Annotated in this window: 38 protein-coding genes and 2 pseudogenes; 18 read left to right on the forward strand and 22 right to left on the reverse strand. The window is 40.1% G+C overall.

Annotated elements, in window-relative coordinates:
- The first annotated feature begins 220 nt into the window (after window positions 1-220).
- Both BV375_RS01790 and BV375_RS01795 read left to right on the forward strand, forming a co-directional pair.
- A complete protein-coding gene (locus BV375_RS01790) occupies window positions 221-3,538 on the forward strand; it encodes a GAF domain-containing protein (RefSeq protein ID WP_086756618.1) in 3,318 nt (1,105 codons plus the stop codon).
- Window positions 3,539-3,766: 228 nt separating this feature from the next.
- The gene (locus BV375_RS01795; RefSeq protein WP_086756620.1) at window positions 3,767-7,345 is read left to right on the forward strand and encodes a hybrid sensor histidine kinase/response regulator; all 3,579 of its coding nucleotides are present in this window, start codon (window positions 3,767-3,769) and stop codon (window positions 7,343-7,345) included.
- A 120-nt stretch (window positions 7,346-7,465) separates the two neighbouring features.
- On the opposite strand, the gene BV375_RS01800 is transcribed toward BV375_RS01795, so the two are convergent.
- The 4 genes from BV375_RS01800 to BV375_RS01815 all read right to left on the reverse strand — a co-directional run bounded on the left by BV375_RS01800 (window position 7,466) and on the right by BV375_RS01815 (window position 11,109).
- A complete protein-coding gene (locus BV375_RS01800) occupies window positions 7,466-8,383 on the reverse strand; it encodes an ABC transporter permease (protein WP_086756622.1) in 918 nt (305 codons plus the stop codon).
- A 41-nt stretch (window positions 8,384-8,424) separates the two neighbouring features.
- Window positions 8,425-9,510 carry a spermidine/putrescine ABC transporter substrate-binding protein gene (locus tag BV375_RS01805; RefSeq protein ID WP_086756624.1) on the reverse strand — a complete coding sequence of 362 codons (1,086 nt, stop codon included), beginning with the start codon at window positions 9,508-9,510 and terminating at the stop codon, window positions 8,425-8,427.
- 70 nt (window positions 9,511-9,580) lie between these two features.
- Complete coding sequence (locus BV375_RS01810) at window positions 9,581-9,880, reverse strand: four helix bundle protein (RefSeq protein ID WP_208096138.1); 300 nt, start codon at window positions 9,878-9,880, stop codon at window positions 9,581-9,583.
- A 101-nt stretch (window positions 9,881-9,981) separates the two neighbouring features.
- Window positions 9,982-11,109, reverse strand: coding sequence for an ABC transporter ATP-binding protein (locus BV375_RS01815; protein WP_086756627.1), 1,128 nt, complete (start codon window positions 11,107-11,109; stop codon window positions 9,982-9,984).
- Window positions 11,110-11,321: 212 nt separating this feature from the next.
- On the opposite strand from BV375_RS01815, the gene mrdA (BV375_RS01820) reads away from it, so the two are divergent.
- The 5 genes from mrdA (BV375_RS01820) to BV375_RS01840 all read left to right on the forward strand — a co-directional run bounded on the left by mrdA (BV375_RS01820) (window position 11,322) and on the right by BV375_RS01840 (window position 18,418).
- The gene (mrdA, locus tag BV375_RS01820; RefSeq protein ID WP_086756629.1) at window positions 11,322-13,163 is read left to right on the forward strand and encodes a penicillin-binding protein 2; all 1,842 of its coding nucleotides are present in this window, start codon (window positions 11,322-11,324) and stop codon (window positions 13,161-13,163) included.
- Between the two features lie 145 nt (window positions 13,164-13,308).
- Window positions 13,309-15,126, forward strand: a complete 1,818-nt coding sequence (gene mrdA / locus BV375_RS01825; RefSeq protein WP_086756631.1) for a penicillin-binding protein 2 — start codon at window positions 13,309-13,311, stop codon at window positions 15,124-15,126.
- A gap of 121 nt (window positions 15,127-15,247) precedes the next feature.
- Window positions 15,248-16,276, forward strand: a complete 1,029-nt coding sequence (gene purM, locus BV375_RS01830) for a phosphoribosylformylglycinamidine cyclo-ligase (protein ID WP_086756634.1) — start codon at window positions 15,248-15,250, stop codon at window positions 16,274-16,276.
- A gap of 339 nt (window positions 16,277-16,615) precedes the next feature.
- On the forward strand, window positions 16,616-17,302 hold the full coding sequence (locus BV375_RS01835; protein WP_086756701.1) for a PHP domain-containing protein: 687 nt from the start codon (window positions 16,616-16,618) through the stop codon (window positions 17,300-17,302).
- A gap of 396 nt (window positions 17,303-17,698) precedes the next feature.
- The gene (locus BV375_RS01840; protein ID WP_086756637.1) at window positions 17,699-18,418 is read left to right on the forward strand and encodes a hypothetical protein; all 720 of its coding nucleotides are present in this window, start codon (window positions 17,699-17,701) and stop codon (window positions 18,416-18,418) included.
- A 282-nt stretch (window positions 18,419-18,700) separates the two neighbouring features.
- Here BV375_RS01840 and BV375_RS01845 read toward each other — a convergent pair whose 3' ends face one another.
- The 4 genes from BV375_RS01845 to BV375_RS01860 all read right to left on the reverse strand — a co-directional run bounded on the left by BV375_RS01845 (window position 18,701) and on the right by BV375_RS01860 (window position 22,092).
- Window positions 18,701-19,546, reverse strand: coding sequence for a hypothetical protein (locus BV375_RS01845; RefSeq protein ID WP_143841952.1), 846 nt, complete (start codon window positions 19,544-19,546; stop codon window positions 18,701-18,703).
- A 120-nt stretch (window positions 19,547-19,666) separates the two neighbouring features.
- Window positions 19,667-19,906: a 2Fe-2S iron-sulfur cluster binding domain-containing protein gene (locus tag BV375_RS01850; RefSeq protein ID WP_086756643.1), complete on the reverse strand. Its 240-nt coding sequence runs from the start codon at window positions 19,904-19,906 to the stop codon at window positions 19,667-19,669.
- A 15-nt stretch (window positions 19,907-19,921) separates the two neighbouring features.
- On the reverse strand, window positions 19,922-21,397 hold the full coding sequence (gene cobQ, locus BV375_RS01855) for a cobyric acid synthase CobQ (RefSeq protein WP_086756645.1): 1,476 nt from the start codon (window positions 21,395-21,397) through the stop codon (window positions 19,922-19,924).
- Window positions 21,398-21,687: 290 nt separating this feature from the next.
- Window positions 21,688-22,092 carry an Npun_F0494 family protein gene (locus tag BV375_RS01860; RefSeq protein ID WP_086756647.1) on the reverse strand — a complete coding sequence of 135 codons (405 nt, stop codon included), beginning with the start codon at window positions 22,090-22,092 and terminating at the stop codon, window positions 21,688-21,690.
- Between the two features lie 544 nt (window positions 22,093-22,636).
- Here BV375_RS01860 and BV375_RS01865 point away from each other — a divergent pair.
- Window positions 22,637-23,074: a peroxiredoxin gene (locus BV375_RS01865; RefSeq protein ID WP_086756650.1), complete on the forward strand. Its 438-nt coding sequence runs from the start codon at window positions 22,637-22,639 to the stop codon at window positions 23,072-23,074.
- A 94-nt stretch (window positions 23,075-23,168) separates the two neighbouring features.
- Here the strand turns inward: BV375_RS01865 and BV375_RS01870 are convergent, their stop codons facing one another.
- The 5 genes and pseudogenes from BV375_RS01870 to BV375_RS01890 form a co-directional block, all read right to left on the reverse strand.
- Window positions 23,169-23,573, reverse strand: coding sequence for a hypothetical protein (locus BV375_RS01870; protein WP_086756653.1), 405 nt, complete (start codon window positions 23,571-23,573; stop codon window positions 23,169-23,171).
- A gap of 45 nt (window positions 23,574-23,618) precedes the next feature.
- Window positions 23,619-24,506, reverse strand: coding sequence for an ABC transporter permease (locus BV375_RS01875; RefSeq protein ID WP_086756655.1), 888 nt, complete (start codon window positions 24,504-24,506; stop codon window positions 23,619-23,621).
- Between the two features lie 82 nt (window positions 24,507-24,588).
- Window positions 24,589-25,608 carry an ABC transporter ATP-binding protein gene (locus tag BV375_RS01880; protein ID WP_086756657.1) on the reverse strand — a complete coding sequence of 340 codons (1,020 nt, stop codon included), beginning with the start codon at window positions 25,606-25,608 and terminating at the stop codon, window positions 24,589-24,591.
- Between the two features lie 99 nt (window positions 25,609-25,707).
- On the reverse strand, window positions 25,708-26,580 hold the full coding sequence (locus tag BV375_RS01885; protein WP_086756660.1) for a DUF4351 domain-containing protein: 873 nt from the start codon (window positions 26,578-26,580) through the stop codon (window positions 25,708-25,710).
- A 470-nt stretch (window positions 26,581-27,050) separates the two neighbouring features.
- Window positions 27,051-27,515: pseudogene (locus tag BV375_RS01890) on the reverse strand (hypothetical protein); the annotation flags it as partial.
- 159 nt (window positions 27,516-27,674) lie between these two features.
- On the opposite strand from BV375_RS01890, the gene BV375_RS01895 reads away from it, so the two are divergent.
- Complete coding sequence (locus tag BV375_RS01895; protein WP_086756665.1) at window positions 27,675-27,911, forward strand: hypothetical protein; 237 nt, start codon at window positions 27,675-27,677, stop codon at window positions 27,909-27,911.
- A 190-nt stretch (window positions 27,912-28,101) separates the two neighbouring features.
- Here the strand turns inward: BV375_RS01895 and ald are convergent, their stop codons facing one another.
- Window positions 28,102-29,193, reverse strand: a complete 1,092-nt coding sequence (gene ald, locus BV375_RS01900) for an alanine dehydrogenase (RefSeq protein WP_086756667.1) — start codon at window positions 29,191-29,193, stop codon at window positions 28,102-28,104.
- Window positions 29,194-29,604: 411 nt separating this feature from the next.
- Here ald and BV375_RS01905 point away from each other — a divergent pair, with 411 nt between their 5' ends.
- The 3 genes from BV375_RS01905 to BV375_RS01915 all read left to right on the forward strand — a co-directional run bounded on the left by BV375_RS01905 (window position 29,605) and on the right by BV375_RS01915 (window position 31,679).
- The gene (locus tag BV375_RS01905; RefSeq protein WP_086684156.1) at window positions 29,605-29,775 is read left to right on the forward strand and encodes a chlorophyll a/b-binding protein; all 171 of its coding nucleotides are present in this window, start codon (window positions 29,605-29,607) and stop codon (window positions 29,773-29,775) included.
- Window positions 29,776-30,113: 338 nt separating this feature from the next.
- Window positions 30,114-30,413 (forward strand): hypothetical protein, encoded by a 300-nt coding sequence (locus BV375_RS01910; protein ID WP_086756670.1) that lies wholly within the window; start codon window positions 30,114-30,116, stop codon window positions 30,411-30,413.
- Between the two features lie 261 nt (window positions 30,414-30,674).
- Window positions 30,675-31,679 carry a WD40 repeat domain-containing protein gene (locus BV375_RS01915; protein ID WP_086756672.1) on the forward strand — a complete coding sequence of 335 codons (1,005 nt, stop codon included), beginning with the start codon at window positions 30,675-30,677 and terminating at the stop codon, window positions 31,677-31,679.
- A gap of 244 nt (window positions 31,680-31,923) precedes the next feature.
- Here the strand turns inward: BV375_RS01915 and BV375_RS01920 are convergent, their stop codons facing one another.
- The 5 genes from BV375_RS01920 to BV375_RS01945 all read right to left on the reverse strand — a co-directional run bounded on the left by BV375_RS01920 (window position 31,924) and on the right by BV375_RS01945 (window position 37,990).
- On the reverse strand, window positions 31,924-32,997 hold the full coding sequence (locus tag BV375_RS01920; RefSeq protein WP_086756674.1) for a PstS family phosphate ABC transporter substrate-binding protein: 1,074 nt from the start codon (window positions 32,995-32,997) through the stop codon (window positions 31,924-31,926).
- Between the two features lie 173 nt (window positions 32,998-33,170).
- Window positions 33,171-34,346: a serine/threonine-protein kinase gene (locus tag BV375_RS01925; RefSeq protein ID WP_086756677.1), complete on the reverse strand. Its 1,176-nt coding sequence runs from the start codon at window positions 34,344-34,346 to the stop codon at window positions 33,171-33,173.
- A gap of 1,003 nt (window positions 34,347-35,349) precedes the next feature.
- Entirely contained in the window at window positions 35,350-36,348 is a 999-nt protein-coding gene (locus BV375_RS01935; protein WP_086756682.1) for a glycosyltransferase, read from the reverse strand.
- A gap of 118 nt (window positions 36,349-36,466) precedes the next feature.
- A complete protein-coding gene (locus tag BV375_RS01940; protein WP_243713814.1) occupies window positions 36,467-37,264 on the reverse strand; it encodes a DUF6391 domain-containing protein in 798 nt (265 codons plus the stop codon).
- A 462-nt stretch (window positions 37,265-37,726) separates the two neighbouring features.
- Window positions 37,727-37,990 carry a helix-turn-helix transcriptional regulator gene (locus tag BV375_RS01945; protein ID WP_045870570.1) on the reverse strand — a complete coding sequence of 88 codons (264 nt, stop codon included), beginning with the start codon at window positions 37,988-37,990 and terminating at the stop codon, window positions 37,727-37,729.
- Between the two features lie 354 nt (window positions 37,991-38,344).
- On the opposite strand from BV375_RS01945, the gene BV375_RS01950 reads away from it, so the two are divergent.
- The 3 genes from BV375_RS01950 (at window position 38,345) to BV375_RS01960 (ending at window position 41,883) form a co-directional block, all read left to right on the forward strand.
- A complete protein-coding gene (locus BV375_RS01950; protein WP_086756684.1) occupies window positions 38,345-39,322 on the forward strand; it encodes a carbohydrate kinase in 978 nt (325 codons plus the stop codon).
- A gap of 211 nt (window positions 39,323-39,533) precedes the next feature.
- On the forward strand, window positions 39,534-40,676 hold the full coding sequence (locus BV375_RS01955) for a glycoside hydrolase family 18 protein (RefSeq protein ID WP_086756686.1): 1,143 nt from the start codon (window positions 39,534-39,536) through the stop codon (window positions 40,674-40,676).
- Window positions 40,677-40,992: 316 nt separating this feature from the next.
- Window positions 40,993-41,883: an aminoglycoside phosphotransferase family protein gene (locus tag BV375_RS01960; RefSeq protein WP_086756688.1), complete on the forward strand. Its 891-nt coding sequence runs from the start codon at window positions 40,993-40,995 to the stop codon at window positions 41,881-41,883.
- 65 nt (window positions 41,884-41,948) lie between these two features.
- On the opposite strand, the gene BV375_RS01965 is transcribed toward BV375_RS01960, so the two are convergent.
- Entirely contained in the window at window positions 41,949-43,274 is a 1,326-nt protein-coding gene (locus tag BV375_RS01965) for a tetratricopeptide repeat protein (RefSeq protein ID WP_243713815.1), read from the reverse strand.
- 1,031 nt (window positions 43,275-44,305) lie between these two features.
- On the opposite strand from BV375_RS01965, the pseudogene BV375_RS01970 reads away from it, so the two are divergent.
- Window positions 44,306-44,497 (forward strand): annotated as a pseudogene (locus BV375_RS01970) (TIM-barrel domain-containing protein); the annotation flags it as partial.
- A 106-nt stretch (window positions 44,498-44,603) separates the two neighbouring features.
- Complete coding sequence (locus BV375_RS35705) at window positions 44,604-44,774, forward strand: hypothetical protein (protein ID WP_243713816.1); 171 nt, start codon at window positions 44,604-44,606, stop codon at window positions 44,772-44,774.
- A 187-nt stretch (window positions 44,775-44,961) separates the two neighbouring features.
- Here BV375_RS35705 and BV375_RS01975 read toward each other — a convergent pair whose 3' ends face one another.
- Window positions 44,962-45,888, reverse strand: a complete 927-nt coding sequence (locus tag BV375_RS01975; RefSeq protein WP_086756693.1) for a cation transporter — start codon at window positions 45,886-45,888, stop codon at window positions 44,962-44,964.
- Window positions 45,889-47,250: 1,362 nt separating this feature from the next.
- Entirely contained in the window at window positions 47,251-48,315 is a 1,065-nt protein-coding gene (locus BV375_RS01980) for a potassium channel protein (RefSeq protein ID WP_166507348.1), read from the reverse strand.
- Between the two features lie 148 nt (window positions 48,316-48,463).
- Here BV375_RS01980 and BV375_RS01985 point away from each other — a divergent pair, with 148 nt between their 5' ends.
- Complete coding sequence (locus BV375_RS01985) at window positions 48,464-49,747, forward strand: aspartate aminotransferase family protein (protein ID WP_086756699.1); 1,284 nt, start codon at window positions 48,464-48,466, stop codon at window positions 49,745-49,747.
- Window positions 49,748-49,927: the final 180 nt, after the last annotated feature.

Genomic DNA, 49,927 nt, shown 5'->3' on the forward strand with positions numbered 1-49,927 from the left:
ATAATAGTCTGTCTTGTCCTTCTTTGCTTCCACAATATTAGACCTGAATCCTTACGATATTTTATTAAACCTGACACGGGAATTGTGTTTAATTTAGATGCCCTGGCGATTCTCCAAGCTCCCATGTGGGGCAATCATAATTAAAAGTTTCCAATAAATGGCAAATTAGGAATTGCAAACTATCAGATTATTAATAATAACAATTATTGAGGTTTTTAAAATGACATTATTGTATAACAATGGTCAAGAAAATAGTAATATTGTTACCGATTTAAAAAAATTAGAAAATCAGAATGGTAGCACTAATATAGCAAGTCTAGCTAGTGATGAATTATCTATATTAAATGCGATAGCTGAGGAATTTAAAAGTTGGCGGCAACAGTTGCAAAGTATTACTAGTCAGCTACGCCAAGCTCCAGATATTGATACTTTACTCAAAGTTACCGTAGCACAAATCAGGGAGAAAATGGCAGGCGATCGCGCCTTAATCTATCAGTTTACTAGCTCTGATGCTGGGACTGTTTTAGCAGAATCTAGAAGCTTAGGTTGGACACCGACTCTAGGCGAAAATCTTCCTGGCATTATTTTTGGCTTATATAACAGTTCAGATTATTTAGAACCTGTAGCTATTGATGATATCAATCAAATACAACTCACCCCTTATCAGAAACAACTACTAGAAAAATTTCAAGTTAAAGCTAGTCTGAGTCTACCGATTGTAGTGGAGGGTAAAGTTTGGGGCTTACTAGTAGTAAATAATTGTGTTTCAGCACGACATTGGCAAGAAGTAGAAATCACTCTACTTTCCCAAATTTCCACAGAACTTACATACAGACTACACAACTTTACAACCCAAACAGGGCTGCAACAGGAAACACTGGCGAAGAAATCGGTAGCCAAAGTTATCGAGAAAATTCTCCACATATCATCTGTCGAGAAAATATTTCAAACAACTACTCACGAAATCCGCCAACTCCTGAAATGCGATCGCGTCGGAGTATATCGCTTCAATCCCGATTGGAGTGGGCAGTTTGTGGCTGAGTCGGTGGGTAATAGTTGGGTAAAAATGGTAGGACCCGATTTTAAAATGGTCTGGGAAGATACCCACTTACAAGAAACCCAAGGAGGTCGTTATGCCAAGGGTGAAACCTTTGTAGTCAAGGACATTTATAAAGCAGGCCATGCTCAATGTCACATTGATATTTTAGAGCAGTTTGAAATGAAAGCTTACATAATTGCACCTATATTTTCTGGGGAACAATTATGGGGTTTGCTAGCAGCTTATCAAAATTCTGGATCTCGTGATTGGCAAACTTGGGAAGCTAACGTTTTGACTCAGATTGGTTCGCAATTTGGTGTAGCTATCTCACAAGCAGAATATCTAGAACAAGTACGTGCAAAAACTGAGCAACTAACTCAAATAGTTGAACAGGAAAAAACTTTAACTAAGATTGTCAACCGTATCCGCCAATCTTTAGATGCCGAAAGTGTTTTCAAAACAACCACTCAAGAAGTACGCCAATCTTTGCGATGCGATCGCGTTGGTGTTTATCGCTTTAATTCTGACTGGAGTGGCGAGTTTATCGCTGAGTCAGTGGGTCACAATTGGGTAAAACTGGTAGGGCCTGATATTAAAACTGTTTGGGAAGATACTCACTTGCAGGCGACTCAGGGAGGTAGGTATGCCAAAGGAGAAAACTTTGTCGTTAATGACATGTATCAAGTGGGTTTGACTTCTTGCCACATTGAAATTTTAGAGCAGTTTGAAGCTAAAGCTTTTGTGATAGTTCCTATCTTCTCTGGAGAAAAATTGTGGGGATTATTGGCAGCTTATCAAAACTCTGGAACTCGTGAGTGGCAAAGTTGGGAAGTAAACTTTTTAGCTCAAATTGGCTTGCAATTTAGTCTAGCTAAATCGCAGATAGAATATCTTGAACAGGTGCGGGTTAAATCAGAAAAACTAGCTCAGATAGCCGAACAAGAAAAAGCCTTCACCAAACTAGTCAACCGCATCCGCCAATGCTTGGACGTAGAGGAAATCTTCAAAACATCCACTCAAGAAATCAGGCAATTACTACGATGCGATCGCGTGGGTGTATTCCGCTTTAACCCTAACTGGAGTGGCGAATTTGTGGCTGAGTCAGTGGGTCACAATTGGGTAAAACTCGTAGGCCCGGATATCAAAACTGTTTGGGAAGATACCCACTTACAAGAAACTCAAGGAGGTCGTTATGCCAAAGGTGAAAACTTTGTTGTTCATGATATCTATCAGGTAGGTCATGCTCCTTGCCATATCGAGATTTTAGAGCAATTTGAAGTTAAAGCTTATGTTATAGTTCCAGTATTTTTTGGCGAAAAACTTTGGGGATTGCTGGCCGCTTATCAAAATTCCAGCACTCGTGATTGGGAAGAATCGCAAGTCAGCTTACTAGCCCGCATTGGCGATCAGTTAGGGTTAGCATTACAACAAACTGAGTATTTGCAACAAGCACAGGCACAGTCAGCACAATTAGCAGCAGCAGCCGCACGAGAAAAGGCAGCTAAGGAGTTACTGCAACAGCGATCTATTCAACTCTTAACAGCCCTGAGACCGGCCCTAAATGGTAACTTGACGGTACGTGCACCAATTACAGAAGATGAGCTAGGTACAATTGCTGACGCTTACAATAATACCCTGCAAGCACTTCGGCAAATTGTCATTCAGGTACAAGCCGCTGCCCAACAAGTTGTGCAAACTTCTGGTAGTAGTGAAGCATCACTAGCAGGACTCACCAACCTGGCAAAACAACAGTCCGAAGATATGACCGCAGCCTTAGACGAAATTCAACAGATGGTTGACTCTACACAAGCTGTGGTAGCTAATGCTGAGTTAGTGCGGGTAGCAGTAAAACAAGCCAACCAAACTGTAGAGTCTGGTGACAGTGCTATGAACCTAACTGTACAAGCTATTCAAGGAATCCGCGAAACTGTTGCGCAAACTAGTAAAAAGATTAAACGCCTTAGTGAATCTTCCCAAAAAATCTCAAAAGTGGTGAATTTAATTAGTAATTTTGCCACACAAACAAACGTACTAGCTCTCAACGCAGCCATTGAAGCCACCCGTGCGGGTGAATATGGCAAAGGTTTTGCAGTGGTAGCTGATGAAGTCCGTTCTTTATCTCGCCAGTCAGCAGCAGCTACCATTGAAATTGAGAAATTAGTCCAAGAGATTCAAGCAGAAACAGGCGAAGTAGCAGTAGCTATGGAAACAGGCATCCAACAGGTGGTAGAAGGTACAAATCTTGTGGGTGATGCCAGACAAAATTTGAACGAAATTGTGAGTGCAACTGCGGAAATTAGTCAGTTAATCCAGCGGATTACCGAAGCAACCCAAAAACAAATGGACCAGTCTGTTAAGGTAACTGCAAGTATGAAAGATGTAGCAGAAATTTCTCACAAAACTGTTCATGAATCTCATGAAATGGCTGTTGTCTTTCAAGAGTTATCAGGGATGGCAAAAGAACTATTAGCCACTGCAAGCAAGTTCAAGGTTAATTGATAAAGCATCGCGCCCTTTGAATTATTGAAGGGTGCAGCTTTTTAGAGATAAATAAGCGCTAAGAGGTTAAAGGTGAAGAATTCTCTACCTTACCTCTTATTGCCAATCCCTTATTCAAAGGTTGGGAAATTTTGTCCAATAGCTACCGCTCAAATTTATGTTAAATAAGCATCATAATCCGCAAAGATAAACCTCTAAATTGAAAATCCTAATTTAACATCAAAAATTATGACTACAGACATTGATATTCGCGAACAGGGTTATATTTATTTTCTGGCTGAAGCTCCAGAATTAATAGAAATTATAGAGCAAGAACTGTTTAGCTTATCAGAAGAATTTAGTACAGCTAAAGTACATAAGTTAATGCGGGCAACTCATACAATTAAAGGAGGAGCTGCTAATGTTGGGCTAGAAGTAATTCACACGATCGCCCATTCTCTAGAAGATGTCTTTAATGCTCTATATAACCCAAATGTTGTCATTGATGAACAATTACAAACTCTGATCCTACAAGCTTACGAATGCCTTAGTTTAGCACTAACCGCAGAACTAACAGGCAGTACTGTGAATGGTGAAGAAATCCTCCAACGAGCAGCTTCAACGTTTGCTCAGTTACAAGAAAAACTAGGTGATGCTTATGGTGCAGAGGCTCATATTCCTACTTCGGAAGAATTGGGATTCGATCTTGTTCAGTCTATCTTTGAAGTAGGAGTACAGCAACGCTTAGAAAGTATAGCTGATGCTCTCAATAGCACAATAGATCCGACAGAATTCGCCCAGTTGCTAAACTCTCAAGCCGAAGTATTTGTTGGGTTGGCAGAATCTTTGAATCTACCAGGATTCGGTGCGATCGCCCAAACAATTCTAGCTGCACTAAAAGCTAACCCCAAGCAGGCACATCAGATTGGGAAAGTTGCTCTCACCAATTTACAGCAGGCACAAGCATCTGTATTGGCAGGCGATCGCATTTCTGGTGGCGAACCTGATCCAGCTTTACACCATTTAACACAAATAGTAACAGATGAGTCAGAACCAACGACAAAACCATCTGTCACTACTGCTGCTTTGAGAAACGAAATCAAGGAATTATATAAATTTTTAACGACATTTGGTAACACTAAAAATCAGCCATTAAAACCAGCAAAGGCTAAGTTTTATATTAAAGTAATTCGCTACATTTTTGGCTGGTTCAATCACCAAATGGAAATTAGCAAAGAAAAACTCAATTTGGCTCTCCTTGTTGCTGCTGAAGGAGAAAATTCAGTCATTTATATTGAAAATTGGTTAAGTAAATATTTAGAGTTTGTACAAGATATAGAAGACAGCCAAAGCCTTTGTATATACCGTAAAGGTGTTATATATACAATTATTCTGGCTGTTGTTAAATTTCATTACACAAATGGCCAAGTAAATAAAGATGCTTCCGTCATCCCAACGCTGCAACAGCAAATTGGTAAATTAGCTAAAGAATATAAAAAATTTCCTGTTGTTACAGCCCAGGAGAAAAATTGGATTGATAATCCAAAATTTAAAAAACTGCTAGTTTTTAAAGAAAAAGCTATTCCAGAAACAGATCATCTATTAGAGACAATTTGGGGAGGAGAAGCTAATTTCAACCATATCCATGAGATTGTTGAAACTCAACCTGAAGAACAAAACGATGAATCATTAGCTTTCCAGGAGTTAGCAGGTATAGATATTGCTAATTCTACTATTCAAAACGAACGAGAAATCAAAGATAAATTACCTACCTCCGCTCAGAAAAATTCTCGACCCCTCTCGTTTGTACGAGTAGATACTGAGGGATTACAACGCCTTAATTACTTAGCAGGTGAGCTACTGATTAAGCAAAAACAGCGGATATTACAGGATGAACAATTTAAAGAAATAATTGAGCATTTATTTCAACGTATCGGTAAACAACAAATAATTTTAAATCAATTAGGTGATTTACCGTCCCAGATGCAAAATAATGCTTTACAACACAATCAAAATTTTGCATCTGTAAAATTTGATGATTTAGAAATGGATGCATATACAGAATTTCAGATGAAGTTGCACGAAGCAATGGAAGAGAATCTACAACTACAAGAAATCACCGAATCCCTAGATTTATTGCTAACTCAAGCTAATCAAATTAGTGATAAGAAACAGAGATTAACACTAAATATTATTGATAATTTAGTAGAAGCAAGGATGTCACCTTTAGGAAACATTCTGAATCGTTTCCCTCAAATGGTCAAAAAAATGGGAAATGTTTATGCCAAATTTGTAGATTTGAGACTAACAGGTACAGAAGTATTGGTAGACAAAGCGATCGCGGAAAAACTTTACGAACCTCTGTTGCATTTAGTGCGTAATGCATTTGATCATGGTATTGAAATGCCTCAAGTACGCCAATCTCTGGGTAAACCAGAACAAGCTTTAATCGAAATTCGTGCCTATAATCAGGGTAGCCAAACTATTATTGAAGTTCGGGATGATGGTCAGGGTTTGAATTTAGATAAAATTCGTAAAAGAGCAGTTGAGCTAAATCTTATATCAGCAGAAGAGCAAGTTAAAGGCGATGGTTATAACGCTACTGAATCAGAGCTTTTAGAACTGATGTTTTCACCTGGATTCACTACAGTCGAGCAGGTAAGCGAAATTTCTGGACGTGGTATGGGTTTAGATATTGTACGTTCTCAAATACAATCTCTAAATGGCTCTTTTTCAGTTAAATCATTGCCTAACCAAGGCACAACATTTGTACTAAAAATTCCTTTTTCTATGACTACCGACAAATTAATGTTAGTGCAAGCAGGTGGTGTTTTTTATGCTTTGCTCTTAGATAATGTCGAAAAAATATTAATTCCTTCAGAACAGCAAATTAAAGAATTTGAGGGTAAAAAAGTATTATATTATAACACTGCGGAAGATGAACGTATGGTCAGCTTACGTCCAATTTCTGAGTTAATGTATTATAGTGGATCATTTTTCAATAGTATTAATTTAAATAATCTATCAACTGCCTATGACGCAGGAATTACCAAGCATCCTGTCTTATTACTACGGCGTAATCAAGAAATTTTTGGTTTAGAAGTTGACCAAATTATCGGTGAACAAGAACTAGTAATTAGACCTTTGGGAAATGCGATCGCTCCACCAAAATATATTTATGGTTGCAGTAGTTTAGCTAGTGGTAATCTCATATTAGTTATCGATCCTACTCTGTTGCTAGACTCTTACGAGATGCAAGCAACATTGGAGAACACTGCACCATCAACAGCTTATTTAGCAAATACAAAAGCCTTCACTCTGCCGGGTTCAATTTCTAACTCTACGCCTCTACTAGCTCCTTCTCCTACCACAGAGACTACACAACTTCAGCTAAGTCAGTCTCTATCGCCAAATCAAAAGTCATCAAAAGTAATTTTAGTAGTAGATGATGCAATTAGTCTTCGCCAAACTCTTTCTCTGACTCTACAAAAATCTGGCTATCAAGTATTACAGGCACAAAACGGTGTAGAAGCTCTAGAGCAATTGCACCTGCATCCTGAAATTCAAGTGGTAATTTCCGATTTAGAAATGCCACGCATGAATGGCTTTGAATTTTTATCTAATGTCCGTCACAACCCAAGTCTTACTGAAATACCTATAGTAATTCTCACTTCTCGCAGTGCTGAAAAACATCGCCAGCTTGCTCAAGCTTTGGGTGCAACAGCTTACTTAACTAAGCCATATTTAGAGGATAAGTTACTCTCTATTATCGGAGATTTAATCAACAAGCGCAGCGATAAATCTAGTAATTTGGTTATGAGTAATTAGCTATTTCTTGTTTGGATAAGCCTACAAGCTCAAGCTTACGAAAGTAGCCTTTATTCGTGTACCCGTACCCTATCCTTTGGAAAAGCCTTACCAACAGGGTGACGGATACTTTGAAATTGATTAACGCTTAGGTGTAGCCTCGCCAAACTTAATTATCAAGGCGATCGCAATACTAACTAGCAAAATTAATGTCATACTCAAAGCTGAGCCAAACCCCCAATTTTGGGTAGCGCCTAGAAACTGGTTGTATACTAATCTTGCTGCCGTCATACTAGAGGCACCACCTAGTAATTCTGGATTCACAAAATCTCCTAATCCTGTAATGAATACCAGCATAGAACCGGCAGTAAGCCCTGGCAAGATTTGCGGTACTGTCACTTTCCAAAAAGTCTGTGTAGGATTTGCTCCTAAATCTGCTGCTGCTTCTAGTAACCGTATATCTAACTTTTCTAAAGAAGCATATAAAATTAAAACCATGTAGGGAAGTAAGCTATAACTCATAGCAATCACTACAGAAGGTGTCCTATTTAGCAATTCTAAAGGATGGAAATGTAAACTTTTTAATAAAGTATTTAACAAACCACTTGGACGCAGAATGGTAATCCAAGCGTACGAGCGAAGTAGTGAAGAAGTCCACAAAGGCAAAATAAAGCCTAATAATAATAAATTTCGCCAACGTTTTGGTGCTATTTGAGCAATCCAATAAGCAACGGGAAAACCAAGAATTAAACAAATAATTGTGGTACTGCTTGCTAAACCAAGTGAACGCAGAATTACTTGAATATAAAGTGGATCAAATATCCGCATATAATTTTGTAATCCATTTGGATTAACTAAATCTCCTGGTCGGATATCTGCTACTAAGCTCAACTCAAAAATTATTAATGTTGGCAGTACCAATAACAGTAGTAACCAAATACCAGATGGTGCCAGTAATATTAAAGGTTGGAGCCAATTTAAATTTGAATAATGCCATTTTTGTATTTTTGCAATATGACTTCGTGAATGAAATTGAGTTTCCGAATGTTGATTAGACATAATTTGATTTAGGCATTTAAATTTTAAAATATTTTAATTTTTTAACTGCTGGTTAATTGAGTCCAGTAGCGTTCATAAATCTCATCAAACTTTCCTAAAGGACTAATACGTTCACATTTTTCTATAATTGAATCTGGAGGAAATAAACTGATATTTTGCTGGAAATTGATTGGCAATTGCTCGAATCCCGAGAGATTAGGAGTTGCAATATTAAGACGTAGACTAATTTGAGCAGCTACTTCTGGCTGTAAAATAAAGTTAATCCAAGCATAGGCTCCATCTATATTTAGGGCTGTTTTAGGAATTACGATTGTATCAGTCCATAATGAAGAACCACTACGAGGAATTACATACTTCAATTTAGGGTTTTCTCTGCTGACTCGGATTGCATCTGCCGAATAACACATTGCCAATAATAAATCTCCAGCCAGAATTTGATTTTGCCAAGCTTCGGTGTCAAAGGCAGTGATTCCAGGTTTAAGTTCTTTCAATTTTTCATAAGCTTGTTTAATTTGAGTTTCGTCCTGTGAATTGTATGAGTAACCTAGCATCCGCAACACTGCACCCATAACCTCACGGACATCATTGAGCAAAGTCATCCGTTTTTTAAGTCGTTCCTGATTTTGCCAAAGATAATCCCAATCTTCTGGTGCATCTTTGAGGATTTCGGAATTATAAACTATACCTGTTGTGCCCCAATTAAAGGGAATACTGTAGCGGTTTTTGAGGTCATAAGTTGGATTTTGAAAACGTGGAAATAAATTCTCTAATCCGATTAAGCGCTCATGATTTATTTCTATGAGTAAATCTTTCTCCACCATCTTCTGCACCATATAGTCAGATGGATAGATAATGCTGTAATTACTACCACCTCCAGCTTGCAATTTAGCTAGCATGACATCATTGGAGTCATATACATCTGCCAGGACTTTCATCCCAGTTTGAGTACTAAAAGTTTTTAGTAATTGATTGTCTGTATATTGCGTCCAGGTATAGATATACAGTTGATCGCGTTGACCAGAAGTTTTAGTATTAGCTCTGACATCAGCCAACCTCCAGCCACACCCAGCTAATGACAAGCTAGAAAGTGCTGTTATTCCTTGTAAAAATTTTCGTCTGTTAGTCATTTGTCATTTGGTAGATTACCAATTGAGTTGAGATATGAGTTTAATTTTGGTGCTAGTTCATTAATGATTATTAGTATTGAATTATCTGTTCAGTAGTTAAAAGATTACGAGTGTAAGCTCGTCTTAGCCAATGTTGAGTTTCATTTAATGAGCCTCGCGCTATCTTAACAAAACGTTTATTTTCTTGATAATTACCTCTGCCAAAGCCTTCTGCTACATTTGCTCCTATGCTATCTGCGGAACGTACAATCTGTTTACCAATTGTATCCTTGGCAAAGAAATGCCATCCGTCAATTATTTTCCAAATGTCATCTGCTAATGGTTCTGATAATTGATAAATTTGTAACTCCTGGAAACGCTTAGTCGACATTTATTAGTTGCTAATAGTTTATATATTTTCCAGCAATTATGATTGATATTTATTTTTTGTCATTAGCTAAACACAAATGACAAATGACCAATGACAAAAGCCTATTGACTAATAGCCAAACAATCACTTTCTGTCCACCAAGCATAGATGGGTGTATCAGCATCTGGTAAGCTACCAAAGGTATTAGGTTGCAAAACATTAATGCTGATGCCGTTGATTAATTCCACAACATAATTGACGTGAGTCCCTAAATACATGATGTTGACAAGCCTTCCTTCAAAGCAGTTACTTGGCAAATTAGGCGGATAAAGCGAAAGTTGAATTTTTTCTGGGCGGACGCTGACTACTACTGGTTCGGTTGATTCAATAGGTGTATCTTCATTACGGTTAACGATAATTGTTAGTCCTGTTTTGGTTTGGATTTGGATGGTAGAGGCTTCTACAGCAACAATTTCACCGCTAAATAAATTAGTATCACCAATAAAATCAGCAACAAAAGCGGTACGGGGAAATTCGTAAATTTGGCTAGGAGTACCAACTTGCTCAATTTTGCCTTGATTGATCACGGCTATGCGATCGCTTAAGGATAGTGCCTCTTCTTGGTCGTGGGTCACCATGATAAAGGTCAACCCCAATTCTTTGTGTAAATTTAATAACTCGACCTGCATTTCCTTACGCAACTTTAAATCTAATGCCCCCAATGGTTCATCGAGTAACACGACGGAGGGACGGTTGACTAAAGCCCTAGCTAAAGCTACCCGTTGCTGTTGTCCACCAGAAAGTTGATTGGGAAAGCGCGATCGCAAACTTTCCATTTTCACCAGTTTTAAAGCTTCTTTGACTTTGCGATCGATTTCCGGTTTGCGAATTTTTTTTAACCGCAGTCCAAAGGCAATGTTATCCCACACATTCAAGTGATTAAACAGTGCATAGCTTTGAAATACTGTATTGACAGGTCGGCGATAAGGCGGGACATTGGTCATAGACTGACCCTGAATCAATACCTTACCAGCATCAGCTTGTTCAAACCCAGCAATCAAACGTAATATAGTTGTCTTGCCACAACCAGAAGGACCTAGGATACTAAAGAATTCTCCTTGTCTAACGTCCAAGTCTACTCCATTGACTGCTGGTTCTTGGTTAAAAAACTTGAACACGTTACGCAGCTCAATATCAAGCGGCTGCAAAGCCATCATCTCCTCCTGATTCTGCGTCACAGTTTGAGCCATAATCCTCAGTAAAATGCCATGAGCTTACGTGATTGTGCACATTCAGGTAGTCTATTAAGCAGCCTACCTATGCACTTTGGTTCATTGTATCCGTCAAAAACAATTGTTCGGGAAGATATTCTCGCAATTATTTGACGATTTATACTGAGTAGCGGTCTATAGGATCGTGTATACAAGTAATACTAAAATTTCGACATCTTTAATCTTTTTTTATGGCTTTATTACCATCAGCCCTACCAGGTAGCAAAAAAGACACGCGTACAGTTGGTCGTGGTTTCCAATCAATATTTTTAATTGGATTTACATTATTAATGACGGCTGGTATTGATGCTCGTCTAGCTTATTTACAAATTGTAGAAGGACCAAAACTGCGGCAAAGAGCAGAGTCCAACCGAATTCGGATGATTGCTAAACAACCAGAACGAGGCAATATTTTCGACCGCAATGGCAAACTTTTAGCCAGTACTCGCTATCCTCATTCTGTATATTTGTGGCCGATGGCTCACACTAAGCCTTCATGGCCAGTTGTCGCACCGCGCCTAGAGAAAATTCTCAACATTACCCAAGATGAGATGGAAAAGAAACTCAAACAGGCTGGTGCTAATTCTTCTTCACTCATCCGGATTGCACGCGACATCAGCGAGGCGCAAATCACGGCATTGAAAGAGTATGCCAACGAACTCCCGGAAGTAGAAATTAATACAGAAGCTGTTCGCTACTATCCCCACGGCGCAGTATTAGCTCATGTACTGGGCTATACCAGGGAATTAACTGCGGAACAGCTAAAAGACAGGAAGGAAGAAGGCTACAGGCTGGGAGATGTAATTGGTCAAATGGGGATTGAAAAAGCCTATGAGCAAATCCTCAGGGGGGAATGGGGCGGTCAGCAGGTAGAGGTAGATGGTGCTGGTCGTCCTATCCGGGTTTTAGGAGAAAAGCAGGCTAAAGCTGGTAATGATCTGCACTTAACAATAGATTTAAATTTGCAAAAAGCAGCAGACCAAGCTTTAGGGAAATTTCAAGGTGCAGTTGTGGCAATTGACCCGAATAATGGTGCTGTCTTAGCAATGGCCTCTCACCCCACATTTGATCCCAATATTTTCTCTAAACAAAAACTCTCTCAGAAAGATTGGGAAACTTTACAAGGTAAAGACCATCCCTTAGTCAATCGCTCTCTGAGTGCCTTTCCACCAGCTAGTACCTTCAAAATTATTACCGCGTCAGCTGGGTTGGAAACAGGTAAATTTTCGCCCGACAGTGTATTACAAACCTTCGGCTCCCTGACTGTGGGTGGAGTAACTTTTGGTGAATGGAACCACGCCGGATTTGGTCCTTTGGGCTTTCCCAGAGCGCTCGCTATGAGTAGTGATACCTTCTTTTATCAAGTAGGCAGAAAAGTTGGTGGCCCAGCTTTGATTGAATGGAGTCACAAATATGGGTTTGGTCAAAAAACTGGGATTGAGTTTGCCAACGAAGAATCAAAAGGTCTAGTTCCCGATGAGAATTGGAAGCAGAAAGCCTGGAAAATTCCTTGGACTGTAGGTGACACTATCAATATGTCAATTGGTCAAGGTGCTTTGCAGGTGACACCTCTGCAATCAGCAATTATGTTTTCTGTACCTGCTAATGGTGGATATCGAGTGAAGCCCCATTTGCTCAAAGACCATGAAGAAGCAAAAAGCTGGCGAGTCTCATTAAATATGAAGCCGACAACCATTAACGTTCTCCGGGACGGATTGCGGAAGGTGGTAAGTGAGGGTACAGGGAAACGCTTGGATGTGCCAACCATTGCCCCTGCATCAGGAAAAAGTGGTACTGCGGAAGCCGGTGGTGGTCGTCCAAATCACACTTGGTTTGGTGCTTATGCACCCAGCGATAAGCCAGAAATTGTTGTAGTGGGGTTTGGTGAAAACTCTGGCGATCATGGTGGTACTGTTTGTGGCCCAATGGCCTTACAAGTGCTGGAAGCTTATTTTCAGCATAAGTATCCAGGCAAGTACCAAAAACTAGAGTCTGAAGGTAAGAATCAGAATGGTGGTAGCACTGGAGACTAAATTCAGCATTCAGTATAAAGGCTGAAGTGCATAGGTCGTCGTTCATTCTTTATACTTTTGCCAGTGAAAGAGTATTTAATGCTGGGTAAAAGCTCAGCATCAATGGTATACAGATTATTTTAATTTTGCAGTAATCATTCGTCCTATGGCCTTATTGCAACCAACTCCACTTGGGAAAAAAAATACACGTACAGTTGGCAGAAGCTTTCAGCCTATATTTCTGATTATATTTACTCTATTGATGACAAGTGCCATAGGTGCGCGTTTGGCATACCTCCAAATTGTTGAAGGTTCAAATCACCGCAAGCGAGCCGAGTCCAACCGAATTAGAATGATCCCCAAACAACCAGAAAGGGGTAATATTTTTGACCGCAATGGCAAACTTTTAGCTAGTACTCGCTATCCTCGGTCTGTATATTTGTGGCCAATGGCTCATACCAAACCTGCCTGGCCAGTTGTGGGTGCGCGTCTCTCCAAAATTCTCGAAATTCCCCAAGCAGACATTGAAAAAAAACTTGAAGAGGCAGGTAGGAATTCTTCATCGCTGATCAGGATTGCGCGTGACCTAGATGAAGCCGAGATTACAGCATTAAAGGAGTATCATAACGAACTAACTGATGTAGAAATACATCTGGATGCTGTGCGTTATTATCCTCACGGAAAGCAACTGGCTCATGTACTGGGTTATATTCGTGAACTGACTGCTGAACAGTTAAAAGATAAGAAGCAAGATGGCTATCGTTTGGGAGATGTAATCGGTCAGATGGGGGTGGAAAAGGCTTATGAGAAGGCACTCAGAGGCGAGTGGGGGGGTCAACAGGTAGAAGTTGATGGTGCTGGACGACCACTACGGGTTTTGGGAGAAAAACAGGCAAAAGCTGGTAACGATTTGCACTTGACCATAGATTTGGATATGCAACGGACAGCGGAAAAAGCTTTGGGCGATCGCAACGGTGCGATCGTGGCAATTGATCCCAAGAATGGTGCTGTTTTAGCAATGGTGTCTCACCCCACCTTTGATCCCAATATTTTCTCTAAGCAGAAACTTTCGCAAAAAGATTGGGAAAGTGTACAAGGTGCAGAACATCCCTTAGTCAATCGCGCCCTTAGCGCCTTTCCACCTGCCAGTACCTTTAAAATTGTCACCACAACAGCTGGCTTGGAATCGGGTAAATTTTCTCCGAACACAGTGCTACAAACCTACGGTTCCTTGAATATTGGCGGTACTACTTTTGGTGAGTGGAACCACGCCGGATTTGGCCCTTTGGGTTTTGTCGGAGCATTACAGTGGAGTAGTGATACCTTCTTTTATCAAATTGGTCGGGGAGTCGGCGGTCCCACTTTAATTGAGTGGACTCGTAAGTATGGATTTGGGCAAAAAACTGGCTTTGAGTTTGCTTCCGAAGAAACAAAAGGTTTAGTTCCCGATCAGACATGGAAGCAGAAAGTGTGGAAGATGCCTTGGACTGTAGGCGACAGTATTAATATGTCAATAGGTCAAGGTGCTTTACAAACCACTCCCCTACAAGTCGCGATCATGTTTGCTGTGCCTGCTAATGGGGGTTATCGAGTCCAGCCGCATTTACTCAAAGATCATGAAGAGGCAAAAAATTGGCGTTCATCGTTAGATATGCAGCCAACAACTATTCAGATTCTGCGGGAAGGACTGCGGAAGGTGGTAGCAGAAGGTACAGGTAAAGCTTTGAATCAACCAACAGTTCCCCCTGTAGCTGGTAAGAGTGGCACAGCCGAAGCCTGGAAGCGTGGGGTGAAACAAAATCACGCTTGGTTTGGTGCTTATGCTCCAGCCGATAAGCCAGAGTTATTGATAGTAGCTTTTGCTGAACATTCCGGTGGTGGTGGTGGTAGTGTTGCTGCGCCAATAATTTTAGAAATTATGGAGGAATATTTCCAACGGAAGTATCCAGGTAAGTATCAAAAACCAGCAAAACCAAAAACTTAAGATTTGTAGTGGTTTTCAACTCATTCCCATAGAAATTGTGCATAGCCAAAGCTGTACCACAATATAAAGATGTATGATGATGGTCTGAGTTTGTAACAGATTGATAACAGTGCAGTCAGGAATGGATTATCGCGATGCTGGGGTTGATGTTGAGGCTGGTAGAGCCTTTGTAGATCAAATTCGCAATTTGGTTCACAGTACTTTTAGAAAAGAAGTACTTGGTGGGCTGGGTGGCTTTGGTGGTTGCTTCCAGCTTCCAGCAGGTTACCAGGAACCAGTATTAGTTTCTGGGACAGATGGTGTAGGTACAAAGCTAAAAATTGCTCAAATTCTCAACCACCATGACACTGTAGGTATTGATTTGGTAGCGATGTGTGTTAATGATGTGTTGACATCTGGGGCAGAACCATTGTTTTTCTTAGATTATTTGGCAACAGGTAAGCTGGAGAAAGAGCAATTAACCGAGGTCGTTGCGGGTATAGCCTCTGGGTGTAAGCAGGCTGGTTGTGCTTTGCTAGGAGGAGAAACAGCAGAAATGCCTGGTTTCTACCAAGTGGGTGAGTATGACTTGGCTGGATTTTCTGTGGGAATTGTGGAAAAAAGCCAGATGCTAGATGGTTCCCAAGTACAGTTAGGAGATGTAGCGATCGCTCTTGCAAGTTCTGGGATACACAGTAATGGCTTGAGTTTGGTGCGGAAGATTGTCAGCGATCGCGGATTCGCTTGGAGTGAACGCCCAGAATTATTAGGTGGCGAAACTATCGGTGAAACATTCCTCAAGCCTACGCAAATTTATGTCAAACCCGTGCTATCTGCACGTCAAGCTGGGATAGAAATTCATGGTATGGCGCACATCACAGGTGGTGGTTTGCCAGAAAATTTACCCAGATGCTTAGGAACAGGTCAAGCAATTCAAGTTGACCCCAATAGTTGGGCGATCCCCCCTGTATTTCAATGGTTGGCTGAAGCTGGAGGAGTAAGTGCCCAAGCAATGTACAACACCTTCAATATGGGTATTGGCTTTGTGCTGCTGGTTCCACCCCAGCACGTAGAACAGGCAATTACCTACTTTCAATCACAAGATATTCCAGCTTTTGTGATCGGTGAAGTAATTACTGGTTCTAATTCATTAGTGGGATTGCTTAAATAAATGAATAAATTAATACGAGTAAATAAAGGATATTAAAGATTTGTATTGAGGAGCGCTCTACTAAGCTTAATGATTAGTAGCTATATGCGATGAAGCTTGTGACTATCTGCAATGAGATTTTTGGCAGTATTTGTTACCTATTCTGATTATTCCCATCGAAAATACTCATGGCCGTCAGCGTTGAGATTTGCTAACGTAGTCTTAACATATTGAAAAATTTGCGGTCAAATTCGAGAAAACACCTACCAGCACTAGCTTAAAGTGTTGGTGGTTTCTTATCTGTAAATGTGTGGCGTGTTGGAATGTTTAGAACAACGTATTTTTATCTCAGAGGGGGTTATGGTTGTAAACTTTGCTCGGACTTGTGCTTCCACGGAAATTTTAAAGCAAGTATTTCAGAATATTGATGCCCAAAGTTGCCCAAGATTATTTAACTTTCATATGCACACTGTCCACTCTGATGGCAGATTGCAACCACAAGCCTTAATAGAACAAGCGATCACCATTGGGCTACAAGGGCTAGCAATCACCGACCATCATACTATTGGTGGCTATCAAGCGGCAAAAGCTTGGTTAGAAGACTGGAGGTGGAATAATCCAGGTGCAACCATTCCCCATCTATGGAGTGGTGTGGAAATTAATGCCAACCTTTTGGATATTGAAGTTCATATTTTGGCTTACTCTTTCCAGCCAGAACACACCAGCATGAAACCCTATTTGCAAAGAAAAGCTACTACAGGCAAAGAATATCAAGCAAAGAATGTAATTGCTGCTATTCATGAAGCAGGGGGATTAGCTGTACTAGCTCATCCAGCGCGTTATAAGCGATCGCATTTAGATTTGATTCCTGCGGCGGCTGACAATGGAATTGATGGCGTTGAAACTTTCTACGCTTACAACAATCCCAACCCTTGGAAACCTAGTGCTTTAGAATCACAACAAGTGCAACATTTAGCTGATGAATACGGTCTTTTCAATACCTGTGGCACTGATACCCACGGTTTAAGCCTACTCCAACGTTTATAATGATGCAGGCATATTTTCTTAACACTCCTGGTTCTTCCAGCCGGGGGTTAATATTATTTTGAATTTTAGATTTTCAAGGAATAAATTATCCCAACAAATTAATCATTTTTTTACCAATTATGATTAACGAAATTTATATTTGTTATACTCTCAAACAATAAAAACTTATCTTTTTCCCTTGCTTGAATAACTAATTAATCCTTCAAAGGCTTTTTTACTACTTTTTTAGCAAGCCCTAATTAGTGTGCCCAAGAAACCTATACCATTGAGATTAAGGTACTTCACCCACCTTACATATAATTAACAAGCTCACATCAGTGGGCTTTTTTTATTATGATATAAATTTTACATTCAAGAATACAATAGAACAGCAAAATATCTGACTGGGAGATTTTAATGATTGTTAATTGTTTTTGGAAGAAAATTACTATAGCCATTTTTATAGCTACATTTGCTTTTTCTTGTGAGCCAATTGCTAACAGAAGAATAGAGAAAACACAAGCTAAAGCCACTGAAGAGCAAAAGTCACAACAAAAGCTTGGCTATGGCGATTTAATTATTAAAGAGCAATCAGATTATCTGATGATTCCAGTTAATCTCCCAGAAGAAAGTCAAGATCAAGAAAGTAATTATAGTCTTTCGCGTTCCTCTGCCAAAGAATACAAACTATACAACTTTATTTTTTATCATAAGCAAGATGGGGCAACTCATGTTTTGTTAAATAAAAAAGCAATTATAAATTCCTTCGATTTCTTAGAGACAAAACTAGCAGGTAAGACACCTACAAGATTTTGGTTATATAAAATTCTTGAACAAGATACAAACGTAGATAAAAAAATCAACTTTGAAGATGCAATACTTGGCTATCTATCTGATTTGTCAGGTAAAAATCTTGTACAAGTTACCCCCAATAACACTCAAATCCTCAATTGGGTGATTGTTCCCAGTCAAAACGCCTTGTTTCTCAAAATTATTAAAGACTCTAACAATGACAAAAAATTTACCGAACTAGACAAGACAAATTTTGTAAGAGTCAATCTTGACAAACCTGCGATGGGAACAGAGATTATTAGTGAGTCTATTGAGCAAGAAATCAAGTCATATATTTTTAAATAAAAATTACAGCGAATTTCTGTCCATAATTACCCACTGAAATGTAGTGTGGGAATTGCCCACAAAGTAAAAATTAAAATTTGAGCGAATGTTGAGCAGGAAGTTTTCTAAGGCTAAGTGTTTCCTACGCCATTCAGGGAATCATTGGCAAAATCACGGTTAAATTGTTTTTATAAATATTTATATAATCAACCATTAATTCAGGCTGATTTAGAAAATGCCATAAATCTGTAAATGCATATCATTCAGCTAATAAAAATTTTATTTTAATATTTTAGAGTACTTTTAAAATTCAACTTCATCTAATTCTGAGGATGTTATTTCAGTAAAAATTTCTGTATTAATATCAAAGTCGATCATAGTTTCGGCTTCTCCATAACTTACGGACACAACCAATAGATATTGAGGTAAGTTACTTTCTTGCAAGTAAGATAAATCTTGATTTTGATAACCTTTCAGATTCCGGATTAATTCCTGGTTAAAATCTAAATCTAGTCCGCGAAAATATCTAAATAATATTTGATAAGCTAAGGGAACAGAAAATTTATATATATTATTTCCATCTATTGGAACTTTATAATTTTTATCTTTATCTATATAATATGGATCTCTTTCTCTAATAATTGATTCTACTATATTTATAGGTACAACTACTGCATGGTTGTGTTTAGTTGTTGTAGGAAAAAATGAATAGTCATGAAACTTCTTAATAGGCTTATTATCATACATTAATAACATAGGATATTGAATTCTACTACTGATTTTATTCAATTGTTTACCTTTAATTTCTTCAAAACTTCTTTTATTTTTATGTATCTTTTTGGCTTCAAGAGAAGTCGCTCCTTCAAAAGAATGGCTCCCAGAATATGTTATTTTTACAATAAAGCCTATATCACCAAATTGAGTTTCTGTATTTCCAATAAATTTATATGCTGCTGAGTTAATAGTGATAGGTAGAGAAGATAAACCGTTAATTTGAATATTACGAAATAGCTTTCTATATTCAAATAAGATTTTCCTGGTAATGTAATCTTCGTCCCAATCTGAAGGGTAACTATCTAATATTTGTTGGCGAAAAATCTTTTCCAACTCACTGTATAATGTCATAAGCGACATTTGTAAAATATTCATATTTAGTAAAAGCTAAATATATAAATTAACCATCCAATAGTCTGGAGCAAAGCACTTTCAGCTTTACACTGCAACTGTTTATTACTGGTGTGGTAGAGAGGCGATGTCTACCATTGACTATCACCAAGTTGGATCGCTAAACAGATTGATCGTTAATTGTTCGCGTCCTGGTGGTATGGCTGTGATACAAGCACGGATAGTATCTCCATCCTCTAATTCCACAGTACAAGCGTGACAAGTCCCCATCAGACAGCCAGTGGGGATAAATATCCCCGCCCGATCTGCTACATCTAAGAGGGCTTCTCCCACTTCAGCATTGACTGTGACATCATCTGGTAAAAACTGGACGCGAACACTCATGAAACACCAACCTCCCTAGGACAAAAAGGGCGTTAAGTCTAAATGATTTTCAATTTCCGTGGCTAGGGAATCCAAAGTCTGCTCTCGCTGTTCTCGGTAATTAGCAACACCTGTAGGCAGGGATTTTAAACCCCGTTGTTGACGCAGGCGATTTAACCAAGCGCGTCTCCAAGGACCATTGTCAAAGATTCCGTGGAGATAAGTACCCCAAACTGATTGACAACTATCTACCATCCCTAAATTAACATCATCAAATAGAGGTTGGAAGGCTTGGCTATCTGCTTGCTGTTCGATGCGCGATCGCCCTTGATGGATTTCAAACCCATATACTGGTAAACCCATTTGCGGGAAATTTGAGCTAACTTGGCGCTGACGGGCAATTTTCTGTCCAGTAATTACAGTTCTGATGGGTAATAAATTTAGCCCTTGATATCTCCCAGCTTGTCCCTCTATCCCCTCTGGATCGGCTATCATCTGACCCAGCATTTGATAGCCACCGCAGATGCCTAAAACAGTTCCACCAGAAGCTGCATAGTTTTGTATTGCTTCTGCCATACCGCTCTTTTGTAGCATTATCAAATCAGCAATTGTCGTCTTTGTGCCTGGGATAATTACTGCATCTGGATGACCTAATTCTTGCTTGGGGCTTAAATATCTCACCGAGACTGTGGGTTCTGATTCCAATGGATCGAAGTCAGTAAAGTTAGCAATTCTTGGTAAGCGGAGAACTGCAATATCTAAGTCAGCATGGCTTTTATGTGATTTCCTCTCCAACAGGTCGAGGGAATCTTCTGCCGGAAACATATGTTCCAAGTAGGGAATAACACCGATCACAGGGATACCAGTCCGTGCTTCTAACCATTTTATTCCTGGCTCTAAGATTGATCGCTGTCCGCGGAACTTGTTAATTACAACACCCTTAATTAAATCCCGTTCTTCCTGGTCTAATAACTCTAGAGTGCCAATTACATGGGCAAAAGCACCACCCCGGTCAATATCAACTACGAGTATAGTAGGTGCATTTAAATATTTTGCTACCCGCATATTGGTTAAATCGCGGTGCTTGAGGTTAATTTCCGCAGGGCTACCGGCACCTTCGCAAACCAGCAAGTCAAATTCTGTACCTAAATGCTGTAGGGATTCTTCAATTGTCCGCCAACCTAGTTCAAAGTACTGCTCGTAGTAATCTACCGCACTGACTTTACCCACAGGCCTGCCTTTAAGAATTACTTGGGAAGTCATATCACCTTGGGGCTTCAGTAAAATTGGGTTCATTTCTACCCAAGGCACAACTCCTGCCGCCCAAGCTTGTACTGCTTGGGCGTAGCCAATCTCTCCACCACTAGCGGTTACATAAGCATTTAAAGCCATATTTTGACCTTTAAAGGGAGCCACTCGCCAGCCACGCCGCGACAGAATGCGACAAATAGCTGTAGTTATCAGTGATTTCCCTGCGTGGGATGTTGTCCCCACAACCATAATTGATTTCATAATGACTATCAGTTTTTCAATATAAGGGGTGGAATTTCAGGGGTGAACGGTAATTTGGTAATCTACTCGTCAATATTTAACAAGCTAGGAAGCTGATAGAAGCATTGAAGGTAGGGCATTCAGTCCCTAATCCTAGAGGGTGCCTAAGTGCTTCCTATATCTTATATACACCGTACAATCACCGGACAAACTTAGTCAGAGGCTGATGTAAAGGCCTTATAAAGGGGGTCGATGCTTGCGTATATATTGTTCCCTTTTAGTTCTTTATCCTAACTCTTTGGTTTTCTACTCTAAAAAGGCAATCTCAACCACCGAGTCATAGCATTTTGTACGCGATCGCGCCATGAGGGCTGACGCCAATTTTTACTTTGGTATTTTTCTGCTAACTGTTGACCTAAGGGAGTGAGACGAAAACCATCCGTAATTCCTTGTCCATCAACTTCGCGTCGCAGTACACCCACTTCAATCAACCAATCCAAGGCGTTATCACAAGCTAATTCTGATAAAGAACGTTTAGTGTAGCCATGCTTGATACCGCTATCCTGAGCGATCGCATTCAATGACACACTTTGGTGATGCATCGCTACTAATAAAGCCGCATTGAAGGGAGAACAAATAAGTGATCGCTCAGCTCGTTCTACAGTACTTTGAGGATAGGAAAACGTTTTTGGGTTTTGGGAATCAACAGCAGGCATTTTAGATATCTCGATATTTTTAGCTCGATATAGCTTGACTGAACTAATATAGCTGTTTTACAGCACCAGCTATCTCAGCTATTCCAAATTAACTAACTCACAAAACCTGTTAGCAGGTAATGCTTGTCCAAGTCTTCAACAGGAGAAAACTCTCATTGGTCATTTGTCCTTAAATGGATCACAGGCTACAAAACAGTATTTCACTTTAAATTTTTAAAATACTCAGTATTGTTGCGCATCAGGAATCTTATGTAGTAACGAGTGTAATTGTGAATTGTTGAGTTACTCTGTGCCCACTAGTGAACACCTAACTACGAACGACCTATTAAGAATTCTTAAAAGCTATGAAATTTTGATAAAATTAAGTGGAATCAAGCAACAAAGTAACCATTATTCGTACTTAACCAAGCTCCAAATATGACAGTATTAAAAATTATCTTGGTACTGAATTATACTTTGCGAGTAATGGTAAAAGTCAAACAAGGTTACTTGAAAATAACTTGACTCTGGCACTAAACCTGAAGATTGAGAAAACACTAAACTTATGCCTCTAGCAGTTGGTACGGACGCACCTAAATTTACCGCTAAAGACACCAACGGCAACACCGTGTCTTTATCAGATTTTGCAGGTAAGACAGTGGTTTTGTATTTCTACCCCAAAGACGATACTCCAGGATGTACCAAACAAGCCTGTAGTTTCCGGGATGCTCAACCCGATTATCAAGGTAAAGATGTTGTAGTACTAGGAGTGAGTGCAGATGATGAAGCTTCCCATCAAGCATTCACCGCTAAATATAATCTGAATTTTCCTTTATTGGCTGACACTGACAAAAGCCTGATCAAAGCCTACGATGTTGATGGTGGCGGTTATGCCAAGCGCGTCACCTATGTAATTGACCCCAATGGCAAAATCATTCATGTTGATTCAACTGTCAATACTGCTACCCACGCCAGTGATGTTCTAACTGCTTTGGGTATATAGTAGATTTCACGCGATCGTTAATAATTACTTTTTTACCTTTGCTTCCACTAAAAACGGTGGAAGCAAGGTGTATTTAGAGAAGTTTGCGATCCCTTTAGTTTTTTGCTGGTATTGTCTGCTGTGCAGGGGTATTTTCTGGAAGCCTGATGATTGGCAAAGCTTGAGGTGTAGTTCCTAGCTTGCCACCATTTTGAATTGCCTGTTGTTGCCTTTTTTTAAATTCAAGGGTTGCTTCGTCTAATTGTTGGTTCTGTTGCGCAGGGTTCCAGTTAAGAGTCCCAAAATTAGCTCGATGAATCAAATCAAACATATTGAAATCTGAGTTGCCGCCACGGGAGAATGGATCGGCATTATTATTTTGGTTGGTATCTGCGCCAGGAAATGAATCCACGGTACTGAGTTGAGCCAAACTAGGTTGAGCCATCAGTAAGGAAGCGCAGCCAATTCCAGCTACGGTAGCAAATACAAGTTTGCCAAGGGGTAATAACGGTTTTTTCATGGGATTTTCCCCTCAATTTTTTTACAAGGAAATCATGCTTATATCTTAAGCAAGAGTTCGCCGAAGTTGGGGTTGAATACTTAACAAGGCGACCAAAGCAAAGCCAAGTAACACCAGTAATGCTTCCCCAAAAGTAACAGCACCCCAAGGAGCTTGCATTACTACACTACCTAAGCTCCAATTACCGTGGAGATAAAGATAGCGAATTGGTTCAATGGCGTAACTGAGAGGATTGAGAGTCGCAACAACCTGCAACCACTTCGGCATAAAAGATAAAGGTGCCAAAGCAGTACTAGCAAATAATAGTGGTAGGTTAGTGACAAAGATTACTGCAATCAGTTCAATGTGTCCGGGGAGAGCAAAAGCCAAGCCAAGGGATATAGCTGTTACCCCCAAAGCTAGTAAAAAGACAATTAAAGCGATCGCACCTAAACCAGCTACATCAGGTAAACCCGCACCTAAAAATGCGGCGGCGGCGACAATTACCGCTGCTTGCAGCAAACTTTGACTGATGATAAAGATTGCTGATGCAAAGACAATTGAAAATCGTGATGCTAAAGGCGCTACCAGTAATCGATTCAAAAAGCCAAACTCACGGTCAAACATCACTGGTAAACCAGCATTCAGCGCCCCAGCAAATGCGGTAAAAACAATCACACCAGCAGCTAAGAATTGACCGTAATTTGTTGTGCTGCCAAAAATGCCTTTGGGAGCATTTTGGAACAAAGCACCAAACAACACCAGCCACATCACAGGTTGAACAATTCCCGCTAATAGAGTTGAAGGACGGCGTTGCAACTGAATAAACAAGCGACGAGTTAAGGCCAAAGTCTCTTGTACTAATTCACCAAAAAAATTAGGAGTAGCAGTAGCGTAACCTTGCGGTGATGTTGCTGGCTGCCAATTTATATCAGATTTAGGAGTAAAGCTCATATTTGTCAGTTGTCATTTGTAATTTGTCATTTCTGTGCGTGCCCGCGTCCCTAAGTCACCGCGTCTTCCTCATCCCCAGCCCTTACCTCATATTCTGCTTTTTCTCAGCTTTCAGATCGCGATTGGTTACTGCTGCGAGTTCCGCATCCATCAAAGTGCGTCCTGTAGCGGCGAGGTAAACGTCATCTAAGCTGGGGCGAGATTGGGCAATACCAAAAATCGGCAAGCCAGCAGTATTCAAGGTTTGTTGGATGGTAATCAGCGCGTCATTCTGCGGTGTCACTACCAAGTTAAGGGAATTACCTTGAGCGCTGTTAACGATCACTTCCTGCACTAATGGCAAAGTTTGCAAGAGGTGTTTGGCTTTTTCCGCTTCCTCTATGGGGGAGAACTCGCGGATTCGCAAAGTAATGCGATCGCCTCCTACTTGATCCTTCAATTGTGAAGGTGTCCCAGCGGCTATCACAACGCCGCGATCGATAATAGCCACGCGATCGGCTAAGGCATCAATCTCTTCTAAATAATGGCTGGTAATTACTACCGTCGTTCCAGAGGCGCGTAACTTCCGCAGGAAGTCCCACACAACAAAGCGGCTTTCTATATCAAGTCCTACAGTTGGCTCATCCAACACCAAAACATCCGGTGCATGAAGCAATCCAGCCGCTAAATCAAGGCGCTTGCGTAAACCGCCAGAATAAGTTCCGCTTTTTTTATTAGCGTATTCTTGCAAACCAAGTAAATCTAACACCGTCTCAATTCGCTGTTTCCCTACCGCGCCGGGGAGGTGATAAAGCGCCGCTTGTAGTTGTAGCAATTCTCTACCAGTCAGCACCTTATCTAAAGCGACTTCTTGAGCCACATAACCAAGCTTTTGTCTTGCCACTCTGGGGTTATCTAATACCGAGATTCCAGATACTTCGATTTTGCCAGCATCCGGTGTGGTGAGTGTACACAAAGCACGCAGAGTAGTAGTTTTGCCAGCGCCATTGGGGCCAAGTAAGCCAAAGATTTCTCCCGGTTCTACCGCAAAGGAGACATCTTTGACGGCTTCAACCGTGCCATAGCGCTTTTGCAGATTTTGAATTAAAACGGCGGGAGCCATGACAGCTAATCCCCAACGATACAAATCTCAACAAAGTCTATCTCTATTGTAGTTGAGTAGTGTTAGGTGAGGCGATCGCGTCGATACAGCTGCTTAATCTTATTGATTGGTTTGAGGTGGGGAAATATTCGCCAGATAATTCACCACATCGCTTTGGCTAGTAAAATCTAACAGCGCCTCAGCTAAATCCTCTAGCTGAGTGATAGATAAAGCACGAATCTGCTGTTCTGTATCCAGATCAATTGTCCCAAAGCGACGTGTCAAAAGACGGAGAATCAGTTCTAGCGCCTCCTGTTTCTTGCCTAGTTGTTCTCCCTGTTGCAAGCCTTGTTGCAATCCTTTTTGCAAAATATCTTGATAAATCACAGACTCTTGCATAATTTCCTCTCTAAAAAGTTGTCTAATCAAATTCTTTTCAAACCGCAAACCAGCTAGAACCTGTACGCAAGCTGATATATTTTGTTTTTCGTCTGTTACCTCAATCATATCGACAGCAGCAGCGACTTGTTCGAGTAAGTCTTCGGGTGAGTCGGTTCTAGCCAATGTCGCCAGTGGTAAGAGTGCGGGGTTAGCTAGTAACGGTGTTGGATCTTCTTCCCATAAGCGAATCACTCGATATTCGTGTCTGGTTTTCTTATCTACATATTGAGTATTAAAAACAATTTCGGAGGATGTAGGTTGGAGAAAAATCAATACCTGCTCAATATCGCACCAGTATTGGCGTTTCAATCTGGTGTAGTAATCAAGCATCCGAAAGTCGAGTGGTGGTGTGGATGCTGGTGAAGTTTGAAACTCTAAATGCAGGATTTGGCTGGAGATTTGCAGAAAAGTCACTGAATCAGCGCGAATTGGTTCCAGATTCAGTTCGGTTTTAAGTACTTGGATATCTGAAGTTTCAGATGCAAGTAACCATTTAGCAAAATCGGCTGGGTAGTTTTCTGCAAGGTATTTGCAGGTGTTATCGTAACTCAAGGGCGATCGCTTACTAAGTAACTTTATTAATATTAATGAGCAAGGGTAGCTGATTTGACTATTTGAATGGAGAGCGATCGCTACTTTTTTAGAAGCGTTGATTATAAATCTCTAAGCTTGACTCATCCTGCCTTTACAGAGGCCGCAGCCAAAGTAACACATCATCAATTGATTGGCTGGGTGTAAAAAATTTTAACGGAATATTTTCTCTAATTTGATTGCTGATGACACAAATAGATCCATCAAATTTCCTGAGGTCATTAAGAAAGCGATCGCTCAATCAAACCTAAGGCAACATGAACATTAATTTCAAATCCTTTTTCTGTGGCTTTGCGTTTCAGTTTTACAGATTCTTGCTGCGTTTCCAGCATCTTGTAGCAAATCTCACGCCAGTCGATGCTTTTATCTGTTGTTTGGGTAATCTTAGAAGTCGCTGAAGAATTTGTCTTGGGATGTTCGTTCCACTTCTGCTTTACTACTCCCAGATTCTCTTGCTTTGATGCAGTTTGATGTTTTAGTGTCAGCGTAAATTTCCAATAGCCTTAATTCTTTCTAGTCTTGTTGCTATCTTCCGCCAACAGTCTCAACTCTCTAAGACTGTCGAAGACATACTGGATTTCCTGTAACTCTCTTTCTGAGTGATTACTACCAGATTCTCTTTTACGCTGAGGTAGTTTTAAGCTTTTGTTTACGGCTTTAACACATTTGAGTAGATGTTCTTTTTTTGTACTTACCTCAACTGTTCTGGCTATTCTTCCCGATGTCAGTTTGGTTGTGTATCCTGTAACTCGCAGTTTATCAGCTTCCCAATCAACATAAAGCTGGAGTTTTGGTTGTAAGTTTTCTGATTGGTGTTCGGATAATTGCAGTAAAGCTTCTATCAAAGTTAGCGCGTTACCTAAAACCGATTCATCCCAACGAATATTCCTTGGCATTTATAAAGACAATCTTAAGAAATTAGCACTACCCAAACAGGCAAGGTTCCCCAAGCCGTAAACCTGGATGATACAAGCATTATAGTCATCGCATGGGGAAGGTGTCTGAGGAAATACCCAAAAAAATAATTCACCTTGTAAACCAAAAAGGTGAATGAAATGTCAGCTAAGAAATCTAATTCCCGTCTAAGCCAAAAATTAATCGCTGTGTTGCTAAGTCTGAAAATTCTATTAGCTGGTATGCAAGCCTTAGACCGCATTCAAAAAGAAGAGTCGGTAACAGAAACTCTGATTTGGCTGATTAACCAATGCATTCCGGTACTGCAACAAGTCAGTTGTCTGGAGGATGAGCAGAAAAAGAGCGATCGCAAACTTATACCTCCAGCTCATAGATAAGATATTAAGCGATCGCGTTGACATGTGAAAATTTACCAGACACGAAATTTCGTATCTGGTAAAGTATCTAATCGCTACTAGCCTAGAAGGTATTCTGGTTAATTAGGTATAAATGCCACACCTGTCAGGCTTAATTCTGGAAAAGCCTTCTAAATACAAACTTCCTATAAATATTAAGTTTGTTGTGGCCTTAGCTGACTAAATCGGGGAATACCTGCTGTACGCCAGGATGCACTAAGCGATGATTATGGACATTTACACCTTTAGCAAGTGCAGGGTTAACTTCCAACGCTTTAATACCCAAGTTTGCTAACTGGACAACGTAAGGTAAGGTACTGTTGTTGAGTGCTTGGGTAGCTGTCCAAGGTACTGCACCTGGCATATTGGGAACGCCATAATGCACTACACCTTCTTCCACATAAACTGGATTGGTGTGAGTGGTAGTACGTAAAGTTTCCACACAACCGCCTTGGTCAACAGCAACATCCACAATTACAGAACCAGAATGCATTTGTTGTACCAATTCGCGGGATACTAATATTGGTGCTCTACGTCCAGGCACCAAAACCGCACCAACAAGCAAGTCAGCTTCTTTAACTGCGGCTTCGATATGGGCAGAGTTGCTATAAAGCAATTCAACTCTAGAGCCAAACAGAGTTTCTAGGTAGGATAAACGATCAACATTTACGTCCAATATTTGCACAATCGCGCCCATACCTACGGCAATTCTAGCTGCTTCTGTACCAACGACGCCGCCACCTAAAATTACAACTTTGCCTGCTTTGACTCCCGGAACCCCACCTAAAAGAACGCCTCGACCACCTTGGTGACGTTCTAAATAGGTTGCACCAAATTGTACGGATAACCGACCAGCAATAATGCTCATCGGTGTGAGCAAAGGGAGTTTGTTGAAACCAGGTTGTTCTACAGTTTCATAAGCGATCGCACAAGTGCCACAATCAATTAAATGTTCAGTTAATTTGCGATCGGCTGCTAAATGCAGATAAGTAAATAATATCTGCCCTTTCTGTAAAAATTTATACTCATTTGCTTGGGGTTCTTTAACTTTGACAACGAGTTCTCGATTCCACGCCGTTTCTGGTGTGGGGACAATCTCCGCCCCAGCACTGATGTAGTCATCATCAGTAAATCCACCACCAATACCTGCTTGTGTTTGAACGAACACAGCATGACCGTTTTCACTCAACACCCGCACGCTCGAAGGACTCAAACCTACACGAAACTCTTGATCCTTAGTTTCCTTGGGAACGCCGATTTCCATTTATAGCCTCTGATAAATTTTGGTTTCACTTTAGCCTGCCAGTACCAGACTGACTACTTCCGTATTAGGGATAGCTAACTAAATGGCCTTAAGTTTCTCTACTTCCTTTGAGGTGCTACCAACTCTTACCCTTGACTATTGCCCTAGTCTTTCTAAAATATATAAAGAATAATAAAAAATTGTAAACAGTTGTTTACATGGGTTAGCCCCAAAAAGCTGCTGCTGGATTTCTGAAGCTATGTTGCTTGAGTTCCAGACATGGCAACTCAGTTCAACACCTACGGAAGTTCTGATGTCTGAAGACCAGTGGCTATGGCACTAGGTCGGAAGCGATTCTGCGAAAAGCCGCAGCGTTTACAGACTTCTTACAATCAATTTCGTTTGCCGACAAGAAGAGAGGAATTGTTAATGATGACACAACCAAAGCCAACTATTACACCCAAACTAGAGGAGCCTAAATTTGGCTTTAATGAATATGCCGAACGATTAAATGGTCGAGCTGCAATGATTGGCTTCATCTTGATGGTGGTAATTGAATACCTAACTAATCAAGGTGTGCTATCATGGCTCGGTCTCAAGTAGTGCTGCCACAAAGCACAGGCGTTAAAGTTGTAAGCTAGTAATTAGAAGAGTTTTGACCAGCTGGGTATTCTAGCTGGTTTTAACTTAAGCAACAGATAGCGAAACTACCTCCCACGACTTATCGTCTATGGCTAAGAGGCACACAAAAAGTGACAGTTTTATCCGGAACTTGCATTTATAGGTGCAAGAGGGTTAATTACTACACTTCCTCTCCTACTTAAGATAATTATAATACGTGAAAATGCCTTGACATCAGAAAGGCCAAAAACGGTCTAATTGCGGGTGAGGTATTCTCGGTAAATTGACATAAAAGCCAATCGGGATCAAAGCAAACTGTGATGAATGTTATATTTCCTCGTTTTTTAAAGTCATCCTACCGGAAAGAGCCACTAATTAGTTTATTAATTACTATGGGCATAGTAGACGCGCTGATTGGTGGATTAGATGATAGCTGGTCGTTATTTACTTTTGGTTTAGTGACAGCAGGAATCAGCCTTGGTGTCAAACTGTGGCGCATCCAGCAACGCCGCCCCTTACCAGAAGAGGAGCCTGTGGTGCAACATTACTTACCATCGCGCTCCTCTAGTCCAACTTTACCCATGCTAACTGTGACGAAGAAAAAACCACCCCACCAGTAATAGAGTACTGAGTGTTACATAGGTTAGAGCCAGCGCCTTGGTAAGGTAGCGGGGTTTTGAATGTGCTTCACTTGGAGTTTAACCAAGTGAGGTTTTTGGTGTTGCCATACTCTACAAGAGAACCAGTATACGCCCGGAGGGCAGCTTGTTGGAGAGTAGAGTACGGTAGCAACAGGCGTTACAAAATGAGAAAAAACAGTGAGGAGCGAGGGAAAAGATAAGGATTATTCTGTGCTTCGCCCGTGTATTGTGTTGGCATTTATGGTTTCTATTACCCTTCCAGTTACATTCTGGGAGGGGTTTTCCATTAAAACTGCTCATGCGGCTCTTGAAGTACCAAACTCACAAGTTAGAACCAGCTTTACTAATCCTCAATTAATTTACACCCTTCAGGGACATGGGGGAACTGTGAAATCTCTAGCTTTCAGTCCAGATAGCAAAATTCTTGCCAGTGGCGGTGCTGAAAATGAGGGCGTAATTCGCTTGTGGAATCTAACAAAAGGCGAACGAGTGGGGACTATTCGCAAAGCACACAAAACAGCCGTAGAATCTTTGGTGATTTCGCCAGATGGACAAACCCTCGCCAGCTGTAGTAGCGATTACACAATTAATCTTTGGAACTTAAAAAATCAGAAATTTAAACGCTCTTTTGTTGGGCACAGTACTAATGTGCTGTCTTTAGCTGTATCCCCTGATAGTAAAGTTCTGATCAGTGGTGGTATAGATGGAATTCGTTTATGGGATTTGCCGCAGCAGCGTCCTCTTGCTACTCTAGCCAGCTTTGATAACTTTATTTATACCCTAGCAGTTAGCCCTGATGGTCAAACTCTAGCTAGTGGAGACAATAAAGGTGTGGTTAAACTGTGGAACTTGAGTACAGGAAAACTAATTCGCGCATATGTAGGACATTCCAATTTAGTTAGTAGTGTAGCTTTTACCCCAGATGGAGCAACCATTGTCACTGCTAGCCGCGATCGCACAATTAAAATATGGAATATTTATACTGGCGAACTAATCCGCACCCTGACAGGACATAACAACTGGGTAAATGCTATTTCGATCAACCCTGATGGCAAAATCTTAGCCAGTGCTGGTAAAGATGGGATTAAGTTGTGGGATTTAACTACAGGTGAATTAATCAATACACTCAATAGCCATACTGATTGGGTAAGTGCGATCGCTTTTAGTCCAAATGGGCAAATGCTAGCCAGTGGTAGTTTTGATAAACAAATTAAGGTTTGGGGAATTCCCCCAAAACGCAATTAGCTGTTATGGCAATCTTGAATAAGTTGTGAATTCCAAAAGACTGCTACTGGACAATTAGCTGAGAATAGATACCCAATTTATTGAAGAAGTTGGGTATCTGAGCAATAAGTGCGATCGCCATAAATCATTTTTCAAGAGAAGATGCATTACTTTTAGTAATCAGCATCATTTTTCTAAAGTTTTTTTGCATTGGCAAAACACAATTTAACTTAACTATTTTCGCCAGAAGTCTATTAAAGATTGACTAACGAACACCTACAAAACCAGCTTGCTCAATTGCCTTTTGCCCTTGGTCGGTAAGTAAAAGTTTGGCATAGGCATCTCCAATCTTCTGTTCTTGACCTTTGTTCTGTTTAATAATCACAAACAAGTTAGAGGTAATTGGATAGCTGCCATTTTTGATGGCTTCAGTATTTACCTGGTTGCGCTGACGTGGACACTGATCGGGTGACACTAGCGGTTCGCGGTATGAAGAAACTAAATCGGTAGCAGTGCGGCCCAGCGGCAAAGGTTTCACTTTACATTGAGGTACAACTGCACGGGCAGAAGCGTAATATATACCGCCAGGAGTTTTGCTGAGTTGGCGGACTGCCTCTGTAGTTGAGTAGACATACTTGACATTAGAGCCAAATGCTTGTTGTTTCAAGCCACTATTGGTAGAAAAGATAATTGTGTCTGCATTCTCTGGTCGTTGCGAAAAAGGTGTGATCGGTAGATTTGGGCCCCCTACCTGATTCCAGTTAGTAACTTTCCCCAAATATATCTGCTGCAATTGGGCAACAGTTAAACCCGGCATTTTCAGCGAGGGATTAACTACTACTGCTATGCCATCAATACCAACCTGACGTTGCTCAAGGGTGATACCTCGCTGTTTGGCAATGGCTTGTTCTTCATCTGTCAGGGGACGGGAAGACTGAGCAAAGTCTAATTGTCCATTCAGTAACATCCGGATACCTGAGGTAGAACCAGGACTACCGTTAACTGGGTCTAGGTAGCGCAACTTTAGTTCAGGTCTGGCACTCAGAATTTGAGAATCTACTACTTGGCGAATAGGTGCCCAAGCTGTGCTACCACCGTAATTAAATGAGTCGGTTGGCACATCAGCAAGTGACCCAAAGGTGGATGCATTACTAGAGGTGGTCTTGAGACTTTGGCTAGAGGAATCACTGTTATTGCGAGACAACAAGCCTGGCTTGAGCAACCACCAGAGCAGTCCGCCAATCACCATAAGTGTTAGCACTTTGCCAATAATTAAACCTCTTAGGAAGATGGCAACGTCTCCCTTAATCAAAGCTTTTCCTTGGTTTGTATTGTCCATATTATTAATGTTCTTTATTTTCATTGAGTTTATAAAAATCTTTAGATATTAAATCGATAAAGCACCCTGTAATTATTAGTTAGTGACTCGTGTAATTAGATTAATTTTGCTCTTTTGTAGCCAGTTCAATCATCTAATTACTAGTTTTTATTTAACCGTCTCTGAACTATTGGCTAATTCACATGAGCAGATGGTGAGTCAACAAACTTTTCTATAAATGTATGTATTGGAGTTGGTTGGTTTTGCGGTGCTATACTCATACGCAAAAATGTATATATTAAAATTAATATTAATACACTAGTAATAATTCCAAGACCCATACCCAGTAATAAAATAAACTTTCTATAAAGTAGTAAAGCCTGATCATCAGCGTTTTCATCTTTATCAACAGATTCAAAGTACTGTGGCAACGCCATATCAGGAATTAAAGCTTGCAACGCTTCTGCTGCGGATTGGTAACGCTGGCTGTGGCGTTCGTGAACCATTTTGTCTAAAACATCTGCTAGGCGATCGCTTACCTGCACCTTGTCACGCCAGATTACTTCTCCAGTATCAGGATCTTCTTCTAGTTGCTCAGGCATTAGACCTGTCAAAGCTTGAATTCCAACCATGCCTACTGCATAAATATCGCTGCTAATTTTTGGTTTTCCCTTGGCTTGTTCGCTTGGCATATAGCCAGGAGTGCCAACAGCAATTGTTACAGTAGCTCCCCGAATACCTACTTTTTTAATACTCCCAAAGTCAATCACCACAATCTTTTGATCGGAGTGTCGCCGCATGAGATTTTGGGGCTTAATATCCCGGTGGATAATTTTGTGTTGGTGGACGAAGACCAACACTTCTAGGATGTCTTTCAATAAATTAAAGACTGCTTCTTCGCTCAGAGGTCTACCTGGTACAATCTCTTGCGTCAAGTCATAACCGTCAACAAATTCTTGAACTAAATAAAAATCCCCATCTTCATGAAAGTGAGCAAACAAGGTAGGAATTTGGTTATGGTTGTTGCCTAGCTGATATAAACCTTCTGCTTCCCGGTCAAATAGATTTTTGGCAATCGGTGCAACAGCAGGATGAGGATGTTTAGGATAAAAATGTTTGACAACACAATAGGGCTGACCTGGTAAATCCAAATCAATCGCTAAGTAGGTATCCCCAGATCCTCCTCTAGCCAGGAGTTTGACAATCTGGAAGCGATTTCTTAGTATTTTTTTGATTAAAGGATTCTGTTGCTTATTCAGTGTGCCACCTGATAGTAAGTAAGTAATACCACCAGATACTCTACTCTTTAACTGTGTCACAGTATTGTAGCGATGCTGGAGTGTTTTTCTAATGCGAGGGTACTGACGCATGTGGCGTATCCTACCTACTAAATTGCTGACTAGTGAAATTTATTTGTAGAGTTTGCTTAAAGTTCCGAATCACCGTCTGTTTAATTGCTTGATATTTGTATAAATCCCGAGCGATTTTCCTAAGCTCGGTATTGGTTTTGGAATACTTTTACGATTGCTAACTTAATTAAGTTATGTGATTTTTGTATACTTCTTAATGCCATAAAATACATGAAGTGATTCTACCAAAAAATCACTTAATTTTGTATTTTTTTTGATTCCTTTGGCTAGCACCTTGACAAGACTAGAGTTAAGTGCCGTAATTCTTGAAAGCTTTTGCTAAAGATGTTCTAATCTTCAATCAGCCTACGTGTTTATGTATAAAAAATATCATAAATAATCGTTTCATTAACATTTTTAAGTAAAAAATCTTACTTAGTTTAAATGTTATTTCAGTCTGATTGCTGAAGTTTTTCAGAGGCAAAGTTCTCAGTATCCTTAAAAATTCAAGCTTTAATGCTACATATCCATCACAATATAATCCTACAGTTTTAAGTATAAAAATGAAGATTTTGCTATGTATTTTAAATGATAATGAAGTTTTAAATAACTTTTTCTGCTCGTTATGGATGCGACAAAATTGCACAAAGATTTCTAGTAGTTTTGAATCGAATTTAGAAGAACAGATGCAAAACCAGGTGCAGTTCATCTAACTGATACAATTAAGTTTTAAATTACATTGGCAAACAAAAGTTTATCCTGACTTACGAAAATATGTAAGCGATTACTTCTAGCACTACTAAAAACGGGGAATTTAATCTACCAGAAGCGATCGCACTACAATACTAATCACTATGGCTATTTTAGATGGCGTGTGATCGTTTCCCCTACATCTCCAGTTTCTTCAAGCAACCGAGGATCTAGACAGCAACTTTCGCTTAAGTAAGTGCTATTCAACTCTACTTAATATTCACTATTTCCTGTTACAGTAAATCTGCACATCATAGAAGATGCTTTAGTTTAACTATCCTCGAAAATATTTCTTACGTACCTTACCGTATATACTCTGTGTAAGTAATTTAGCAAGACGTATTTTTGTCAACTCTGGGATATTTGGCTGTTGTTGAATTTTATGATCAAAAAATTCATTTAATTCAGCCAGAATAACTTGGAAACGCTTAATAATATTTTCGTATCGATACTCTGCAAAAAACTGTTCAGGCAAAGTTAATTTTACTGGATATTCAAGCAATTTTAAAATGCGTTGCGTATCAAACTCTTTGGAATATCCAGCAATTTTATGGCAATTAAATCCAGGATCTAAGTAATCAGATAACCCGCCATTGACACTAGAGAATACCTGACAACCAGAGGCAAGGGCTTCCATTGGTTGCAGCCCAAATCCTTCACTCACACCTTGTTGTGCCCAATATTCAGCAGAATCATAAAGATAAATCTTAGCGCGATTGAAGAGACCAGGCAAATCTTCAACATAGGAATTAACAACAAATACTTGACATTTTTTCTGCAATTCAGGAATCAATACTTGCATTAAATATTCTGAAGATTTTCTTGCCTGAACTAAAACATCAATATCTCGCTCTAGATGTAAATTTTGAAATTCATCCGAAATTTGATTAGGTAAATAATAAATCAAAGAGTTAGGAGCCTTTTGTCCCCAATATCCCATTGTATTTCGGCTTACATTAATAATCGGAATACTGGCTGGCAAGCGGAATCTATAACCCGCACTGTGGGCATGGTAGACAACGTTATATTTCTGAAGCTTAGCTGCAAGTTGAGCAATATCAAATCCCCAACTAATCACAAAAATTACATTATCTAAATTTTTCTCCTTCAGCAGATCGTCTAGAAAAATTTTGCCTGTTTCCCGTTGACGGTAAGTTACAACATCGGCACTACAAATCTGCTGAGCCAAATTTACTGTTTTTAACTCTGCCCAAAGACCACCACAGGCAAATTTACCATCTGTCCCTGGAACTAAGAAATAAAGCTTTCTCATTACTTAACTCTCTGAAAATGCGTGGGCGCACAATCGCGTAGCGGTAAGTCCCTATCTTAATAGAAATGCCGCTTTTAGGAGCGGAACAGATGATATTTAGATATTCACCACTAACGACTTACTCTTGCCAATTAACCTGAACAAAATGTGCCTCGCGTCCCCAAACGTCGCGTTTACGGATAATATTTTCAATTTTGAGATTAAAGGGAATGGCAGTTGTCAGGTAGCGCTGTGCCATAGAACCTAAATCTGGTGCTAGTTCAGCTGCTGTCGTGGCGGCTAATCCCAAACCTATGAGTTGCTCAATTGGTCGGAATGGTAGCAAAAAATGCACACTTACAGCTAGTCCAGCTGTTAACAGCATAGCTACTGATAAATTGGTGCCGCAACGGGGATGTACAGCTAAATCCCATTCACCACTAGTAAGGCGATGTAAAGCTAGAGTGACTGCACGTCGTAAATCACTGATATTCACTTCACCATAGAGGTAGAATCCATGCTCTGTAGATAAACCACCTAATAGTTCGTTATCAACTTGAACATTGGTAGATTCTCTGCTGGGAGTATAGACATTGTTTGATTCACTCAAAACCCAAACAGTAGCGTGTTCTAAGGCATGAACTTGTCGCAGCATCAAAATTTCTTTCAATCCAGGAATAAATGATAGCTGCTTGAGTAGATCGGCATCTTGTGTAGATTGTGGAAAATCTGTAGACGCACGAAGTGGGGCTTCTCGTTCGAGGTTAGGCGTAGCCCTTTCTAAGGGGTAGGTGTTCCCGAAGGGTGGAGTACGCCTTTTTGTCAGGGTAGCTTGATCTGCAACTTTTGGAAAGTTTCCAGTCAGAGGTGCTGTTAAATCAAAGCTGAAAAAGTCAAAGGGAGACAAGCCACTTGAAAAAAAAGTAGAAGTATTCATAGGAACACTGCTCCCTAAGCCGATGGAGCAACATAGATTTCTTTCAAATGTAGCGCTTGCGGCAAAATATTATTGCTAATTTTTATTGATGAGTAGACATAGCAGTTTACAGTTGGGGAAACAAGCCCATCTCTATAAATTATGTAGTACTTACGTATAAGTAAGAAAAAATCAAGGATTTAAGCAAGGGGTGCAGGGATATAAGGGCATAAGAGTGTAGGTATTCAAAACCCTCACACCCTAACACCCTTAAATCCAGCCTGCGTAAGTCCTAGTCTGGTTGATTGCGACGCTAATAACAGTTTGTGGTAGAGGTTCACACTGAAACAAAGGCGTGAAGAGCAGAACTCTTTGTTAAGCGTCACATTGCCTTGGCTGTAAACCAAAAGAACTTGAACGTGATAACGCAATCAATGATGTCCGGCTTAGACGCCATCGATCGCGTCTTTACTAGCAACTTGTCTAATCGTTATGGTTAGGCAGAGGACAGCAATTGACATCATTCAAACAGACTTTGCCCCACTGTAAGGCCCAGCGCACAAGAGCTACTCGGTTTTCCGTCTGGGTTTTAGTGAGAATATTGCTGATATGGTTATCAACTGTGCGTTTGCTAATTTCCAGTTTTCCTGCAATCTCTTGGTTAGTTAAGCCAGCGGCCACTAAGTCGATAATTTGCAGTTCTCTGTCTGACAGACTAACAGGGGTCTGAGACTCGCCAGCAGCCATGACTTATTCTATCCTCCCTTGGTATATGTACTTAATCGTTCTCTCTAATTCTAGAAGATTCTTTTATAGGCAGGTGTTTTCAGTGCTATTAGCATAACAATTGCCATTATTTTCCTTTTATTTTTGGTTCATAGTAATGAAATTGACAAAATGCTTGTACTAAATACTACCATCTAATAGTTAAAATCAGCCTTTTTACAGATGCAAGGAAACGTGGGGGCAAAAGCATATACATCTTAATATTAGTAGCAAAAATTGCTATTTAATTCTATGAAGGACGGGCGACAGATAGCACAGATTATTGTAGATTTTATACTGGAAAATCTTCCTCCCAAATCGAAAACCTAAAATGAAATGAGCAATCCCCGTGTTTTATGTCTCGGTGAAATTTTATTTGATTGTTTAGCCGATCAATTGGGGCTAAAGCTAGAAGAAGTTAAGTCCTGGACTCCTTACCCAGGAGGAGCACCAGCTAACGTAGCCTGTGCTTTAGTAAAGCTGGGGACGCCTGCGGGTTTTATTGGATCTGTTGGTGAAGATGAACCAGGGAATGAATTGGTAAAGCTGTTACAAGAAGTAGGCGTAGACACAACAGGAGTGCAGCGTCATCCCACAGCACCAACACGACAAGTTTATGTAACCAGAGATCTCGCAGGCGATCGCACTTTTGCTGGATTCGGCAAGTATAATACCACTGAATTTGCTGATACGCGCCTGCAAGCAGAAGAATTGCCCCACTCCCTGTTTCAAGAGGCTGATTTTCTAGTTTTAGGTACTTTGGAATTAGCTTATCCAGAAAGTGAAAAGGCAATTCGCCGCGCTCTAGAATTAGCAGAATATTACGATCTGAAAATTTTGTTGGATGTGAATTGGCGTCCTGTATTTTGGCAAGATGCCAAAATTGCTCGGCAAAAAATTGAAGAAATATTTAAGCAAGTCGATTTTGTCAAACTCTCCAAAGAAGAAGCAGAATGGCTATTTGATACAAAAGACCCTGGCGCAATTACTTATCGTCGGGATTCACTAGAAGGAGTACTGGTGACAGATGGCGAAAACGGTTGCGCCTATTGCTTAGGTGAGAATGAAGGCAAATTACCCTCATTTTCGATGCCTGTTGTCGATACAACAGGTGCGGGGGATAGCTTTTTGGCAGGGTTTATTTACCAAGTACTTCAGCATGGTATCCAAAGCTTGGGCAATGCAGAAACAGTAAAACGCATTGTCACCTATGCGAGTGCTGTGGGTGCTTTGACTACTATTAAACCAGGCGCGATCGCTTCCCAACCAACTGCGGCTGAAGTCGAAGCTTTTCTAGCTTCCCATCAACTTTAAACGGTAGCTTGGGTGTTTTATTCCATGTGAAAAGAGTAGTAACCTGAATTTTTTGCAATTCAAGTTACTACAGGTAGGCTTTCTCTGTTCACCCAATTTTTTGTCCAAAAATCTTATAAGGCTAGTTCCGGAACAGTACCAATGTCGTTTGTAGCCTAGTGTGTTCTGATACTTGATAGCGATCGCAGAATTTGTAGGTTCGAGAGGCCGTATGAACACAACTGACGACAGTATCCCAGTTATTGGCAAACGCATTACTGGCTGGACTAGCGCCTATTACCCCGGTTGGAGACAAGAATATTTACACCCTGAGAATATTGATTACAGCGCTGTAACTGCTATCATCCATTTTGCTGTCAAGCCTGGTCTGTTATCTGACCCAGCAGGCTTGGACTTTGAAACTAATCAAATCACCCCAGATAACTCAACGGCGCTATTGAAAGCAGCTCATGCAGCAGGAACCAAAGTTCTGTTTGCTATTGGAGGAAAAGACGCTAAAGGAGAAGTTTACGGAGCAACACGCAATAGATTTAGAGACGCTACCAGCCCAGAAAATCTTGAAGCTTTCACTAATAATCTTGTCAAATTTTTAACCAACGATAATACAGGCTATGGTGGCGAGCAATATGATGGTATTGATATTGATTGGGAACTTCTAAAAGAAGAGGATGAGGAGCAGTATGCTAAATTCATTCATGTTTTGAGTCAGAAATTAAGCTTTATTACTCCTCAACCGATATTAACTGCTGCTGTCAAAGAGCGACCAGAGCTATTTGCAAAATTGCAAAACCAATTTGAGCAAATCAATATTATTTCCTATAACTTAGCGGGAAATTGGCCAGGTTGGGTTACTTGGCATAATGCACCAATTTATGACGGTGGTAACAAGTTTCCTCAGACTGGTGAGTTGCTTCCTTCTGCTGATGGTCTTGTTAAAGCCTTTATTAATGCAGGCGTATCAGCAAACAAGTTAGCAATTGGCATTGATTTTGAAGGGAAAAAGTGGGGTGGTGTTTATGAGCCACTACAGAAATGGGATAAAACCCAGATACCCACATTTGGAGCAATTCCATACTTTGAAATTATCAATCGCTATTACAAAAAACAAGTTTACCGCTGGGATAAAACTGCTCAGGCAGCCTATTTAAGAATTAATACACTGGGTTCGGCTACGGATAGTTTTATCTCTTATGACGATGAAACCTCTGTTCAGGCAAAGATTGATTATGTGGAAAACAATGGCTTAGGTGGCGTGATTATTTGGGATTTAGGTGCTGGCTGGTTACCTGAAGCAAAGATTCGCGATCCTCTACTACAGGCTGTTAAAAATGCTGCATACCCGTTACCCTACTGATGGAGATTTACTACTAGTAAAGTTATACCAAATCAAATAATGTTTGCGACACATCAATAATATTCTAGAGGTCACGGCAGTGCCGTGCCCCTACAATCTGTCACATTCTTTTTTCAAATTGGTATTAGCTGGGATATCAGTTGCGATCGCTTGATATTCCTGGCTGGAAAATCGTCATGCTAACTTATAGAAAATTCAAACATCCACCACTCTCAGCTAAAATTTGAATATCTTCATACAGAGCAGTTCCAATCTTCAAAGCACTGATTGAAATAGCAATATATTTATTACTTTTTTGCTCGAAAAAAGTTAAACGATGACTGAAACGGATAATGCATTTCATGTACAAGCTGCGGTACTTACTGTATGTGAGGTTGCTCAACAGCAGACAATCAAATTTGATGCAGCAATTGTTCTGGCAGATCATAGCAATTTGCTTGTGCATTTGCGCCCAACCTCAGTAGTTGCAAGGGTAGCGACGATGACAGGAACAGTCCGCAAAGGCGATACATGGTTAAAACGAGAAATTGCGATCGCGAGTCATCTGACAGCAGCAGGCGCACCTGTTATACCTCCTAGTAGAGTAGTTTCACCTGGGCCATACCACCACAACGGTTTGGTATTAAGCTTTTGGGAATTTGTGCAAGAATTAGACGAGCCAGTAGACCCCACGACTGCGGGAAAAGCTTTGCGTGAGTGTCACGAAGCACTGGTAGACTTCGACGGTGAGCTTCCCGTCCTTGATGCGTTGTCTGAGTCTGAGCAGATTTTCTCGCAACTTTGCAGCGAGGAAGTATTCAGTCTTGCGGACGCAGAAATGCTGCAAGAAGTGAACGAAAGATTAAAAACTCAGTTCCTGCAACTAGAGTTACCCATGCAACCCGTTCACGGCGACTCAAACCCGTCTAATGTATTGAATACTACACGCGGAGTATTATGGGCTGACTGGGAGGACACATTTATTGCGCCCATCGTTTGGGATATTGCCTGTTTTGTTGCTTCATCTCGCGTCTTTGGCAAGGATATAGAACAAGCCAATGCAGCACTCAACGGCTACGGTATAAAAATTGATGATGAGGTATTGGATTTATTTATTGAAGCACGCACTTTTCAAACGCTACTCTGGAACTATATTATTGGGCAGGAACACCATAGCAGTTTGCAGCGGTTTGAAGGTCGTTTGCGATGGTTTCGTGAGCGCGAGTGAACATGTCTATGCACGAAACAAAGATTTATTTTATCAGCTAGCAACCCCAATAAAATTCATAATTTTTAAAATTTTGCTCGTAATTGTTGCATAAATTGCAACACTTGTTGGGCTTGATTCTTATCCCCTAAAGATTGATAAATTCTGTATGCCCGACGGTAATAATAAATAGCTTCTTGATAATGATTTAATTTATGAAGAGTCGCACCGAGAGTAAGGGATATTTGAGCTTCTTCACGATTATTTTGGCTTTCTTCAGCTAGGATGAGAGCAGATTGTAAAAAGCCTATTGCTTGAGAGAATTGGCCATCACAGTAATATACAGTGCCAATATTAAATAATAATTGTTGCTGACTGTGTTTAGCTCTAATATCCTGAAAAATTCTCAAAGACTGTTGATAGTATGTTAAAGCTTGAGCATTACTCCCCAAGTGTTGGTATGTAGCTCCAATCCTTCCTAAGGAAGAGGCTTCACCTAATTGATTCTCCGTTTGGTGATTAATACTTAAAGATTCTATATTGTATTCAATTACTTGCTCAAGTAAATTTATTTGGCTGCACAAATCACTTAAGCTTTGTAAAATAGCACTTCTGGCTCTTTTATCGTCAATCTCATAAGAAATATCTAGGGCTGTTGTCAAAAAATCCATTGCTTTTTCATACTGATCAATTCCTTTATATGCCTGACCCAGATTGTAAAGGCTAATCATCACAAGGCTTTGGTTTTCAATCTCTCTAGCGAGCAAGAGTGATTGATTACAAAAAGTAATTGTTTTTTGCCACTGCTGTAACTGAAGATAAATACCACCAATATTTGCTAGCGAATCTCCTGTGGCTTTAATATCTTCCATTTCATGAGCAATTAGAAGAACCTTTTGTTCGTACTCAAGTGCCTGTTGATAATCTCCTAAACACTGGTAAACATTGGCTAGCGAGCCTAAGGCACTTTTCTGACAAATACGCTCATTGATTTCGCAACTAATAGCCAACTGATTTTGGAAGTACTCAATTGCTTTTTGGTACTGACCCTGATTTTGATAATTAGTTCCAAGCCCACATAACCCTGCAATATGTAAGATCCTATTTCCTGTTTTATAAGTAAAATTTAGCAGTTGTCTAAAATATTTAATAGACTCGTGACATTGACTTAGTTGACGATAACAATTGCCTATGTTGTATAGCGCAACTTCCTGCCAATCTTTAGCACCCATCCTTTGAGATAAGGCAAAAAGCAGCTTATGGTATTCCAAAGCTTGGGAAAACTTAAATAGTCTTTCGTATATAACTGCTAGCTGACTTAAGCAAGTTAGCTCTTCCTGATGATTTTGATTTTGTCGGCTGATTGACAACCTCTCCAGGTAATAAGTAAGTCTCCTGTGGAGGAGGTACATAATATTTTTTTCCTTTTGCCCGATCATCTTTAGTATTGCCGTATTTTTAAGACTTTCAATATGACTGTATTAAGATACAGCCAAAATTATTTACAGTAATAATTAGCATTTTCTTGGGAGACTGTCACGCATTAATTTGGCAAAGTTTTTCCTTTTTTAAACAAGATTTACATTTTCTTGCCCAAACTGCTAGTAATATTTCAGATCTTAGGTTGAATATAATCTATTCTTTGAGAATTACCTACGTATTTATACTTAATTAGCGATGAATTTTTAACCATTTTAAACTTTGTTAGCTATAAAAGTTTTACTCTTAGATTGATCACAAATGCGCCGCTTATTTACTGCTAGTTGAAAGTAACAAAGCTTACAAGCAATGCCAAAGCTATAAGTAAGTAAATGGTAGATGGCAGAAGTGGAAATCGTCTTTATAAAGAGTTTACAAAGTTTGGCATCTGACGTTAATGATATCTACCGAGCTTAAAATAGACTGAGAGAATCAAAGTAAGTTATTGACTCTGCTGTTATAGCCAGTGATAAAAGTCATATTTAATGCAACTTTCTCCCGTTTTGTGTCTACTATTGCAACATATATTTTCGTTATTAAATTACATTGTTCTATTTGCTACAAATTTAATATAAATTAGAAGTATTTGGAAATAAACCTAGAGACTTAAGACTCATTGATCAATTAAAAATAATAAATCATACCTAGGGTGAATTAACTTTTTGTCTAAAATTAGCAAACTCTTGAAGAGTTGACTTTTCTGAAAGGCTGATGTGTGTAAAAGAGTCTAAAATCAGAGCTTATTGGTTCCTATAACATATAATTTACAAGTGGCTAGGGATAACGCAGCAGAATCTTACTCTTAGGCTTTAGCTTCAATCCTCCCAAGACAAACTAGCTCAAAAGGATTGAATATACCTGGTTATTGGAACAAATTAATGATGGATAGATTAAAGCAAATCCAATTAAAATTGAAGTTTTTTTTGGTTCACTCTTCTATGTGAGTTATGGTCCAAAAGCATTCCCAGGAATTAAGTACAGTCGTCACAGCAACCTATTTTTGGAAGGTCAAATACTAGATGGGTTTTGCAAACTCCCAAATGGCAAACTTGTAGTTGCGCCTGTATGGCCTGGTTGGTGCGTGTTTCCAGATTTTACCAATCCTAAAATTCGTAGTTGGTGGAGTCGCCAGTATGCCTATTTGCTAGATGTAGGTAAGGTGAAAGTTTTACTCAGCTATACAGCGATGCAGGTGATGGTTATGAAGCATCCCGACTGGATAAATTCCATCTGCTAAGATTGGCAAACGGTTTAGAACTTACTTGGGAAGAACAAGGAGATTACCCTTTCCCTTACACAAGCGTACAGCTTGGCATGGGATGAAATTTCAGCAAGCTTGGGTAAATGATGCAGAAGTCATTTGTCAGGGGCAACTATTAAAGTGCGATCGCTTTTTCAAAGTTCGCTTGCAAACAGAATCAGTCACAAACTAAAAAAAGCGGCTGGAAAATCCATACCGCTGTTTGCTTTCCATAAAAAAGGGTAACTACAATGTTACCTTTTTAAGGAATTAGAGGAGATATATTTCTCTGTTGTTGAAATCTGAGGATTTTTCTAGAATAAAATTCCAATTCGCTAATTTTTGCAACCCCAAAATCTTGATAGAAATTGCTCGAATATTTATCCAGGATTCATGGTGCTAAACCATTGCTCATCTTGGGTAAACAGAATATCGAGGGTGGCATTGGGAAATTCATGTTTCACAATATCGGTAATTTGATGCCGCATGGTATCGATTGCTTCGATACTCGTTAATTTTTCATCCTTAGGTAACAGCCAGTAAAGATGGAGATATAAAAATTCTCCTACTTCTGAAGTTCTCAAATAACGCTTGGCGCAAGGAAATTTTGTTGTAGCAACATCTAGTGCATTATTAATACTTTGTTGCAAAGCCTCATTCGGAGCACCCATCAAAATTTGGCTTAGGCTTTCAATTATAACTTTAACGGGCAGAGGCAAGGTGAGCAGCACTAATATAATCACAATTGTGGGGTCTGCATAGGGTACAAACCAAGCAAAAGAGGTATTTTTAATTACTGTGACAATACTAAATACAATCGCAACAGAAAGACCAATTATCCCGTTAATCATCCAATTTTTTGCATCTACACGTACTATTGGAGATCCTGTCTTTTTAGCAATTACGGTATGTATAATCGAAACTACGAGACAGGTAGATGCAGCAATAATGGCATAAATTACCACTACTCCTGCATCAAGATGTCTACCACCATGTAACAATGCAGCCGCTGAAGCAGCAAAGGCAAACGAGGCTAATCCAGTAATCAGTAGTGACTTGCAAAGGTTAAGTAAGGGGCCAAACCCCTTATAACCAAATTGAAATCTTCGTCCCTCTGGCCGTTTCACTAGCCGAGAAACCCAAAATGTGATTAATGCCATTACAAAAGTAATTACATTAAAGAAAGCATCAAGTAAAACTGCTCCAGATTGGACGGCTAATCCAATGGAAAGTCCTACAATTGCTAGAAATAAAGCACCACCGATAGATATGTAGATGCTGGTTTGTTCAAGACGTGCATTATTCATAAACAAGAGTTACGTATTTAGTTACTTGTTAACTGACTCATGCTTGCTAAACAAGCTAATGTCTATGTTTATACTTAGGATATAGCAAGCCTATCTCTAATGACAGTTGTGTTGCAAAAGTTAGTATGCTCTGTAATCCTTCTGGAGACTGGTTTTGGTAGCTCAAATTTTAATCGAGCCTCAGGAAGTAACTGATAATTAGCAGCTTTTTGATGCTAATACCAACCTGTAAGTTTTTACAGGCGATCGCTAGTGCCAGAACATTAACCTTCATTGGTTTTTTAACTCTATAGTTATTAATGCAATATTGCACTAGAAAATTTATCCCTCCTTTTATCCTTTAGCAATGGCAAGTAGATTTGATTAAGTAGCTAATCATGATTGATTACACAATGTCATTGCTACATTCCGCATTTTGCAAAAGTTAAATTTTTATGACATACATAACTTCATGTCATCGTAAATTAATATATTTGTTTGATTTTTAACAATTCGGCACTTTGGCAACTAGCATACAGATTCACTTGATATATTGCAGATATTACCAAGATGTTTTCACTTACTCTCTTAAAGACGGGTTGAAATCCGTCTTTTTTGCTGTTTGACTATTTGGCATTTTGGCAACTTGACAAAATTTAGCCATGTTATGTTCAGAAAAATTGTAAAGATTAATCGGTTTACAACAGCAAATACGGTACAAATAACCGTTTTTTAGTTCGTATCCTTGATAATCTTGACAACCTATTTAATTTATTTTTGTAATTTTTCCAGAGTCCAAGGTGTATTACCACTTTCAAGCTATCTCGGCGGGATAATACCCGTCTTTTATTTTGCTTTAAGGCTGTTTTAGATTGCTTATATCTAAATATTTAAACCTCGTCCATTTTGAAACCTGGAGTAGTGCGGGACGGAAAGCCCGCTACGAAGAGCAGGGAGCAAGATGCTCCCACTACTTTTAAAACTATGGTTCTTAAAATGGATGTGGTTTAATTACTAACATCTACTGCTATGTCCACTGCCTCTGCTAGTAAATTCACAAATTCAAATAGACGTTGCTATAGATTTACGTGTTATCAGCTTTCAAAGGATTTGCCCACATCCTATAGGAAGATGCTGTACTAAAAAATAAAGAGTAAATTGATCCGGGATGTTGTTATGCACTGGATTTATATAGAGGTCTGGTAATCAGCCAAACCTTTTTTCTTATTTGTACATTAAAAATAGCTTTGTAAAAGTTGGATGACGATTTCTGGTTGTAGAAGTGGTAGTCCTATAGCATTTGCTATCGTGCCTTTAACAACTCTGCATTTAGGGGAATTTATAACGTGCAGAGTGGAACACATTGGCTGATCATTATTCCGATTAGCTATTTTTAGGTTTACGCAATTTTTGAGAAACAATTGGCCCCAGAACTTGGTTGAGGTTACGCAATTGTTCAGCTGTACCCATGCAAATTAGAGTATCTCCTGGCATTAAAACAGTGTCACCAGTCGGGCCACCAATTAAATTACCATCGGTGCGGCGAATGGCTAAAACTAAAGCTCCAGTTTGCGATCGCAGTTTCGCTTTTTGTAGGGTTTGTCCAACAAAAGGACAAAAAGCTGGTTCAAGTAGAAATTCTTCCATATACAGCTGGCGGTCTGTACCTGAGAGGATACCATCGACAAAATCCAAAACCTGGGGTCTGAGGGCTGCTGCTGCCATTCTTTTCCCACCAGTAATATAAGGAGAAATTACCGCATCTGCACCACCACGTTGTAATTTTTGTAAAGCTTCCTCTGTACTGGCTCTGGCGATCGCTCGAATTCCTGGATTTAGTGTTTTTGCTGATAATACCGTATATAAATTTTCCGCATCTGAAGGCAGCGCCGCTACCAGACAAATCGCTCGCTCTATACCTACTCTTAAGAGCGATTCATCTAACGTTGCATCACCCAGGTATACTATATAACCTTCTACTTGTGCTCTTTGAACAGATTCTGGCTCAGAATCAATCACCACAAAAGATACACCTTCTGCCCGAAACTCTTTAGCGATTTGGCGACCTGTGCGACTAAATCCACAAATAATGTAATGTCCTGATAGGGATTCCATTAACCGCCTCTGTTGCCGTAGTCGAATGCCTTCTTGAAAGTAGCCTTGAATTACAGCTTCTGTAAATCTATTGACAATGTAACCGATATTAATTACACCCATCAAAATTAAGGCGATGGTAAACAATCGTCCGCGGTTACCTAAAGGGTGTGTTTCGCCATATCCCACTGTGGCCAAGGTAATTACCGTCATGTAAGCGGCATCTTCCCATGACCAGCCTTCCACCAAGCAGTACCACAAAGTTCCAATCAAGAATACACAGCCAAGAGCGATCGCCCCAGCCATTAGCTCTTTTTGAATACGTTGATATGTTTGCTCAGGCCTTAAATACAAAATTTTTCACCACTGCCACTCGTTTGAGAATATCTGAGGCTTAGCCTTAAAAAAATGATAGTTGCAGAAAATAAATCGAAATTTTTAATAAATTTCTAGGACACTAGTAGATAACTATACGATTAAAAGATTTTCCGAAGGAGAGGTAGTGAGCAGACAAACTTTAGTTGAAGAAGCCACCATCCCCCCACAGTCAGATACTTTACCATCTAGTCCCTTTGAGCCTAACAGCTTCGATGAAGCTGTAATGTCGACCTATGCCCGGTTTCCTCTAGCCCTAGAACGGGGTGCAGGATGCCGGGTTTGGGATACTCAGGGGCGGGAATATCTGGACTTTGTGGCCGGAATTGCCACTTGTACTTTAGGACATGCCCACCCAGCAATGGTAGAAGCAGTCACACGCCAAATCCAGAAGCTGCATCACGTCTCTAATTTGTACTACATTCCCGAACAAGGTGAATTGGCAAAATGGATTATTCAACATTCCTGTGCCGATCGCGTCTTTTTCTGCAACTCTGGTGCTGAGGCTAACGAAGCAGCAATTAAATTAGCGCGGAAATATGCCCATACTGTACTAGAAATTGAACGACCAATTATCTTAACGGCAAATGCTAGTTTCCACGGGCGGACTTTAGCAACGATTACTGCTACCGGACAACCAAAGTATCAAAAATACTTTGATCCCTTGGTTCCTGGTTTCCATTATGTGCCTTACAACGATATTGGCGCGGTGGAAGCGGCGATTAGCGAGTTGGATGAAGGTGATTACCGTGTCGCAGCAATTTTAATAGAACCTTTGCAAGGAGAAGGCGGCGTCCGTCCAGGTGATCTTGCTTACTTCCAAAAGCTGCGGCAAATCTGTGATGAAACTGGCGTTTTGCTGATATTCGATGAAGTGCAAGTTGGTATGGGACGCAGCGGTAAGTTATGGGGTTATGAAACTCTCGGCGTTGAGCCAGATATCTTCACCAGTGCTAAGGGATTGGGTGGTGGTATCCCCATCGGTGCCATGATGAGTAAGAAATTCTGCGATGTCTTCCAACCTGGGGAACACGCCAGTACCTTTGGTGGTAATCCTTTTGCTTGTGGAGTAGCGCTGGCGGTTTGCCAAACGTTAGAGAAAGAAAATATTTTGCAGAATGTACAGCAGCGAGGTGAACAACTGCGAGATGGATTAAGAGCGATCGCCACCAAATATCCTCATCAAATTGCCGATGTTCGGGGATGGGGTTTAATCAACGGACTAGAATTGCCAGCCGACATCCAGCTAAACGCAGCTGATGTTGTCAAATTTGCGATCGCGGAAGGTGTATTACTTGTACCAGCCGGGCCAAAAGTCGTCCGGTTTGTACCACCACTAATTGTCACAGAAGCCGAAGTCAATACAGCCTTGCAAGCTGTTGACAAAGCACTAGCTACTGTTACGGTATAAGTTGTCAACAAGCTCGAAATTTTAAACTTATAGCCAGTCGCGTGGTGAGGGAGTTCCTCTGGGGTTTCCTACTTGAGCGAACTGGCTTGTCTTTTGTAGGGGCACAACATCTTGTATCCCAGTAATATCCCTTTTCTGTCACTTTCCGGAATAAGCAAGTAGTAAAGAAGCTAAATCATC

The organism is Nostoc sp. 106C (assembly GCF_002154725.1).
GTDB lineage: Bacteria > Cyanobacteriota > Cyanobacteriia > Cyanobacteriales > Nostocaceae > Aulosira.

Excerpts from the sequence above, each read along its gene's own strand:
- BV375_RS01790 (WP_086756618.1), top strand. The coding sequence starts at position 221 with ATGACATTATTGTATAACAATGGTCAAGAAAATAGTAATATTGTTACC.
- BV375_RS01795 (WP_086756620.1), top strand. The coding sequence starts at position 3,767 with ATGACTACAGACATTGATATTCGCGAACAGGGTTATATTTATTTTCTG.
- BV375_RS01800 (WP_086756622.1), bottom strand. The coding sequence starts at position 8,383 with ATGTCTAATCAACATTCGGAAACTCAATTTCATTCACGAAGTCATATT.
- BV375_RS01805 (WP_086756624.1), bottom strand. The coding sequence starts at position 9,510 with ATGACTAACAGACGAAAATTTTTACAAGGAATAACAGCACTTTCTAGC.
- BV375_RS01810 (WP_208096138.1), bottom strand. The coding sequence starts at position 9,880 with ATGTCGACTAAGCGTTTCCAGGAGTTACAAATTTATCAATTATCAGAA.
- BV375_RS01815 (WP_086756627.1), bottom strand. The coding sequence starts at position 11,109 with ATGGCTCAAACTGTGACGCAGAATCAGGAGGAGATGATGGCTTTGCAG.
- mrdA (WP_086756629.1), top strand. The coding sequence starts at position 11,322 with ATGGCTTTATTACCATCAGCCCTACCAGGTAGCAAAAAAGACACGCGT.
- mrdA (WP_086756631.1), top strand. The coding sequence starts at position 13,309 with ATGGCCTTATTGCAACCAACTCCACTTGGGAAAAAAAATACACGTACA.
- purM (WP_086756634.1), top strand. The coding sequence starts at position 15,248 with ATGGATTATCGCGATGCTGGGGTTGATGTTGAGGCTGGTAGAGCCTTT.
- BV375_RS01835 (WP_086756701.1), top strand. The coding sequence starts at position 16,616 with ATGGTTGTAAACTTTGCTCGGACTTGTGCTTCCACGGAAATTTTAAAG.
- BV375_RS01840 (WP_086756637.1), top strand. The coding sequence starts at position 17,699 with ATGATTGTTAATTGTTTTTGGAAGAAAATTACTATAGCCATTTTTATA.
- BV375_RS01845 (WP_143841952.1), bottom strand. The coding sequence starts at position 19,546 with ATGAATATTTTACAAATGTCGCTTATGACATTATACAGTGAGTTGGAA.
- BV375_RS01850 (WP_086756643.1), bottom strand. The coding sequence starts at position 19,906 with ATGAGTGTTCGCGTCCAGTTTTTACCAGATGATGTCACAGTCAATGCT.
- cobQ (WP_086756645.1), bottom strand. The coding sequence starts at position 21,397 with ATGAAATCAATTATGGTTGTGGGGACAACATCCCACGCAGGGAAATCA.
- BV375_RS01860 (WP_086756647.1), bottom strand. The coding sequence starts at position 22,092 with ATGCCTGCTGTTGATTCCCAAAACCCAAAAACGTTTTCCTATCCTCAA.
- BV375_RS01865 (WP_086756650.1), top strand. The coding sequence starts at position 22,637 with ATGCCTCTAGCAGTTGGTACGGACGCACCTAAATTTACCGCTAAAGAC.
- BV375_RS01870 (WP_086756653.1), bottom strand. The coding sequence starts at position 23,573 with ATGAAAAAACCGTTATTACCCCTTGGCAAACTTGTATTTGCTACCGTA.
- BV375_RS01875 (WP_086756655.1), bottom strand. The coding sequence starts at position 24,506 with ATGAGCTTTACTCCTAAATCTGATATAAATTGGCAGCCAGCAACATCA.
- BV375_RS01880 (WP_086756657.1), bottom strand. The coding sequence starts at position 25,608 with ATGGCTCCCGCCGTTTTAATTCAAAATCTGCAAAAGCGCTATGGCACG.
- BV375_RS01895 (WP_086756665.1), top strand. The coding sequence starts at position 27,675 with ATGTCAGCTAAGAAATCTAATTCCCGTCTAAGCCAAAAATTAATCGCT.
- ald (WP_086756667.1), bottom strand. The coding sequence starts at position 29,193 with ATGGAAATCGGCGTTCCCAAGGAAACTAAGGATCAAGAGTTTCGTGTA.
- BV375_RS01905 (WP_086684156.1), top strand. The coding sequence starts at position 29,605 with ATGACACAACCAAAGCCAACTATTACACCCAAACTAGAGGAGCCTAAA.
- BV375_RS01910 (WP_086756670.1), top strand. The coding sequence starts at position 30,114 with ATGAATGTTATATTTCCTCGTTTTTTAAAGTCATCCTACCGGAAAGAG.
- BV375_RS01915 (WP_086756672.1), top strand. The coding sequence starts at position 30,675 with ATGGTTTCTATTACCCTTCCAGTTACATTCTGGGAGGGGTTTTCCATT.
- BV375_RS01920 (WP_086756674.1), bottom strand. The coding sequence starts at position 32,997 with ATGGACAATACAAACCAAGGAAAAGCTTTGATTAAGGGAGACGTTGCC.
- BV375_RS01925 (WP_086756677.1), bottom strand. The coding sequence starts at position 34,346 with ATGCGTCAGTACCCTCGCATTAGAAAAACACTCCAGCATCGCTACAAT.
- BV375_RS01935 (WP_086756682.1), bottom strand. The coding sequence starts at position 36,348 with ATGAGAAAGCTTTATTTCTTAGTTCCAGGGACAGATGGTAAATTTGCC.
- BV375_RS01940 (WP_243713814.1), bottom strand. The coding sequence starts at position 37,264 with ATGAATACTTCTACTTTTTTTTCAAGTGGCTTGTCTCCCTTTGACTTT.
- BV375_RS01945 (WP_045870570.1), bottom strand. The coding sequence starts at position 37,990 with ATGGCTGCTGGCGAGTCTCAGACCCCTGTTAGTCTGTCAGACAGAGAA.
- BV375_RS01950 (WP_086756684.1), top strand. The coding sequence starts at position 38,345 with ATGAGCAATCCCCGTGTTTTATGTCTCGGTGAAATTTTATTTGATTGT.
- BV375_RS01955 (WP_086756686.1), top strand. The coding sequence starts at position 39,534 with ATGAACACAACTGACGACAGTATCCCAGTTATTGGCAAACGCATTACT.
- BV375_RS01960 (WP_086756688.1), top strand. The coding sequence starts at position 40,993 with ATGACTGAAACGGATAATGCATTTCATGTACAAGCTGCGGTACTTACT.
- BV375_RS01965 (WP_243713815.1), bottom strand. The coding sequence starts at position 43,274 with ATGTACCTCCTCCACAGGAGACTTACTTATTACCTGGAGAGGTTGTCA.
- BV375_RS01975 (WP_086756693.1), bottom strand. The coding sequence starts at position 45,888 with ATGAATAATGCACGTCTTGAACAAACCAGCATCTACATATCTATCGGT.